Source organism: Maritalea mediterranea (assembly GCF_021568695.1).
GTDB lineage: Bacteria > Pseudomonadota > Alphaproteobacteria > Rhizobiales > Devosiaceae > Maritalea > Maritalea mediterranea.
Map to the genome: position 1 here is coordinate 684748 of NZ_JAKGTI010000001.1, position 57671 is coordinate 742418.

General features: G+C 52.1%; 57 protein-coding genes (2 of these 57 only partly in view). 27 read left to right on the forward strand and 30 right to left on the reverse strand.

Features of this window, described 5'->3' with window-relative positions; genetic code table 11:
- Together L1I42_RS03310 and L1I42_RS03315 are read right to left on the reverse strand one after the other, a co-directional pair.
- Positions 1-229 carry the 5' portion of an NAD(P)/FAD-dependent oxidoreductase gene (locus L1I42_RS03310; RefSeq protein ID WP_236113078.1) on the reverse strand. 1085 nt of this gene lie to the left of the window's left edge, so only the first 229 of its 1314 coding nucleotides appear in the window; it begins with the start codon at positions 227-229; the stop codon falls past the left edge of the window.
- Entirely contained in the window at positions 229-1578 is a 1350-nt protein-coding gene (locus L1I42_RS03315; RefSeq protein WP_236113079.1) for a glutamine synthetase family protein, read from the reverse strand. Before L1I42_RS03315 ends, L1I42_RS03310 begins: the two co-directional genes overlap by 1 nt.
- A gap of 112 nt (positions 1579-1690) precedes the next feature.
- Between L1I42_RS03315 and L1I42_RS03320 the strand changes: the two genes are divergently transcribed.
- Together L1I42_RS03320 and L1I42_RS03325 are read left to right on the forward strand one after the other, a co-directional pair.
- Positions 1691-2404: a GntR family transcriptional regulator gene (locus L1I42_RS03320; RefSeq protein WP_236113080.1), complete on the forward strand. Its 714-nt coding sequence runs from the start codon at positions 1691-1693 to the stop codon at positions 2402-2404.
- Complete coding sequence (locus tag L1I42_RS03325) at positions 2401-3897, forward strand: aldehyde dehydrogenase (protein WP_236113081.1); 1497 nt, start codon at positions 2401-2403, stop codon at positions 3895-3897. Before L1I42_RS03320 ends, L1I42_RS03325 begins: the two co-directional genes overlap by 4 nt.
- 187 nt (positions 3898-4084) lie before the next feature.
- On the opposite strand, the gene L1I42_RS03330 is transcribed toward L1I42_RS03325, so the two are convergent.
- Genes L1I42_RS03330 through L1I42_RS03340 form a run of 3 tightly spaced genes read right to left on the reverse strand, consistent with a single transcriptional unit; the run spans position 4085 to position 7475 of the window.
- Positions 4085-5389 carry an NAD(P)/FAD-dependent oxidoreductase gene (locus L1I42_RS03330; protein ID WP_236113082.1) on the reverse strand — a complete coding sequence of 435 codons (1305 nt, stop codon included), beginning with the start codon at positions 5387-5389 and terminating at the stop codon, positions 4085-4087.
- Positions 5389-6777, reverse strand: a complete 1389-nt coding sequence (locus L1I42_RS03335; RefSeq protein ID WP_236113083.1) for a glutamine synthetase family protein — start codon at positions 6775-6777, stop codon at positions 5389-5391. Before L1I42_RS03335 ends, L1I42_RS03330 begins: the two co-directional genes overlap by 1 nt.
- Positions 6774-7475: a GntR family transcriptional regulator gene (locus L1I42_RS03340; protein WP_236113084.1), complete on the reverse strand. Its 702-nt coding sequence runs from the start codon at positions 7473-7475 to the stop codon at positions 6774-6776. The genes L1I42_RS03335 and L1I42_RS03340 overlap by 4 nt, the downstream gene beginning before the upstream one ends.
- A gap of 89 nt (positions 7476-7564) precedes the next feature.
- Between L1I42_RS03340 and L1I42_RS03345 the strand changes: the two genes are divergently transcribed.
- The 8 genes from L1I42_RS03345 (at position 7565) to L1I42_RS03380 (ending at position 16834) form a co-directional block, all read left to right on the forward strand.
- Entirely contained in the window at positions 7565-8650 is a 1086-nt protein-coding gene (locus tag L1I42_RS03345) for a polyamine ABC transporter substrate-binding protein (protein WP_255768283.1), read from the forward strand.
- Positions 8651-8719: 69 nt separating this feature from the next.
- Positions 8720-9865: an ABC transporter ATP-binding protein gene (locus L1I42_RS03350; RefSeq protein WP_236113085.1), complete on the forward strand. Its 1146-nt coding sequence runs from the start codon at positions 8720-8722 to the stop codon at positions 9863-9865.
- Positions 9862-10758, forward strand: coding sequence for an ABC transporter permease subunit (locus L1I42_RS03355; protein WP_236113086.1), 897 nt, complete (start codon positions 9862-9864; stop codon positions 10756-10758). Before L1I42_RS03350 ends, L1I42_RS03355 begins: the two co-directional genes overlap by 4 nt.
- Entirely contained in the window at positions 10755-11567 is an 813-nt protein-coding gene (locus L1I42_RS03360) for an ABC transporter permease (protein WP_236113087.1), read from the forward strand. The genes L1I42_RS03355 and L1I42_RS03360 overlap by 4 nt, the downstream gene beginning before the upstream one ends.
- 72 nt (positions 11568-11639) lie before the next feature.
- Positions 11640-13070 (forward strand): NAD-dependent succinate-semialdehyde dehydrogenase, encoded by a 1431-nt coding sequence (locus L1I42_RS03365; protein WP_236113088.1) that lies wholly within the window; start codon positions 11640-11642, stop codon positions 13068-13070.
- Positions 13071-13381: 311 nt separating this feature from the next.
- Complete coding sequence (locus L1I42_RS03370) at positions 13382-14338, forward strand: SDR family oxidoreductase (RefSeq protein ID WP_236113089.1); 957 nt, start codon at positions 13382-13384, stop codon at positions 14336-14338.
- 29 nt (positions 14339-14367) lie between these two features.
- Positions 14368-14856, forward strand: coding sequence for a DUF305 domain-containing protein (locus L1I42_RS03375; RefSeq protein WP_236113090.1), 489 nt, complete (start codon positions 14368-14370; stop codon positions 14854-14856).
- A gap of 331 nt (positions 14857-15187) precedes the next feature.
- Positions 15188-16834, forward strand: a complete 1647-nt coding sequence (locus L1I42_RS03380) for a BCCT family transporter (RefSeq protein WP_236113091.1) — start codon at positions 15188-15190, stop codon at positions 16832-16834.
- A gap of 77 nt (positions 16835-16911) precedes the next feature.
- Here the strand turns inward: L1I42_RS03380 and L1I42_RS03385 are convergent, their stop codons facing one another.
- From L1I42_RS03385 to L1I42_RS03495, 23 genes are all read right to left on the reverse strand, one after another.
- A complete protein-coding gene (locus tag L1I42_RS03385) occupies positions 16912-17598 on the reverse strand; it encodes an aspartate/glutamate racemase family protein (RefSeq protein WP_236113092.1) in 687 nt (228 codons plus the stop codon).
- A complete protein-coding gene (locus L1I42_RS03390) occupies positions 17595-18119 on the reverse strand; it encodes an RNA pyrophosphohydrolase (protein ID WP_236113093.1) in 525 nt (174 codons plus the stop codon). Before L1I42_RS03390 ends, L1I42_RS03385 begins: the two co-directional genes overlap by 4 nt.
- Before the next feature lie 11 nt (positions 18120-18130).
- Positions 18131-19210 carry a divergent polysaccharide deacetylase family protein gene (locus tag L1I42_RS03395; RefSeq protein WP_236113094.1) on the reverse strand — a complete coding sequence of 360 codons (1080 nt, stop codon included), beginning with the start codon at positions 19208-19210 and terminating at the stop codon, positions 18131-18133.
- Positions 19211-19331: 121 nt separating this feature from the next.
- A complete protein-coding gene (locus tag L1I42_RS03400; protein ID WP_236113095.1) occupies positions 19332-20663 on the reverse strand; it encodes a S41 family peptidase in 1332 nt (443 codons plus the stop codon).
- Between the two features lie 6 nt (positions 20664-20669).
- Positions 20670-21989, reverse strand: a complete 1320-nt coding sequence (locus L1I42_RS03405) for a murein hydrolase activator EnvC family protein (protein WP_236113096.1) — start codon at positions 21987-21989, stop codon at positions 20670-20672.
- A gap of 131 nt (positions 21990-22120) precedes the next feature.
- Entirely contained in the window at positions 22121-22603 is a 483-nt protein-coding gene (gene rlmH / locus L1I42_RS03410) for a 23S rRNA (pseudouridine(1915)-N(3))-methyltransferase RlmH (protein WP_236113097.1), read from the reverse strand.
- Positions 22604-22615: 12 nt separating this feature from the next.
- Positions 22616-23005, reverse strand: a complete 390-nt coding sequence (gene rsfS, locus L1I42_RS03415) for a ribosome silencing factor (RefSeq protein WP_236113098.1) — start codon at positions 23003-23005, stop codon at positions 22616-22618.
- 120 nt (positions 23006-23125) lie between these two features.
- A complete protein-coding gene (locus L1I42_RS03420; protein ID WP_369413061.1) occupies positions 23126-23758 on the reverse strand; it encodes a nicotinate-nucleotide adenylyltransferase in 633 nt (210 codons plus the stop codon).
- Entirely contained in the window at positions 23755-25026 is a 1272-nt protein-coding gene (locus L1I42_RS03425; RefSeq protein ID WP_236113099.1) for a glutamate-5-semialdehyde dehydrogenase, read from the reverse strand. Before L1I42_RS03425 ends, L1I42_RS03420 begins: the two co-directional genes overlap by 4 nt.
- A complete protein-coding gene (proB, locus tag L1I42_RS03430; RefSeq protein WP_236113100.1) occupies positions 25027-26157 on the reverse strand; it encodes a glutamate 5-kinase in 1131 nt (376 codons plus the stop codon).
- Between the two features lie 30 nt (positions 26158-26187).
- Positions 26188-27228, reverse strand: coding sequence for a GTPase ObgE (gene obgE, locus L1I42_RS03435; RefSeq protein ID WP_236113101.1), 1041 nt, complete (start codon positions 27226-27228; stop codon positions 26188-26190).
- Positions 27225-27785, reverse strand: coding sequence for a GNAT family N-acetyltransferase (locus tag L1I42_RS03440; protein WP_236113102.1), 561 nt, complete (start codon positions 27783-27785; stop codon positions 27225-27227). The genes obgE and L1I42_RS03440 overlap by 4 nt, the downstream gene beginning before the upstream one ends.
- Positions 27778-28326 carry a GNAT family N-acetyltransferase gene (locus L1I42_RS03445; RefSeq protein WP_236113103.1) on the reverse strand — a complete coding sequence of 183 codons (549 nt, stop codon included), beginning with the start codon at positions 28324-28326 and terminating at the stop codon, positions 27778-27780. The genes L1I42_RS03440 and L1I42_RS03445 overlap by 8 nt, the downstream gene beginning before the upstream one ends.
- The gene (locus L1I42_RS03450) at positions 28307-28864 is read right to left on the reverse strand and encodes a GNAT family N-acetyltransferase (protein ID WP_236113104.1); all 558 of its coding nucleotides are present in this window, start codon (positions 28862-28864) and stop codon (positions 28307-28309) included. Before L1I42_RS03450 ends, L1I42_RS03445 begins: the two co-directional genes overlap by 20 nt.
- Positions 28851-29414, reverse strand: coding sequence for a GNAT family N-acetyltransferase (locus L1I42_RS03455; protein ID WP_236113105.1), 564 nt, complete (start codon positions 29412-29414; stop codon positions 28851-28853). The genes L1I42_RS03450 and L1I42_RS03455 overlap by 14 nt, the downstream gene beginning before the upstream one ends.
- A gap of 123 nt (positions 29415-29537) precedes the next feature.
- On the reverse strand, positions 29538-29804 hold the full coding sequence (gene rpmA, locus L1I42_RS03460; RefSeq protein WP_133572849.1) for a 50S ribosomal protein L27: 267 nt from the start codon (positions 29802-29804) through the stop codon (positions 29538-29540).
- Between the two features lie 19 nt (positions 29805-29823).
- The gene (gene rplU / locus L1I42_RS03465) at positions 29824-30420 is read right to left on the reverse strand and encodes a 50S ribosomal protein L21 (RefSeq protein ID WP_236113106.1); all 597 of its coding nucleotides are present in this window, start codon (positions 30418-30420) and stop codon (positions 29824-29826) included.
- Positions 30421-30692: 272 nt separating this feature from the next.
- A complete protein-coding gene (locus L1I42_RS03470; RefSeq protein ID WP_236113107.1) occupies positions 30693-31607 on the reverse strand; it encodes an ABC transporter permease in 915 nt (304 codons plus the stop codon).
- Positions 31600-32610, reverse strand: coding sequence for an ABC transporter permease (locus L1I42_RS03475; protein WP_236113108.1), 1011 nt, complete (start codon positions 32608-32610; stop codon positions 31600-31602). Before L1I42_RS03475 ends, L1I42_RS03470 begins: the two co-directional genes overlap by 8 nt.
- A gap of 76 nt (positions 32611-32686) precedes the next feature.
- The gene (locus tag L1I42_RS03480) at positions 32687-34390 is read right to left on the reverse strand and encodes a peptide ABC transporter substrate-binding protein (RefSeq protein ID WP_236113109.1); all 1704 of its coding nucleotides are present in this window, start codon (positions 34388-34390) and stop codon (positions 32687-32689) included.
- 123 nt (positions 34391-34513) lie between these two features.
- Entirely contained in the window at positions 34514-35497 is a 984-nt protein-coding gene (locus L1I42_RS03485) for an ABC transporter ATP-binding protein (protein ID WP_236113110.1), read from the reverse strand.
- Positions 35494-36480 carry an ABC transporter ATP-binding protein gene (locus tag L1I42_RS03490; protein ID WP_439651485.1) on the reverse strand — a complete coding sequence of 329 codons (987 nt, stop codon included), beginning with the start codon at positions 36478-36480 and terminating at the stop codon, positions 35494-35496. Before L1I42_RS03490 ends, L1I42_RS03485 begins: the two co-directional genes overlap by 4 nt.
- A gap of 335 nt (positions 36481-36815) precedes the next feature.
- Positions 36816-37418: a pyridoxamine 5'-phosphate oxidase family protein gene (locus tag L1I42_RS03495; protein ID WP_236114158.1), complete on the reverse strand. Its 603-nt coding sequence runs from the start codon at positions 37416-37418 to the stop codon at positions 36816-36818.
- Positions 37419-37494: 76 nt separating this feature from the next.
- On the opposite strand from L1I42_RS03495, the gene L1I42_RS03500 reads away from it, so the two are divergent.
- From L1I42_RS03500 to L1I42_RS03520, 5 genes are all read left to right on the forward strand, one after another.
- On the forward strand, positions 37495-38532 hold the full coding sequence (locus L1I42_RS03500) for an enoyl-CoA hydratase/isomerase family protein (RefSeq protein WP_236113112.1): 1038 nt from the start codon (positions 37495-37497) through the stop codon (positions 38530-38532).
- A gap of 131 nt (positions 38533-38663) precedes the next feature.
- A complete protein-coding gene (locus L1I42_RS03505; protein WP_236113113.1) occupies positions 38664-38954 on the forward strand; it encodes an STAS domain-containing protein in 291 nt (96 codons plus the stop codon).
- Between the two features lie 7 nt (positions 38955-38961).
- Positions 38962-39321: a response regulator gene (locus tag L1I42_RS03510; protein WP_236113114.1), complete on the forward strand. Its 360-nt coding sequence runs from the start codon at positions 38962-38964 to the stop codon at positions 39319-39321.
- A 32-nt stretch (positions 39322-39353) separates the two neighbouring features.
- Entirely contained in the window at positions 39354-41996 is a 2643-nt protein-coding gene (locus tag L1I42_RS03515) for a chemotaxis protein CheA (RefSeq protein ID WP_236113115.1), read from the forward strand.
- A 21-nt stretch (positions 41997-42017) separates the two neighbouring features.
- Positions 42018-42497, forward strand: a complete 480-nt coding sequence (locus tag L1I42_RS03520; RefSeq protein ID WP_236113116.1) for a chemotaxis protein CheW — start codon at positions 42018-42020, stop codon at positions 42495-42497.
- Between the two features lie 88 nt (positions 42498-42585).
- Here L1I42_RS03520 and L1I42_RS03525 read toward each other — a convergent pair whose 3' ends face one another.
- Positions 42586-42936 carry a hypothetical protein gene (locus tag L1I42_RS03525; protein WP_236113117.1) on the reverse strand — a complete coding sequence of 117 codons (351 nt, stop codon included), beginning with the start codon at positions 42934-42936 and terminating at the stop codon, positions 42586-42588.
- 158 nt (positions 42937-43094) lie between these two features.
- Between L1I42_RS03525 and L1I42_RS03530 the strand changes: the two genes are divergently transcribed.
- From L1I42_RS03530 to L1I42_RS03570, 9 genes are all read left to right on the forward strand, one after another.
- Complete coding sequence (locus tag L1I42_RS03530) at positions 43095-43676, forward strand: hypothetical protein (RefSeq protein WP_236113118.1); 582 nt, start codon at positions 43095-43097, stop codon at positions 43674-43676.
- Positions 43677-44007: 331 nt separating this feature from the next.
- Complete coding sequence (locus tag L1I42_RS03535; RefSeq protein ID WP_236113119.1) at positions 44008-44859, forward strand: CheR family methyltransferase; 852 nt, start codon at positions 44008-44010, stop codon at positions 44857-44859.
- A complete protein-coding gene (locus tag L1I42_RS03540; protein ID WP_236113120.1) occupies positions 44856-45920 on the forward strand; it encodes a protein-glutamate methylesterase/protein-glutamine glutaminase in 1065 nt (354 codons plus the stop codon). Before L1I42_RS03535 ends, L1I42_RS03540 begins: the two co-directional genes overlap by 4 nt.
- A 105-nt stretch (positions 45921-46025) precedes the next feature.
- Positions 46026-46397 (forward strand): response regulator, encoded by a 372-nt coding sequence (locus tag L1I42_RS03545; protein WP_236113121.1) that lies wholly within the window; start codon positions 46026-46028, stop codon positions 46395-46397.
- 173 nt (positions 46398-46570) lie between these two features.
- Entirely contained in the window at positions 46571-49108 is a 2538-nt protein-coding gene (locus tag L1I42_RS03550) for a methyl-accepting chemotaxis protein (protein ID WP_236113122.1), read from the forward strand.
- Between the two features lie 184 nt (positions 49109-49292).
- Positions 49293-49673, forward strand: a complete 381-nt coding sequence (locus tag L1I42_RS03555; protein ID WP_236113123.1) for a YbaN family protein — start codon at positions 49293-49295, stop codon at positions 49671-49673.
- Positions 49674-49778: 105 nt separating this feature from the next.
- Positions 49779-51950: a malate synthase G gene (locus L1I42_RS03560; RefSeq protein WP_236113124.1), complete on the forward strand. Its 2172-nt coding sequence runs from the start codon at positions 49779-49781 to the stop codon at positions 51948-51950.
- On the forward strand, positions 51951-52736 hold the full coding sequence (locus tag L1I42_RS03565; protein ID WP_236113125.1) for an IclR family transcriptional regulator: 786 nt from the start codon (positions 51951-51953) through the stop codon (positions 52734-52736).
- A gap of 147 nt (positions 52737-52883) precedes the next feature.
- Positions 52884-53582: a L,D-transpeptidase gene (locus tag L1I42_RS03570; protein WP_439651486.1), complete on the forward strand. Its 699-nt coding sequence runs from the start codon at positions 52884-52886 to the stop codon at positions 53580-53582.
- 40 nt (positions 53583-53622) lie between these two features.
- Here L1I42_RS03570 and ppk2 read toward each other — a convergent pair whose 3' ends face one another.
- Positions 53623-54498, reverse strand: a complete 876-nt coding sequence (gene ppk2, locus L1I42_RS03575) for a polyphosphate kinase 2 (protein WP_236114159.1) — start codon at positions 54496-54498, stop codon at positions 53623-53625.
- A 186-nt stretch (positions 54499-54684) separates the two neighbouring features.
- On the opposite strand from ppk2, the gene L1I42_RS03580 reads away from it, so the two are divergent.
- The 3 genes from L1I42_RS03580 to pstC all read left to right on the forward strand — a co-directional run.
- Positions 54685-55980, forward strand: a complete 1296-nt coding sequence (locus L1I42_RS03580; RefSeq protein ID WP_236113126.1) for a sensor histidine kinase — start codon at positions 54685-54687, stop codon at positions 55978-55980.
- Between the two features lie 216 nt (positions 55981-56196).
- Positions 56197-57198 carry a PstS family phosphate ABC transporter substrate-binding protein gene (locus L1I42_RS03585; protein WP_236113127.1) on the forward strand — a complete coding sequence of 334 codons (1002 nt, stop codon included), beginning with the start codon at positions 56197-56199 and terminating at the stop codon, positions 57196-57198.
- A 118-nt stretch (positions 57199-57316) separates the two neighbouring features.
- A protein-coding gene (gene pstC, locus L1I42_RS03590; RefSeq protein ID WP_236113128.1) for a phosphate ABC transporter permease subunit PstC crosses the window boundary here: on the forward strand, positions 57317-57671 show its start. Its footprint extends 1010 nt past the window's final position; 355 of the gene's 1365 nt are visible here — the first part of the coding sequence; its start codon is at positions 57317-57319; its stop codon lies off the right edge, out of view.

Sequence of the window (57671 nt, forward strand, 5' to 3'; positions counted from 1 at the left end):
ATGCTCCCCAGCCGATACGGGCACCTTCCAAAATTACAACATTATAGCCTTTTTCCGCCAAGTGCAGTGCTGTCGACAAGCCTGAATATCCGGCCCCAACAATGCAAATATCGTAACGTTGCGAACCCGTCAGTGAAGGACGAAGCTTTGTCGTGTTGGCAGACGCCGCATAATAGCTTGTGGTATGTTCACCGGAGCCCGCATAGGGGTGACTAAAAGAGGCATTCATCAAACTGTCTCCAGATAAGCGGCATATTCGCCTTCAGTTACCCAATCCAAGAAACGGTTTCGTTCCTGCTGTTTGGTTTGGGCAAACAGGCGAACCAATTGAGGGTCAAATATTTTTACGATTTCCTGTCCGTTGGCAAATGCATCAATTGCACTGCCAAATTCGGTAGGCAAAACTTGGGTATCGGCCGCATAAGCATTGCCGGTGAGCGGCGGATCAGGAAGTGTTTTTGCTTCAATGCCGTTTAAAGCGGCACCAAGGATGGCTGCAATCACCAAATAGGGATTGGCGTCTGCGCCGGCGACACGCTGCTCAATCCGCCGCGCTTCGCCGGGACCGCCGGGAATGCGGATCGCGCATGTCCGGTTTTCATAGCCCCATGCGACGCCAATCGGCGCGTGTTGACCGGGGCGAATACGTCGATAGCTGTTAAGATGCGGCGCATAAATCAGCGTGCTTTCTTGCATGGCGCCCAGAAGGCCCGAGACAGCAAACCGCAAAATGTCGCCGCCCTCATTTGTGCCATCATCAAACACATTGTTACCGTTTTCATCCAGCAAGGAAAAATGCACATGCATTCCATTTCCCGCTTGGTCACCAAATGGCTTGGCCATAAATGTAGCGCTAAATCCGTGTTGACGTGCAACACCTTTAACCAGCTCTTTGAACAACAGTGCATCATCTGCAGCTCTAAGCGGTTCAGCACTATGTAATAGGTTTATTTCAAACTGTCCTGATCCACTCTCAGAAATGGCGGCATCGGCCGGTATGTCCAATTTCGCACAGGCTCCATAAACATCATCCAGAAAAGCGCCGAGCGCGTCCAGCTCTGACACCGCCAGCACATTATGTTTGTCTATGGGGCGATGGCTTTGTGGCAATGTAAGGGTTTGCGGTGTGCCATCGACTATTTGTGTAAGGTAAAACTCCATTTCGGTGGCGACAACTGGCGTTAGCCCTTTCGCCTTAAAGCGCTTCACGATATTGGCCAATGCCATGCGGCAATCGGTGCCAAATGGCGAGCCATCGTCCGCCAACACGCTAATTTGCAACATTGGCGTTGCGTTGTTCAGCCACGGGCGGGGGATTAAACCGCGTTCGGTGGCCAAACAGACCCCATCTGCGTCGCCGCTTGTGAACACAAGTTCGCTTTCCTCAACATCCCGTCCCCAAATATCAACAGCGCAAGCGGAGAGTGGCATTCGCATGCCACCGTCAAGAATTTTGCTAATTTGTGCGCGCGGCACGCGTTTGCCGCGCAATACGCCATTTAAGTCACATAAAGCGACCATGACGGCGTCAATATCCGGGTTTTCAGCCAACCAATCTTGCGCGTGCAATTGAGACAATTTGATTATTCCTTGAATAATGTGATATCATTTTTAAAAATGTGACATCATTATTGACTGCTGTCAATCCAAAGCATAGTCTTAGAAAAAATCGCAACCGAATGGGAAGCCAATGGACTTTTGTATCCCAGAGCTAGAGGGTGATGATCAGCCAACCAGCCAAGATCAGGTTTATGCGCGTTTAAGAAACGCCATTATGGTGGGGGCAATTCCCACAGGCACCTCGCTCACCATGCGGGGGCTTGCCGAGCATCTCAATCTCAGTCCAACGCCCATTAGAGAAGCATTGCGCCGATTAACATCAGAATCCGCAATCGTTTCGAAAGACAATCGCCGGATGCTGGTGCCCGAAATGACGTCGGGTCGGTTTGAAGATCTTGTTTCAACCCGCAAAGTGCTGGAATGCCATGCGGCGGTGCGGGCATTGCCTTATATTTCAGACATTCTGATAGATGAGCTTGAAGCGATTGATGTGGAAATGGACGGCGCGATACCCAAATCAGATTATGATCTTTTGACGCGGCTCAATCAGGCTTTTCACCGGAAGCTATACAGCGCCAATATTCATCAATGTGCGTTGCCATTAATCGAGAGCATCTGGCTGCAATTGGGGCCCTTTCAACGCGAGGTGATCAGTGATTTGCGTGAATTTTACATTGTCGATCACCATAAATCACTGCTTCAGGCCCTAAGGAACCGCGACGCCGACGCATTGGTCGATTCCATCAAAAAAGACATTGAAGATGGCGTCGTTGCCGCTGGACGAGAAGCGATAGCGGCCAGATCAGCAGATCAAAATAAACAAAGAGCGGCGGGTGAAGAATGAAAAACATCGATGACATTGATTGGCATGAAGCAGCGGCGGCGCTGAAATTTTCTAACAAGGCGATTATAGATGGCCGGGCTGTTGCGGCCCAATCGGGTGAAACATTTGAAACGTTCAGTCCGATTAACGGCAAATTGTTGGCACAACTGCCCAAAATGGGGGAGGCCGATATTGATGCTGCGGTTGCCGCCGCTCGAAGCTCATTTGAGGATGGTCGTTGGGCGGACCAGTCGCCGGCAGCGCGAAAAAAAATACTTATTCGGCTCGCTGAATTGATCAATGCACATCGTGATGAATTGGCCCTTTTGGAGACCCTAGATATGGGCAAACCGATCGCCAAAAGTATCGGCATTGATGTGCGGGCAGTGGCCAATTGCTTTGCCTATTATGGCGAGGCGATCGACAAAGTCTATGATGAGGTGGCACCAACCTCCAACAATTATCTAAGTCTGGTGACGAAAGAGCCATTGGGCGTGGTGGCAGCAGTTGTTCCGTGGAACTTCCCGATGCTGATGGCCGCATGGAAGGTCGCGCCAGCATTGGCCACGGGCAATTCGGTTATCCTTAAACCCGCTGAACAATCCTCATTGTCGGCGATCCGGTTAGCTGAACTGGCACTTGAGGCAGGCGTTCCCGAGGGTGTCTTTAATGTGGTCACCGGCTTGGGCCCAGATGTTGGGCGGGCGCTTGGCCTGCACATGGATGTAGATGGCTTGTTCTTCACCGGCTCCACGATGGTGGGCAAGTTCTTTATGGAATATGCAGCAAAATCAAACCTCAAAAAAATCGGCCTTGAACTGGGTGGCAAAAGCCCAAACATTATCCTCTCAAGTTATAAAGACACGGCGCACGCGGCGCGGGTTTCGGCGGATGCTGCCTGGTTCAACCAGGGTGAAATGTGCACATGCCCAAGCCGTTTGATTGTTGAGCGGTCCATCCATGATGAGGTGGTTGAGGTCCTGAAAAATCAGGCGAAAAACTTTGTTCCCGGCGATCCGCTGAACACAAAAACTGAGATGGGAGCGGTGGTCGATGCCCGTCATGCTGACCGAGTGATGGAATTTGTGGATGTCGCCCGTTCTGAAGGTGCCGACGTGACGATTGGCGGCAACCGTGCCCGGATTGAAACGGGTGGCTCCTACATTGAACCCACAATTTTTGACAATGTGCAAAATGATATGCGCGTGGCGCAGGAAGAAATTTTCGGCCCAATGATTTCCGTTATCGCCGTGGATACGCCCGAGGAAGCCATTAAAATAGCGAACGACAGCCCTTACGGTTTGGCCTCAGCCTTGTGGACCGATGACCTGTCACAAGCCCATCAATTATCTCGAAAAATCCGGGCCGGCATGGTCTATGTAAATGATTATGATTGCGACGATCTCACCACGCCGTTTGGCGGCTACAAACAGTCCGGCATTGGTCGTGACAAATCGCTGCATGCGTTAGATAAATATGTGGAACTAAAATCAACTTGGATAAAAATCGCCTAGGATCAATCTAGACTGTAGAGCCCTTGATCCCAGGGGCAAAGCGACTGCAGGAAGTGACCCACCTATATTGGGTGGGTCATTTTATTCAATTGATGCGTAGTTTTTTGTCACATGATCATTGGATTTTCAGGTGCGCACCAAACCGGCCGGGGTGACAAAGAAGTCGCCTTTGTTGGATGCCGTATCCTTACAATTTATCGCGCAGCGAATACCAAAGCATCGCAAGCACCAGCAACGGATGACGCATCATTTTGCCGCCAGGGAATTTTGGTGTTGGAATTTGCGCCATAATGTCAAACCGTTCGGCTTGGCCACTGATCAATTCTGCCGCGATTTGCCCCGACAATGTGCCCATGGCAACGCCGGACCCAGAAAAGCCGGACATGCTGACGATATTGCCTTGGCCATATCGTTCGAAATGTGGCATCCGGTTCATGGTGATGCCCAGCGTACCGCCCCATGAATAGTCAATTTTCACCTGTGCGAGTTGAGGGAAAATTTCAGTCATGGGCTTGCGAACCTTGGACGCAATATCTTTGGGAAACTTGTAGCGATAGCTTTCCGTGCCGCCAAACAGCATACGATTATCATCGCTAAAGCGGAAATAATTGACAACAAACTTGCTGTCCGCAACGGCAAAATTTTTGGCGAGAATGTTGGCCCGGGCTTCAACGGATAAAGGCTCCGTCGCCACGATGTAATTGTTGATCGGCATCACATGTCTTGTCACATCGCGATGCAGATCACCTATATAGCCATTGCAGGCCAACACAAGATAATCGGCAGAAATGCGCGCCTTATCAGTTTTAACAACAACCTGTTTGCCCTCTTCAATGTCAGTCACCAAACTGTTTTCATGAATAATGGCCCCATTCGCCTGGGCCATGCGCGCCAAGCCCAATGAAAACTGCAATGGATCAATATGGCCGGCGCCCATATCCAAAGTGCCACCAAAATATGCGTTGGAATTGACCAACTCCCCCAAGCTTTTCTTGTCGAGGAACGAGATTTGATCATAACCATATTTTGCGCGCATCTTGTCCACATAAGCGCGCGAATGGGACACATAGCGCTGTCGGTGATCCGCATGAATCACCCCTGGATGGAAATCAGCGTGCACCAAATTCGAGGCGGCCAGCTCCCGGACAAGTGCCGGCGCGGCGCGGCCGATTTGCCAAAGCTCCATGGCGCGGCTATCGCCGAACATTTGTTCCAGCTCATCTTGGTCCAATCGCTGGCCTTGTCCGACTTGTCCGCCATTGCGCCCTGATGCACCGAAACCGACGCGCTGGGCTTCAAGCAGCCGCACGGTGTAGCCCCGTTGGGCCAAATGCAACGCTGTCGAAAGCCCGGTAAATCCGCCGCCGATCACGCAGATATCGCAGTGCAAGTCTCCTGCGGCAGGCGGGCAATCTTCAAGCGGTTGAATATTGCTGGCATAATATGACGGGGGGTAGCGTTGCGGTTGGTCGTTGATTGAAAGCAGGTTCACTAGACGTTCAACAGCAAATGCTGCCGCTCCCACGGAGAGATTTCGCGCTGATATTCCTCATTTTCGGCGCGTTTGAGATCAAGGAACACCTGGCAGAACTCTTCACCTAGTACAGCCCATAGTTCATCCGCTTCACTGAATAAATCGAGCGCCTCGCTTAAGCTGGTGGGTAACCCGTCGTCGGTTTCAAAAACTTCATTCATGGCTGGTGGACGCGGTTCGATCTTGTTTTTTATGCCCAGATAGCCGCATGCAAGCGAGGCCGCAATTGCCAGGTAAGGATTGCAATCCATGCCGATTACACGATTTTCCAACCGTCGTGCGTCTGGACCGGATTGGGGCACCCGCAATCCGGTGGTCCGGTTATCTTGCGCCCATTCCAAGTTTGAAGGCGCGGATTGGCCTTCAGGTGTAAGGCGTCGATATGAATTGACGTAAGGGGCCAGCAAGGGCACGGCCTGCATCAGATATTTTTGCGAGCCACCGATAAAATGGTAGAAGCGTTCGGTTTCGTTGCCTTGCTCATCAGAAAAGATGTTTTTGCCTGTTTTTGTATCGAGGATCGATTGGTGAATATGCATGGCGCTACCCGGTTCATCGCGCATAGGCTTGGCCATAAAAGTTGCGAATATGCCATTTTTCAATGCTGCTTCCCGAATGGTGCGCTTGAAGAAAAACACCTGATCGGCCAATTCCAGCGGGTCGCCATGTAGCAGGTTAATTTCAATTTGGCCTGCACCACCTTCTTGAATAACCGTGTCGATTTTTAAACCTTGCGCCTCGGCAAAATCGTAAATGGTATCGATGACCGGGCCATATTCGTCAACGGCTGCCATCGAATAGACTTGGCTGCTCGCGCTTTTTCGTCCTGTTCGGCCAATGGGGGCTTCAATCGCCTCATTGGGATCAATATTGGGCTTAGTGAGATAGAACTCCAACTCAGGAGACAAAACCGGCGAAAGCCCTTCTGCCTTGTAAATGTCGAGGATTCGTCTCAACACATTGCGTGGAGCGATTGGCAATGGTTCGTCGGGGCGCGTGAACATATCGCAAATGATTTGCACTGTCGGATCTTCAGCCCATGGCACGGCGGTTGCTGTGGACATATCCGGCATCAGCGATACGTCCCGTTCCAGCCACTGATTTTTGATCTCCATATCCACATATTCACCAGAGATGGTTTGGTAGAATAAGGAAATGGGTAGAAAGATTGAATCGTTGGGTTGGAATTTATAGGCGGGCATTGCCTTGCCGCGCGCCGTCCCGGCGATATCAGGTATGATGCATTCAACTTCCTCAAGCCGTCTACCGGCCAGATATTGAAGACAAGCGTCAGGCAGCACATCCGCCCATGGTTTGTTTTTTTCGTCTTTTTCGTTTCGGCTCATCCGCCCACACCTAACTTTTGATCAAATTTTTGGAAAAAAGATTGATTGATTAACTCAATGCCCTGCGTGAGGTCGTCACGCATGGCGCTTGCCGCGTTTTCAGGTTCGCCTTCAAGCAAAGCGCTTAGTATATCTGGATGCTTATCGGGCAGATTTGTCGTGCCAAATCGACCACAAATGACGCGCAGGCTTGGTCCAACCTGCAACCATAACATGTGTGCCACCCTCAATAAGACAGGAGAGTCAGCCAATTCGTAAATGCCGAAATGAAAGGCATAATTGCGCTCGAGATAGGCGCCAACATCTCCAATCTCAATGGCCATATTTACAGCTTCATCGATGACCGAAAGTCGATCAACTATTTGTTGGGAAACGTTTTTTACCGCTCTAGATGTCAGCTCTGGCTCGATCTCGAGCCGAAGCATATAAATGTCTTCAAGTGCGGATTGATCAAGTACCGGCAAAGCAACTCGGCGATTGCCCAATGTTTCTAGCGCATTTTCTGAAACAAGACGGCGGATCGCTTCCCGCGCCGGGGTCATGCCAACATTTAAGGCATCAGCCAAACCCTGGATGGTCAGCGGCTCACCGGGGGCAAAGCGACCGAGAAGAATCATATTTCTCAGGGTCTCATATGCGGCCTGATGCTCTGGTGTTTTTTTGTTATTTGGCATTTTTTTACTGTCTATCCGATGCATTTCGATTTCACATTAACATCCAAATCACAAAAAAAACTTGCGTTTGTCAAACTTTTGATCAAAAGTTTTTGAAAAACAGGAGGAACATAATGAAATTAGCAACCACGCTCTCGACTGTAGCACTTCTTTTTGCGACGCAAGTTGCTGTCGCTGAGGAAGTTCGAGTTTATAATTGGTCGGATTACATTGATGAATCGTTGCTCGAGAAATTTGAGCAAGAAACTGGCATTGATCTCATCTACGATGTTTTTGACAGTAATGAACTTTTAGAAACCAAAATGCTGGCGGGTAATTCCGGGTATGACGTCGTTGTACCTTCCGGCAGTTTCTTGAGCCGTCAAATTCAGGCTGGTGCCTTCCAAAAACTGGATTTCTCCAAATTGCCCAATAAGGACAATGCATGGGATGTAATCCAGCAACGTACAGCACAATATGATCCCGATAACGCATATTCGGTCAATTACATGTGGGGAACCACAGGTATTGGCGTGAATGTGGGTAAAGTCACAGAAGTATTGGGCGAAGATGCACCAATCGATTCACTCGAGCTGATCTTTAATCCAGAAAATATGGAAAAACTGGCATCATGTGGCGTTCATATGCTCGATTCGCCGATCGAGGTCGTGCCAGCGGCGCTTACGTATCTTGGAAAAAATCCCGCCTCCCAGGATGAAGAAACCCTCGAACTGGCGGAGCAATTGCTTCTGCGGGTCTCTCCCTATGTGGAAAAATTCCATAGTTCCGAATATATCAATGCGCTTGCCAATGGTGAGATTTGTGTAGCCTTGGGATGGTCTGGTGATGTCTTGCAGGCGCGGGATCGCGCAGCAGAGGCCGATAACGGGGTTGAGATTGCCTATAATGCGCCCAAAGAGGGGGCATTAATGTGGTTTGACCAAATGGCCATTCCGGTTGATGCACCGAACCCAGATGCTGCGCATAAATTCATAAATTTCATGCTAGATGCTGAAAATATGGCGACCGCGTCAAACTATGTTTATTACGCCAACGGGAATTTGGCTTCCCAACAATATTTGGTTGAAGATGTGATCGGCGACACAGCGATTTACCCCGACAAGGAAACGCTGAATCGTCTTTATACAACGCCGCCATACCCGCCAAAAGTGCAACGCACGGTTACGCGGATGTGGACCAAAATTAAATCTGGCACCTAAGGCGCTGCATAATAATAAAACACGCACGGGGGTAATTCTCGTGCGTGTTTCCGAGTGGGAAAGCCAAATATGAGTAATAATACACCGTTTGCGCCGTGGAATGATGAGGCGGCAGTGCCGCTAATCCAGTTTGACGGTGTCTCCAAAAAGTATGGAGACTTTCTGGCAATCGATAATATCGATCTCAAGATTTACCCAAGAGAGTTTTTCGCATTGTTGGGGCCATCAGGCTGCGGCAAAACAACTTTGATGCGCATGCTCGCCGGTTTTGAGGAGGCAAGCGCAGGCAAAATCACGATCGACAATAAGGATATGGCAGGCATACCGCCGAATAAACGAGCGGTGAACATGATGTTTCAGTCTTACGCGCTGTTTCCGCACTTGAATGTGGTGGACAATCTTGCGTTTGGCTTGAAGAGATCCCGTATGGCAAAATCAGAAATTGATGGCCGGGTTGAAGAGATGCTGCGTTTGGTGCAGTTGCAAAAATTTGCAAAACGTAAGCCCCATCAATTGTCCGGGGGGCAACGTCAAAGGGTCGCGCTGGCTCGGGCTTTGGCAAAGGCGCCAAAGTTGCTGTTGCTTGACGAACCCTTGGGTGCGCTCGACAAAAAACTGCGTGAAGAGACGCAGTTTGAGTTGATGGATATTCAGGAAAAGACAGGCACAACCTTCGTGATCGTGACGCACGACCAGGAGGAGGCAATGACCGTGGCCAGCCGGATCGCGGTTATGGATCATGGCAAACTTGTGCAAATTGATACGCCTGATCGTGTGTATGAAAATCCAAACTCTATTTATGTGGCTGGTTTCATTGGCGATGTGAACATAATTGAAGGCCGGGTCTCTCACCTGGCAGGGGAAGAAGCTCAGCTTTGTTGGGCTGAGGGCACGTCTGATATTCGAGGCATGGCGGGCCCTAAAATCCAAAAGGGAGAGGAGGCGGCTTTCGCAGTTCGGCCAGAAAAGGTCGCGCTTTCCGTGCAAGAGCCGATCGAGCGCAATAATCGCGTCGCGGGCAGGGTTGAAGACATTGCATATCTGGGCAATATGTCGACCTACTATGTGCGACTTGAAAACGGCAACCTGATTAAATCACAAGTTGCCAATGACCGTAGAATTTCTCGTCGGTCGGTAACCTGGAACGATCAAGTCTGGCTATCGTGGAGCGATACCGCGGGTATCGTCTTGCCATCAGGTGGTAACCCATCATGACGCTGTCTAAACGTTTACTGATCTTTGTGCCTTATGCGTGGCTGCTGGCGCTATTCCTTGTCCCGTTTTTCATTGTCGTCAAAATCGCGTTGTCTGATTATGCGATTTCCATCCCGCCTTATACCCCCACCTTTGACTTGAGTGCAGGCTGGGCAGGCTTTGTCGATTTCTTGTCGAAACTGGACCTTGAAAATTTCGTCTTCTTGGCTGAGGATGATCTATATTGGAAGACTTTCTTGTCCAGCCTGCAAATTGCGGTGATTGCTACGCTTTTAACATTGCTGGTGGGATTCCCCTTTGCCTACGCGATCGCACAAGCGCCATCAGAATGGCGGCCAAGCTTAGTACTTCTGGTCATTTTGCCATTTTGGACCAGCTTCTTGATCCGCGTTTATGCGTTGATCGGAATTTTGTCCAATGAAGGTTTTCTTAACCAGTTCTTGATGTGGACCGGCTTAATCTCAGAGCCTTTGGCTATTCTGAACACCGACATTGCCGTTTATATCGGTATTGTATACGCCTATTTGCCCTTTATGGTGCTGCCCATTTACGCCACCCTCGATAAACTGGACGGATCATTGCTCGAGGCAGCGCAGGATTTGGGCTGCACGCGTTTCCAGGCCTTTTGGTCGGTGACCATTCATTTGGCCAAACCGGGCGTAATCGCTGGTTGCTTTTTGGTTTTTATTCCAACATTGGGCGAATTTGTTATCCCGTCACTGCTTGGTGGCGCGCGCACATTGATGATTGGCAAAGTGCTGTGGGAAGAGTTTTTCTCCAACCGGGATTGGCCGGTCGCCTCTGCGGTTGCGGTTATTCTGCTGCTCATTCTAATTGTCCCGATTGTCTTGTTTCAGCGCAGTGAACAAAGGTTGAGGGAGCAAAATCAATGAGAAAGACCAGCTGGTTTAATGTTGTATCCCTCACAACAGGTTTTGCCTTTTTATATATCCCGATCATAATCCTGGTGATCTTCAGCTTTAACAAATCCAAGCTGGTCACCGTGTGGGCAGGCTTCTCGACCAAATGGTACGGGGAGTTGCTTTCAAATGAGGCTTTTTTGGACGCCGCCTGGGTAACCCTGAGAGTTGGGTTATGGTCTTCAACCATCGCGACAGTTTTGGGCACAATGGCCGCTTTGGTTATGGTGCGGGGCGGGCGTTTTTTCGGTCGCACCTTGTTTACGGGCATGATCTACGCGCCCCTCGTGATGCCAGAAGTGATCACCGGCCTTTCTTTGTTGCTGCTCTTTATTGCCATTGGGCTTGATCGGGGGGCCACGACCATTGTGTTGGCGCATGCCACATTTTCAATGTGTTATGTGTCCGTTGTGGTGTCGTCGCGGCTGTCAACCTTTGATCAAAGCTTGGAAGAAGCCGCGCTTGATCTGGGGTGCACCGCTTTTGATGCATTTAAGTCTGTGACGTTGCCGATCATCGCTCCTGCCGTTGCTTCGGGCTGGTTGCTCGCCTTCACCCTTTCATTGGACGACCTTGTGATCGCGTCATTTACCGCGGGGCCATCGTCCACCACGCTGCCGATCAAAATATACTCTTCGGTCCGGTTGGGGGTCAGTCCGGAAATCAACGCGTTATCGTCGATTATCATCGGTTTGGTCACCATCGGGGTTCTAACGGCTTCAATAGCCTCCAAACGCGCCATCAGGCGTCAACAAATTGAAGAGCGACGAGCGATTGGTTAGGAAAATTAGCTTTTCGAATATCTATAAGGATCGCCTGTGTCATTTGTGAAACTTGGCCTTAAAGACCCGTAATTGCTGGAACACCGAGGATATGTGAATGGCGAATGGGTCGACAGTGAACACAAGTTTGATGTGTTGAACCCTGCGACCGGCGAACGTGTTGCGAGAGTTAGCAACCTTAGCGTCCAAGATTGTTCGGCTGCGATCGACGCAGCCTATCTTGCACAAAAGCAATATGCCAAATGGACAGGCAAAGAGCGCAGCCAATTATTGCGCAAATTCTACGACCTGATCGTTGAACATGCCGATGATCTGGCGACTATTCTGACTGCTGAAATGGGCAAGCCATGGGCAGAAGCGCGCGGCGAAATTTTGTATGGGGCATCCTTTATCGAATGGTTTGGCGAAGAAGCCAAGCGTGTTTATGGAGAAATTATCCCAGGGCATCAACGTGACAAACGGATTGTTGTGTTAAAGCAACCTGTTGGGGTTGTGGGGGCCATAACACCATGGAACTTCCCCAACGCGATGATTGCGCGAAAACTTGCACCAGCGCTTGCCGTGGGATGCTCGTTTGTCGGGCGTCCCGCAGAGTTAACCCCTTTGTCCGCACTCGCCTTGGCAGTGTTGGCTGATCGAGCGGGCACCCCCAAAGGTCTCGTCAACATTGTTCCGTCGCTCGACAGCGCTGGCATAGGTAAAGAATTATGCTCAAATGAAAAAGTGGCTAAAATCACTTTCACCGGTTCTACCCGGGTGGGTAAAATTTTGATGGCACAGTGCGCCGGGACAATCAAAAAGATGTCACTGGAGCTGGGCGGCAATGCGCCGTTTATGGTGTTTGATGATGCCGACATAGACAAAGCGGTGGATGGCGCCATGATTGCGAAGTTCCGCAATAATGGTCAAACATGCGTGTGTGCAAATCGCATTTATGTCCAAGCCGGCATCTACGATGAGTTTGCTGGAAAGCTGGTTGCACGGATGAAAGATCTCAAACTCGGCGATGGGTTAGCGGACGATGTTGACATGGGGCCACTTATCAATGAGGCGGCGGTTGAAAAGGTTGAAAACCATATTGAGGATGCCACGGGGAAGGGCGCTAAAGTTTTGCTCGGAGGAGGACGATCTGATCGTGGCGGAACATTTTTTGAGCCGACAATATTGGCAAATGTGACCTCGGATATGATTGTGAACCGCGAAGAAACGTTTGGTCCGCTTGCTCCATTGGTGCGGTTTAAAACCGAGGACGAAGTGTTGGACCTCGCCAATAGTTCAGAATTTGGATTAGCGGCATATTTCTATACCAAGGACATTGCGCGGGTTTGGCGCGTCGCTGAAGCGCTTGAAGTCGGCATGGTTGGGATCAATACAGGTCATATTTCAACTGAAGTTGCGCCTTTTGGTGGCGTAAAACTGTCCGGGCTTGGCCGGGAAGGTTCCCACTATGGCATCGATGATTTCATTGAAATCAAATATTTATGCATGGGCGATATCGAATAATTCTCACGCAAGGGTAGTTCCAAATTTCAAACCTGACAAAACATGGACACTGACCGACTGCGACTGAAATGCGGTATGCTCAAGTTGGAAGAAGACCTAGGGATCAACTCAAGCACGGAAAAGTCTGCTCCATTGTGATGTACATTGATGGTTTTGCAAGTTGGGTCAGAACAGGTGATTTTCGGGTTGGTGTTGACCAACGGAAACTGCGTTTTTTGAGCCGTAAGCTCCACTTCATCCACGGGCCGTCTTGGAACTTGCCTTGATAAGCGGCGTTCATCTTTTTGAATTCAATTCAAAGAGGTGAGTTTATGGCTGACGAAAAAGAAAAGAACCCGCCAAAGGTAGATGAAGCTTTGGACGAAACCTTTCCGGCCAGCGATGCGCCAGCATGGACGCCGGGCAAGGTCGGTGTACAAGGTGAGACACGTCCGCCCCAACACCAAGAACATCAACCTGGCGTCGAAAGTGAGATGCAGCCGCGGCCACAATCCTTGATGGAAAACTATCAGGGTTCCGGTAAGCTTGAAGGTAAGGTCGCACTGATCAGCGGCGGCGATAGTGGTATCGGCCGCGCAGTGGCGATCGGCTATGCCAAAGAAGGGGCCCATGTGGCCTTTATCTACCTTGATGAAGATGATGACGCCGCCGAAACGGTGCGTCATATTGAAAAAACCGGCCAGAAAGCGCTGGCGATCAAAGGGGATATTGGCGAAAAGGCTTTTTGTGAAGCGGCCGTGGATAAAGTGCTGAAGGAGTTCGGCTATCTCAATATTTTGGTCAATAACGCGGCAGAACAGCATGTGCAGGAAGATCTAGCGGATATATCTGAAGCGCAGGTCCGGCGTACATTCGATACCAATTTCTTCGGGACTTTCTTTCTCTCCCAAGCCGCCCTTGACTATCTGGGCAAGGATGATTGCATCATCAACACCACCTCGGTGGTTGCCTATCGCGGGAACGAAGTGTTGATGGACTATGCCGCGACCAAAGGCGCCCTTCTAGGGCTCACACGGTCCTTGGCGGCCAATTTGGCGGAAAAGCATATCCGCGTAAATGCCGTCGCGCCCGGGCCGATCTGGACCCCATTGATTCCTGCTTCCTTTGATGCGGAACATGTAGAACATTTCGGTGACAATGCGCCTATGGGACGGGTCGGGCAACCCGATGAAGTGGCACCCAGCTATATCTTTTTGGCCTCTCGAGACGCCAGCTACATGACCGGTCAGGTGCTGCACCCGAATGGCGGCAATATCGTTGGGGCATAGCGTAGGCGCAAAAGACAGAGGAGGGTTCTGTGAGTTATTTCCGATTTTTTGCCATGATCATCACCGCATCAATTGTTATGTATGCGGTGATGTATCTCAACAGCTACGCGCTGGACCATGTGTTTTTCAGCCAGACGCGTATGTGGATGACCTTGCTTATGGCCAGCACCATGGCCGTCATCATGCTGGGCTTCATGCTCAAAATGTACACCAACAGTAAGGCCAATATTGCCATCTTTTTGGGGGCGGTGATCGTTTTTGCCGGGTCACTGGCACTGGTGCGCAGCCAAAGCACGGTCGATGATGTGGCCTATATGCGTGCCATGATCCCGCATCATTCCATCGCCATCCTCACCAGTGAGCGGGCCCAGATTTCAGACCCCAGCGTGCGTGATCTGGCAGATGAGATTATCAGGGCACAGAAAAGAGAAATTGCTGAAATGAAAGCATTGATTGCCGATCTGGAGGCAGATGCGGCCAAAGATGATGGGAGGTCCAGTTCCGATTCAGGCTCATAAGTCACAGAAAACAGGGCAAAAATCCCGTTGAGTAAAAAAATTTTTATCCACAAGCAAAGCTATAAAAGCATCCCTCGATATGCTAGCGTTGATGCTGTTGACGGTGTGTGCGGAGGTTTTGAGTAATAAAGTCTCGAATAGGGCTAGTTATATCGAGAGGCTTTAAGTGTTTTCCGGCTGGACGTGTAAAGTTGCTGTAAAACACGACATAAAGATTATGCCTTCAGCTGTTTCGGCGCAATTATTGCGCCACAAATTGTAGGGATCATCTTTGCCTTTGTTTGCCTCTTAGCCTTTGCGCGACGCTCGTCGAAGTCAATAGGAGGCTAAATTGACGGATAATAAAGAACCTGAATTGGACGCGATTCCCGCGCCAGAAGGTCCGACCGAGATCATTGAGAGTGATTATGAAATCGGTCAGGACAATATTGAAACGAACATTGGCCCCTTCGGACTTGATATTCACAACCCGGTATTTGTGATTTCAGGGCTAACCGTTGTGGCCTTTGTGTTGCTTACCTTGGCTTTCCAAACCGAAGTTGAACCCTTGTTCAACAATTTGCGCAACTGGCTGACCCAGACATTTGACTGGTTCTTCCTGTTGTCGGGCAACATTTTTGTCATTTTATGCCTGGTGTTGATCGTTACACCCATGGGTAAGGTGCGGCTTGGCGGCAAGGATGCCACACCAGACTTTTCTTATGTCGGCTGGTTTTCGATGCTGTTCGCCGCCGGCATGGGCATTGGCCTGATGTTTTATGGGGTGAGTGAACCCATCTCTCACTTTACCAGCTCACTGGGCGGTACCACAGTAGAAAATGGCGTACGGACCGACTGGGCGCCACTCGGCGGTGCTGAAGGCAATGCTGCCGAAGCCGCGCGTCTGGGCATGGCGGCCACCATCTTCCACTGGGGTTTGCACCCTTGGGCCATCTACGCCGTTGTGGCGCTATCTCTGGCGATCTTCTCCTTCAACAAGGGCTTGCCTTTGACCATTCGTTCGGTGTTCTACCCGATCTTTGGTGAACGGGTTTGGGGCTGGACCGGCCATATCATTGATATTCTGGCGGTGTTTGCCACGCTGTTTGGTCTGGCCACATCATTGGGCATTGGGGCGCAGCAGGCCAATGCGGGCCTTGGCTTGCTCTTTGGTTTCCCAGAAAGCAACACCACCATGGTCTTCCTGATCATCGCCATCACCGGTTTGGCGCTGATTTCGGTTGTGGCCGGTTTGGATGCAGGCGTGAAGCGCTTGTCAGAAATCAATATGGTGCTGGCGATCCTGTTGTTGCTCTTTGTGATCCTTGTTGGGCCAACAATTGCCATTTTGACCGGGTTCTTCCAAAACCTTTGGGCGTATGTTGAATATCTGCCGGCATTGTCCATGCCGTTCGGCCGAGAAGATGCAAACTTCTCCCAAGGCTGGACATCCTTCTATTGGGCTTGGTGGATTTCCTGGTCACCATTTGTGGGCATGTTTATCGCCCGCGTCAGCCGCGGCCGTACAGTGCGGGAATTCATCACCTGCGTGTTGATCATCCCCTCGCTCGTATCAGTTCTTTGGATGACTTCGTTTGGGGGCACCGCCATTGATCAGATTGTCAATCAGGGTTACACCGCTGTCTCTGACGCAGCACTTGAACTGAAACTGTTCGAAATGCTGGCGCCGTTGCCCTTGGCATCGCTCACCTCCTTTGTGGGCATCTGCCTGGTGATCGTGTTCTTCGTGACATCATCTGACTCTGGCTCCTTGGTGATCGATACCATGACCGCCGGCGGCAAGGTAAATGCGCCGACACCGCAGCGTGTGTTCTGGGCCAGCTTTGAAGGTATCGTGGCAATCGCGTTGTTGCTTGGGGGTGGCCTCGGGGCACTTCAAGCGATGGCCGTGTCCACGGGCTTCCCCTTCACCATCATCATCCTGTTGGCCTGTGTGGCGCTGGTAAAAGGCTTGATGAGTGAAGTGAAGCACGCTTAGTTAAAGCATGATCTAAACCTGAAAGCCCGCCTGATTGGCGGGCTTTTTTTGTGGGATTATATAAAGAGCAACGGCCTTTAGCTCAGCGCCTTTTCCACAGCTGCTTTGACATGTAAAGCAGTGCTGTCATAGGTGGGGATCGGGCTGTCATCATCGCTGATCAACAGTGTGATTTCGGTACATCCCAGAATGACCGCCTCGGCGCCACGGGCCATCATCCCATCGATCGCGCGCTGATAGGTCTGCCGAGATTGGTCCGAAACCACCCCCCGACACAGCTCATCAAAAATAATAGCATTTAAATTGGTGCGGTCCACGTCCGGCACCACAATGTCCAGCCCATGGCTTTGCAGCCGGTCGATCAAAAACGGTTTTTCCATGGTGAAGGCGGTGCCCAGCAGCCCAACACGCTCAAACCCGTCGGTCTTCAATGCTGTGGCCGTGGCGTCGCCAATATGCAGCAGCGGCACATTTGTGGCGGCTTCAATCTGGGCAGCGACCAGATGCATCGTGTTGGTGGCCAACACCAGAAAATCCGCACCCGCCTTTTCCAGACCATTGGCATGGCTCGCCAATAGTTGACCAGCTTCGTCCCAAGCACCATCCTTTTGCATTTGGGCGATTGGCGCAAAATCAACCGAATGCATCAATAAGTCTGCACTGTGCAGTCCGCCTTTTTTGGCGCGCACCATCTCATTGATCTGCTTGTAATAAAGGGCAGTGGATTCCCAGCTCATGCCGCCCAGTAGACCAATTGTCTTCATACCTGATGCTCCGCTTCAATCTGCGGTCGCACCAGTGTCACCAGCTGCTCATACAATTCTTTCTTGAAGGGCACGATCAGGTCCGGCATATCCCCAATATCTCGCCACGCCCACTCCGAAAATTCTGCTCGGTGCGTGCCATTGGCAGGGGCGGTCACATTGATCTCGCTGTCATCACCGGTAAAGCGAAACACAAACCATCTTTGTTGTTGTCCGCGATATTTGCCTTTAAGCGCCTTGCCCAACAAGGGTTCAGGCAGGTCATAGCTCAACCATTTCGGCACTTCGTATAACAGTTCGATGGAAGTGACATTGGTTTCCTCATAAAGCTCGCGCTTTGCAGCTTCTAATGGGGCCTCCCCATCATCTATGCCGCCTTGAGGAAACTGCCATTCAAATTCTTGAGACACGCCAGGTTTGGATTTCCGGCGCCCGGCAAAGACCTGTCCCTTGTCATTTACCAGGCACACGCCCGCGCAAAAGCGATAGGGCATTTGCTCGCGATCAATCGGCTGTTTCATAAAACCAAGTCCTAATTCTTCTGCATCAACGCGCTTGCGGGCACCAGCACCAAGTTCTTGTCATCCAGTTCATCTGCCCATTCCGCAATGGTACGCACGGTAACCGGCAAAGACGTGGCGGTGGCAATGGCAGATCCATTCTCCAGAGCCAAGGCTTCAAGTTTGGCCAATTGCCGTAAAATGTGGCTGCGAGAAGGGTTTTCATCCAGGTTTAGGTCGGCCCGCGCAAAGTCAACGCCCGCTTGCTTGGCCAATTGTGGCGCAAGCGACCGGTTAGACGCGCCATCATCCAGATAGGTCAGTCCACGCAATGCCACTTCTTCCAAGATAGGTTGCATATCATTGGCGGAGGAGGTGAACCGCGCACCCAAATAATTGATGATACCGGTATAGCCGCCCATGCGAGACATGAGCCAATAAAGCCGGTCCAGATTGGCGCGCGGAGCTTGGCCCACCAAAAGGGTCTGCGGACCGGGATCATTTTGCGGATAGTCAAAGGGCTCCAACGGCACTTGTAACATAATTTCATGTCCGCCCATGCGGGCCTCAAGCGCCAGATTGCCCACCTCCTTGCCATAGGGGGCGAAGGCCAAAGTCACCTCGTCGGGCAGACGATCAATCGCCGAACGCGTGTTTTCCGTTGAAAGGCCAAGCCCCTCGACGACAATGGCAACCAGTCCGCGATTATTGGCGCTCGCGGGGGTGATGGAGGCGCGCGCATACACATCCGCCGGGCGGGAGCCATCTGCAGCAACCTGCGGAATATAGCCATGCTGAGTCTGTTCCAACAACTCAGGCCGCGGCGCCGCAGCGCGGGCTGCCTCGGCGCCATCCGGGAATTCATCAATATTTACAAATGACGGGCTATTAATCGGCTCTTCAGGTTCGTCCGGGGCCTCGTCTTCATTGGTGACCTCCCTGGAAAGATTGCTGGCAAATTCGTTATTGCCTATAGACGAAACGCCGACCTCGACTTGCGGACGCCCTTCCAGCGGGCTATCCACATAGGCCACCCACGCGACAGGCACAGCAATAACAATAATGAGCACGGCCACCGAGATGGGCAAAAGCGGAAAGCCACCCACCTTCATTCGTGGCGAGTCATCTTGTTTCCCTTTGCCTTTGCGTCCCAAAGGCTTATTCAAATTGTTTGCCATATGCCGCCGCAACTAATGGTTTTTGGCCCCAACAATCTTGTCGGGGCCAATTTGCTTATCCGTTTGGATCTGGTGGAAACGCCTCATGGGTTTTCTCACCAGTGATCAAATCAATCGCATATTGCAGTTGATTGTCTTTTTCGCGATCAGAGGGCACATAGACCGAAGATCCAGTGGTGGCCTCATCTTCGGTGCCGCCGCCAATCTGGCCATCCAGTGCCGCCTCACCAATAATCTCGTCGCGCCCTTGCAATTCCTCGGGAACGTCTTGGAAAATTTCAATGTCGGGCATAATGCCTGCCGCCTGAATAGACCGGCCACTCGGCGTATAATAGCGTGAAGTGGTCAGCCGCATGGCACCATTTTGCCCCAGCGAGATGATGGATTGCACAGAGCCTTTGCCGAAGGTACGGGTGCCCACCAACGTCGCGCGTTTCTGGTCTTGCAAGGCGCCAGCCACAATTTCAGAAGCAGAGGCAGAGCCACCATTGACGAGAACGATCAAATTCAGCCCTGCGACCTTTCTGTCCAAATCATCCGGGTTGGCGTCATAGCGCGCATTCTCTTCTTCCGACCGCCCTCGGGTTGAAAGCACGTTGCCGCGAGACAGGAATGCATCAGCAATAAAGACAGATTGGTCCACAAGTCCGCCGGGATTGTTGCGCAGGTCCAAAATCAAGCCCTTGAGATCGCTGCCCAATTCGGCCTGAATGTCGTCAATGGCATCTTCCACACCCGCATAGGCTTGGCCGGTAAACCGCGCCAAGCGGATAACGCCCACATTGTCCTGCGTGAAGGAACGCACAACCTGGAAAGTGATAACATCCCGCGTGATGGTCATTTTAATAGGCTCATCGGCGCCCTCGCGGATAATGGTCAAGTCGATGTCGGTGCCCACTTCGCCGCGCATCATTTCAACCGCTTCATCAAGCGATTTGCCGCGTACCGGTTCCCCATCCAGCTCAACGATATAGTCATTGGCCAAAATGCCCGCCTTTGCCGCTGGCGTGTCATCGATGGGCGAGACCACCTTGATCACTTCATCTTCCATGATCACTTCGATGCCCAATCCACCAAAGGTGCCCTGCGTGTCTTCGCGCACGTCCTGATAGTCGTCAGGATCGAGATAGCCCGAATGCGGGTCAAGGCTGGTCAACATGCCTTGAATCGCCGCGCGAATAAGCTCTTTTTCGTTCGGCGCGTCCACATATTCCGAGCGGATACGATCAAAGATCTCGCCAAAAAGGTTCAATTCTTCATAGACCTGTTGTGGATCAAGTGGCCCGCTTTCCTTCTGCTCAACCTCTTGCGCAAATGCGGGCAGGCTGCTGCCGGCAAAAAGGCCGATAGAGAGGGCAAGAAGAGCCGATTTAATGGTCGAATTCATAAGTGCCTATCCATTCTGTGCTGTTCTGGACCCCTTGTCCCACCAACCGGTCGGATCAATTGGCATGTCATCATTTCGGATTTCAATATATAGCGTTGGCCGCGAGTTTCCAGCACTGGTCGCGATTGTTTGAGAATTTGTGCGCGCGCCCATTTTGCCAAGCGGTTCGCCCATCAACACAAATTGACCCAACGCCACGTCAGCGCTGTCCATGCCTGCCAACAGCAAGTGATATCCTTGGCCCATATTCAAGATGATAATTTGGCCATAATTAAGATAGGGGCCTTTATAGACAACCCATCCATCGGCCGGGGCCACAATCTGCGCTTCGGGCCGGGTTACAATATAGGAGCCTTGAGAGGTGCCGCCAAACTTATCGTCGGCGCCGTAAGCAACAACTTCAACGCCGACCGCGGGAGGCGTTAAATGGCCTTTGCCCAGCGCAAACGGGAAGGCCGGTTCCGTGCGTGAAGTGTCGGCAAGGGCCAGATCAATCACGCTTTGCTCCAGCGCTTCGCCCACCTCGCCTTGCGCGGCGTCTGCGGCCTCTGCGTCGGCATTCGCATCGCTTACCGATTGTACTTTTTCCTCAAGGGTTTCAATCAATTGTGTCAATGAAGTCGCGCGGCTTGCCAGCAACTCGGCCTCGCGTTGCTCAGCCTCCAGCTCTTCATTCACGCGTTCCAGCCCACGCTTGCGCGCTTCGATTAAGGTGGCGATGCGCAATCGCTCCTCACGTAAAACGGTGAGATTGGCCACCAATAGTTTCTGCTCGGCTTCCACTTCCTCGGAAATGGCCAGCAAGCTGTCTAATTCCATACGCACCGCGTCTGCCCGGCTCGCCAGTTGCGGCAGGACTGACGCCAAAAGGCTGCCCGCACGCGCAGAGTCGACCGCATTGCCCGGCTCAATAATCAGGGCAGGGGGCGGGTTGCGGCCCAATTGTTGCAGGGCGGTCAACAGGGTGCCGATTTCTTGATTCTCGTCTTCCAGTGTCGCGCGGATGGTTCGTTCTTCCGCCTTCAGACTGGCCAGGCGTTCAGCGATGGCGTTGGCCTCAATCTCGGCCAGCTTCACCCGCTGCGCGGCCTCGATCAGCGCAGCTGTCTGTTCGGTTCGATCGCCAGAAAGTTCTTCCACCTGCGCTTTGAGTTCTTCAACGCGTTCTTCGGTCAGCTCAATGGTCAGCTTGACCTGATCAAGTTCAATCTGCGCGTCTTTGGTGGTGGCGGGGTCGTTAAACTGGGCGAAGCCCGGCCCCATCCATATGGTGCTGGCCAACACAATACCGGCGCTCAACCGGCTGGCTTTTCCAATTTGGCGCAAAAAAGAACTCACGTTTAGGTTTTGGCTCCACGCAAAGAGGCGAATCACCATTCTAATGTATCAAAGGCAGGGTTTTTGTCGCGTTTAACTTTGGCCTTTTTGGGGCCAATTTCCGCGCCGATCCACATCTATCAGCTGCGGTGATAGGGATGACCGCTTAAAATGGTGGTGGCACGATAGATCTGCTCGGCCAGCATAACACGCACAATCTGGTGCGGCCAGGTCAGTGTTGAAAAGTTCAAGGTAAGGTCGGCTTGCTGCAGCAGAACCTTGTCCAGACCGTCGGCACCGCCAATCACGAAATAACAATCTCGTGTGCCCTGATCGCGCCAACTGCCTATTCTTTGAGCGAATTTTTCACTATCAAGGCTTTTGCCACGTTCGTCCAATAGCACCAATATGGCCCCGTCCGCCATTGCTTGACGAATGGCGTCGGCTTCTCCTTTTTTGCGTTGGTCAGATTGTTTGGCGCGGCTTTCAGGCAACTCGCGTACCGTGACGTCCCCAAATCCCAACTGGCGGCCACTGGCTTTTGCGCGATCGACATAGCGGTCAACAAGGTGGCGCTCGGGGCCGTCTTTCAACCGCCCCACCGCCAGAATATGCAATTTCATATGCGCTTGGGTCTAATGCGTCGCGTCGCTCGGGGCGTTCGCCGACCACATTTTCTCAATATTATAGAACTCGCGCACTTCAGGGCGGAAGATATGCACGATCACGTCACCGGCATCCACCAGCACCCAATCGCATTGCGGCACACCTTCCACCTTTGGTTTGCCAAAGCCCTTTTCGCGCAATTCGCGCGACAATTGGTCGGCAATGGCGCCCACATGGCGGTTTGAGCGACCCGATGTCACGATCATATTGTCCGCCAAGCTGGATTTGCCACGGATATCAATGGATACGGTTTCCTCGGCCTTTGCGTCTTCCAAAAGCCCAAGCACAATATCCAGAATATTTTCCGATGATGCAGCAGAGTCAGGCGCTGCGCCCTTATTGTTGGTGTGGGGCGTCATGCACCAGCACCCAATTCAAGTGAGATAGAAACCATTGTGGTTCAATCATCTTTCACGCTTGTTTTCACTAAGATTAATATGCGCGTTTTGCGCGTGTTTTTCAAGCCTCGGCAGGCGCGGCTAATCGCGGCCCTTTGCCGCCTGACGTAGTTTTGTTGAGGAAAGGTCTGACATAATCCCATGCAGATAGATCCATGCCGGTGCTTCCCGGTCCGCGAAATCCATCGCATCGCTTTCATCCACCCGCCACCGAGCCATCGCCTGCGCCGCTGGGGCGAAGGGTGCGTTGTATGTTGCCCCTGGGCGCACATAAACCGCAATTGGCATCAATCGGGCGAAATCCTGCCAGCGGTCCCATTTGTGAAAACTCAGCAGATTGTCTGCCCCCATGATCCACACAAATTTGCGCCCGGGCAGGGTCTGTTTCAAATAGGCGAGTGTGTCATAACTATATTTGAAGCCATGCTTGGCTTCAAAGCCGGTAATCCGCACCCGCGGATGATCCATCAATGCGCGTGCATCAGCAATGCGCTCGGACAATGGTTTTAGTTCGCTATGATCCTTAAGCGGATTACCCGGAGTCACCAGCCACCAAATGGCGTCCAACCCCAATCGCTTCAAGGCTTGGCGTGACACCAATTTGTGCCCCTCATGCGCCGGATTGAAGCTGCCACCAAACAGGCCGATACGCATGCCAGGCGCAGATGAAGGCAGACTTAAATCTGCATGACTGTTCTTGATAATTTGGGTCACGGACGGGTGTGTCCTTTGCCATGCACGCGATAATTGAAGCTGGTCAATTGTTCCACGCCAACTGGTCCTCGCGCATGCATTTTACCCGTGGCAATGCCGATCTCGGCGCCCATGCCAAACTCGCCGCCATCGGCAAACTGTGTAGAGGCATTATGCATCAAAATGGCTGAATCCACCTCAGTGAAGAACCGTTGAACAACGGCATCATCTTCGGCGATCACAGCCTCTGTGTGGTGTGATGAATATTGTCCGATATGGTCAAGTGCCTGGTCAAAATCGTCCACCACCCGCACAGACACAATCGCGTCCAGATATTCAGTGGACCAATCGTCTTCGGTGGCGGGTTTTACCCGATCGTCCAGACTTGTGGTGCGGTCGCACCCGCGTACTTCGCAGCCCATCTCCACCAATGCGTCCACCAATTCTGGCACCAAAAGCGAGGAGACATGCTGATCAATCAGCACAGTTTCCACCGCCCCGCAAATGCCGGTGCGGCGCATTTTGGCGTTCAAAATAACGTCCTTGGCCATCGTCAAGTCGGCGCTTTTGTCCACCACGATGTGGCAAATACCTTCGAGATGAGCAAAAACCGGCACCCGCGCTTCCTGCTGCACACGACCCACCAGCCCCTTGCCGCCGCGCGGCACGATCACGTCCACATTGCCATGCAAGCCTTGCAGCATTTTGCCTACGGCTTCGCGATCGGTGGTCGGCACAAGCTGGATTGCATCTTTGGAAAGGCCCGCCGCCTCCAGCCCGTCCGCCAAGCACTGATGAATAGCGCGTGAGCTGTGCACGCTGTCCGAGCCGCCGCGCAAAATTGCAGCGTTGCCGGATTTCAGGCACAGCGCACCCGCATCTGCGGTCACATTGGGGCGGCTTTCAAAGATCACGCCGATCACGCCGAGGGGCGTGCGCACCCGATCAATCACCAGCCCGTTGGGACGGCGGATTTCGGCCAGCTTGGTGCCTACGGGATCGTCAAGCAGCGCAATCTGCTCCAATCCGTCGGCAATGGCATCAATGCGGCCCTCATCAAGCGTGAGCCGATCGATAAAGGCCGCGCTAATGTTGTTTTCTTTGGCAGTTGCCACATCCTTTTGGTTGGCCGCCATAATATCCTGTTTGCGCACGCGCATCAGCGCAGCGCTTTCGCGCAAAGCTTGGTCTTTTTGATCTGTCGGGGCGATGGCCAATCCACGCGCTGCCAGACGAGCTCGCTCGCCCAATCCCATCATCAGCGTATGAATATCGGCTTGATTTGTCATTTAGCTTGCCTCCAACAACACCATATTGTCCCGATGCACCAATTCGGTGCGCGAGACAGGGCCTAAAATATCTGCAATCTGGTCCGAACGCTTGCCCAACACCATGCGCGCGTCACCCGCGTCAAAATTCGATAGACCGCGGGCAATTTCTACCCCAGACGGACCAAAAATGGAAATGGCATCGCCGCGGCCAAATGCGCCCTCAATTGTGGTTACGCCAATGGGCAGCAAGCTGGTCCCTTTGGCCAGCGCGGTACACGCCCCTTCATCAATCGTCACCCGCCCGGCGGGCAGGGCCGACATGATCCAGTTTTTCCGCGCCGCGCGCTTGGTGGCCATGGGCACGAAGAAACTGTGCTGTCCGCCTTCGGCGAGGGCGCGCAACGGATGGTCAATCGCGCCCTTGGCGATAATCATCGCGGTGCCCGCATTCACCGCCATCTTGGCGGCTTCAATTTTGGTGCGCATGCCCCCGCGCGACAAATGGCTGGCCGCGCCCCCGGCCATGGCCTCAATCTCGGGGGTGATGCGCTCAATGCGCGGCAAAAACTCGGCGTCAGGGTCAAGATGCGGCGGTGCAGTATAAAGCCCGTCCACATCCGAAAAGATAATCAGCCCGTCACTTTCCACCATGGTGGCCACCCGCGCGCTCAGCCGGTCATTGTCGCCATAGCGAATTTCCGAGGTCGCCACACTGTCATTCTCATTGATGATCGGCACCGCGCCCAGATCCAACAATGTGTTCATGGTGGTCTTGGCGTTCAAAAAATGTCGCCGCTGTTCGGTGATGTTGGGGGTGACCAGAATCTGCCCGGCGACAATATTGTGGGTGTGCAAAATATCGCTAAAGGCTTGGGAGAGGGCGATCTGCCCGACGGACGCAGCTGCCTGGCTTTGGTCGAGGGGCAGGGTTGTCGCATCCAACCCCAAAAGCCGTCGGCCCAGGGAGATCGCGCCGGAAGAGACAATCACAATGTCGACGCCATGAGATTTTAGTTCGGCAATATCTGCGGCCAAACTCTTCAGCCACGTTTTGCGCAGCGCACCAGTCTCCGCATCCACCAGCAAGGCAGAGCCGATTTTGATTGTCAGGCGTTTAAACCCGAAAAAATCGCTGAACGCATCTGCCATAGAGTCACATTCCCAACCTTGCCGCAGCCCTTAAGGCGTCCAGGGCGCCTCATCTTCTTCTTCCGCCGCGGCTTCAGCCTCACGGGCATCATCCAACTGCCCCAACACGTCAAACAGCACTTTATCCACATCCTGACCCGCGACGGCAGAAATCACATGCACTTTGCGGCTGCTGGCTTCTTCAAGCGCTTGCTTTTTCTCGGCCAGTTCGTCTTCAGGGATGGCATCGGCCTTGTTCAGCGCCAATATCTCATGTTTTTCGGCCAGCCCATGGCCATAAGCCTCCAGCTCGCCACGAATGGTTTTATAGGCCCCCACAACATCTTCTTGTGTGCCATCAATCAAGTGCACAATGGTGCGGGTGCGTTCCACATGGCCTAAAAATCTGTCACCAATGCCCGCGCCCTCATGCGCGCCTTCAATCAAGCCGGGAATGTCGGCCATCACAAATTCACGATTGCCGATTTTCACCACGCCCAAATTAGGGTGCAATGTGGTGAAGGGATAGTCGGCAATTTTCGGTTTGGCCGCCGTCACCGAGGCCAAAAAAGTCGATTTGCCCGCATTGGGCAGGCCCACAAGCCCGGCATCCGCAATCAACTTCAACCGCAGCCAAATCCACATTTCCTCACCCGCCAAGCCGGGATTGGCATGGCGCGGCGCCTGGTTGGTGGAGTTTTTAAAATGCATATTGCCGAAACCGCCATTGCCGCCCTTGAGCAGCACCATCTCCTGGCCCACTTCAGTAAAGTCGGCCAAAATGGTCTCATTGTCTTCGGCAAATATCTGCGTGCCCACCGGCACTTTCAGCACAACATCATTGCCATCGGCTCCGGTGCGTTGCCGCCCCATGCCGTGGGTGCCGGTGCCCGCTTTGAAATGCTGCTTGTAACGATAATCGATCAGCGTATTCAACCCGTCAACGCACTGCACGATAACATCGCCACCGCGCCCGCCGCTGCCGCCATCCGGGCCGCCAAATTCAACATATTTTTCCCGCCGAAAGGACACGGCACCAGCCCCGCCATTGCCGGATTTCACAAAGATTTTGGCCTGGTCTAGAAATTTCATGTGTCTTTTCGCAGTTCGGACAGTGTGGGCGCGGCGTTTTCAAACGCGCTCTGTGTAAGTTCGGTATCGATATGCGCGAAATCTTTGCTTTGCGCAAGGGAATGCATAACGGACTGGCTCACCGTTTGAAAGCCTAGTTTCTTTTGAACCCGCATCGAAGCTTGATTATAATCAAAAACACCGGAGATAATCTTGGGTGCACCGGGCCCGTCAAACAGCCATTTGATCAACGCCCAATTCGCCTCAGTCATATAGCCTTTTCCCCAGGCATCCGGATGCAAATAATAGCCCAGCGACGGCAGGTCGTTTTTATTGGTAAAGCCGGTCATGCCGCAAAACTGATCTTCGTGGGTAAAAATTGCAAATTTCTGATCAAAGGGATGCGCCAGCGCAGGCTGCCGCTCCAACCACGCCACCGCATCTGAGATGTCATAAGGGTGGGGCACGAAAGCCAAATTTTTCGACACCTCAAAATTGGACAAAGCCGCAGCAATCGCCGCGGCATCATCCATTAAAGGCGGGCGCATATAGAGGCGATCAGTGGCAAGCTTAAGCATAAGGGCCACCGACATTCTTATTGAAATTGTCGCGCGTCAGTTTCGTGCCGATATAGGGAAACTCACATTCCTGTGCCGCGCAATATGCCGTACTGTGGTCAACTTCAACAAAGCCCACTCGCTTTTGAACCGACAGGGACGCCTGATTGAATGCCAACACGCCAGAATGGACCTCTGCAATATCCGAATGGGCGAAGAGCCATGCCAGACCGCGAGCAACGGCGTCTGACATCAAGCCTTTGCCCCAATAAGGCGTGTCGAGATAATAGCCTAAGATAGACTTCCCCTGATCGCTCCAATCAAACCCGACATTGCCACACATATCACCTTGAGGATTGACGATGCCAAAGGCCGTGTTTTCGGCCCGATGGTCGTCAAGTTTCTCGGCCAGCCAGTTGTGCGCCGCACCCTTAGGAAAAGGGTGCGGTATGGGTGTGAGCGACTTTGCCACATCATATTGCTCAAGGATCGACTGGAGAGCATCTGCATCCTTCAGCTCAAGGGGACGCAGCGACCAGCCCTCAGCTTGCAAGTTCAGCATGATGCTCTCTCCGTAGGTCCCAATAGGCTTTGCGGGTCAACACCGTGTCCACGGCGGTGACCGTTTCGCCTCGGGTCTGGCAGTCAAACTGGCAGGTGCCGACTTCTTCAAAGCCAAGCTTGGCTTGCAGTTTACGGGAGGCAAAATTGTCCTCAAAAATGTCAGAGACGATAAAGTCCCGATCATCTTCCAGAAAATACCAGTCGAGCGCAGCACGCAGCGCTTCGCTCATATAGCCATAGCCCCAATATTGTTTTTTCAGCCAATAGCCTATATTCACGCCGCGCTCGCTGGGGCCAAAATCAATCAGCCCGCCCAGCTTCATGGGCTCCACTTCGATAACGAAAGCAATATTGTCCCGTGTGCGATCATGCACAGTGCGTCCCAACCACGCCAGCACATCCTTGGGCCGGCAGGGGGTGGGCACATTTTTCAAGTTCCGGGCGATTTCGAAATCGTTCAGTGCTTCGGCCAGGTTTGCAGCATCCCCAATCTCAACCGGACGCAGCAATAGGTTCTTCGTTTCAATGTAAGTCATGATCTATCCGCTTGTCTTTGTGGTTGAACAGGAAATGGTGCATTTCCTTGTCGGCATGTCGGCCGCAATCTTCGGTGAGAGTCTTTTGATGCACAAAACCACACTTGGTGAGCAGTGCCTCAGAAGCCTTGTTTGAAACGAGGCAACGGGCGAAAAGTTCCGCGCCATTCTCCGTTTCCTTCACCGCATTCAACAAAGCAGAAATCGCTTCAGAACCAAAGCCTTGGCCCCAATATGGCTCGCCCAGCCAGTAGCCAAGCTCCGGTGCGGGTGTTTCATCGCTAAAGGTGAGACCGCACACCCCGACAAGTGCGCCATCATGGGTGATGGCCCACACTTTTTCTTCTCCGCCCGAATTGGCCAAATTGATAAAATATTTGGCATCATCGTCGGTATAGGGGTGCGGCAGTCGCGCCAGCACATCGGCAATCTTTTTATTGTTTGCGAGCACCACCAGTTGCGCCACATCCTGTTCGCCAAGCGGGCGCATCACCAAACGTTTCGAACGGATGGTTGAAGGAAGAGTGGTTTTCAAAACTGATTTAGTCATTTTATTGCTCCAAACAAAAAGGGGACCGGTTTTCACCAATCCCCTTTAAAACTTTGAAGCTTTTAGCGTGTCATCTGATCCGCCGGGGTTTGGTTAAACCGGCGGATGATATGTGAACCGCCGTTATTCTGCTGCCTCTTGTGGCATCACAGATACAAATGTCTTGTTGTTGCGACGTGTGGAGAAGGTCACTTTACCTTCCACAAGCGCATAAATTGTGTGGTCTTTGCCAAGACCCACATTTTCACCTGGATTCCACTTTGTGCCGCGCTGACGCACAAGAATGTTGCCAGGCACCACGTGCTCGCCACCAAATTTCTTCACGCCGAGACGACGACCAGCTGAATCACGACCGTTACGGGATGAACCGCCTGCTTTTTTATGTGCCATTGTGTCAGTCTCCTATAACTTACTTGCCAGCCAGCATGTCTTTAGCTTGGCCAATCCAATCTTCGCGTTCAATGCGGCCTTTAAAGTTTAGCTCGGCATCAATGCGTTCAATGTCTTCTTTGGTGAATTCAGCCACTTGCTTCAAAGAAGTCACGCCAGCTGCGTGCAACTTCTTTTCCAATGCTGGGCCAACACCAGAGATCAATTTCAAATCGTCCTGTGCATCTGCTTTAGCGGCAGGTGCTTCGGCTTTCGCTGCTTCCTTTTTAGGTGCAGCTTTCTTTGTTGCTTTTGGCTTTGCGCCACCGGTCAGAATGTCGGTGATGCGCACAACGCTCAAATGCTGACGGTGACCATTTTTGCGACGATAGTTTTGACGGCGCTTCTTTTTGAAGACCACAATTTTCTTGTCGCGCTTTTGTTCAACCAACTCTGCCACAACAGAAGCACCATCAACCAATGGTGACCCGATTGTCACATCGCCTTCCGCGCCAACCATCAATACTTCATCAAAAGTAATGGTGTCGCCGGCTTCGGCATTGAGTTTTTCAACAGACAAGACGTCATCAGCAGCAACCTTATACTGCTTGCCGCCTGTTTTGATCACAGCAAACATATTCTTTCCTTTCAAAAGGCGTTCAACGGCCTTTTTGTTGTCACGCGCTGTGCGGCGCCGGATTTCCGGACTTTCTTCAGGCAAGCCTGAAAGCCTTAAGCTGCAGTTTTTCCAATGAAAATTGGCGCAACTGTCCCCAGCTACGCTTCAATTCGATGGCGGTTATGATGCAGAATCCCCCCAAAGTCAAGGGGAAAGGGCGCTTTTTGGGCGCATTATCAAAGAAAACGGCGCCGCGATGGGCGCCGTTTTGAAGCTTGAACCGGCGGTGCTTACCGCCCCCGAATACGCGGGTCGAGGGCGTCGCGAATGCCATCGCCAATATAATTGACACTCAACACGGTTAGCGAGATCGCCAATCCTGGCCAGATCACCCGTGCGGGGTTGAGGGTCATGAAGTTGGCGCCGTCATATAGAAGCCGCCCCCAGGTGGGGAAGTCAGACGGGAAGCCCAGCCCCAAAAAGCTCAATGCGCTTTCGGTGATGATCGCGGTGGCAATGCCCAAAGTGGCCGACACCATCACCGGGCTCAGCACATTGGGGAAAATGTGGCGAATAATCGTGGTGAACGACCCCGTGCCAATAGACTTGGCCGCCAGCACAAATTCGCGTTCCTTCACCGCCAGCACTTCGCCACGCACAATCCGCGCCGTGTTCATCCAACTGGTGATGCCGATCACAAAAACGATCAGCAAAAAGATGCCCATTTCCGGCCCAAACGCGGCGCGCAAACTGTCGCGGAACAACAAAATGATCACCAACAGGAGCGGCAAAATAGGCAGCGCCAGAAACAAATCTGTCGTGCGCATCAACGGCCCATCCAGCTTGCGGAAGAACCCGGCCAGAATGCCGATCATGGTGCCCAACAGCAGCGACAGGGCCATGGCGGCAATGCCCACGGCCAACGAGACACGCCCGCCGCTCAGTACCTGCGCCAGCCCGTCACGGCCCAGATTGTCGGTGCCCATCGGATGTTCCCAGGTGGGGCCGAGATTTTTGTTTCGAATGTCCAAATATTGCGGATCAATGGTGTGGATATAGGGGCCAAACAACACCGCAAAAACGATGAACAGGAAGATCACAAGACCGGCTACACCACCCTTGTGCTTCATGAATTGGCGCAGCACGTCACCCCATAAAGAGCGCTGTGGCTTGCCGAGAGCTGTGGTTGCAACTTGATCAGTCATAGCGGATCCTTGGGTCGAGAATGCCATAGATCACATCGGCGATCAGATTGAACAGCACGATGAGAATAGCAAAGATAAAGGTCAATGTTTGCACGAGCGGGAAGTCGCTGCCCTGAATGCCGATAATCAGCAATTGGCCCAGCCCGTTCACCCGGAAAATCTGTTCGGTAATAATCGCTCCGGAAAAGATGGTGGGCACGCCCAAAGCAATCACCGTCACCACCGGAATAAGCGAGTTGCGCAAAACGTGCGTCAGCACCACAACTTTTTCGCTCATGCCTTTCGCCCGCGCCGTGCGCACGTAATCCTGGGTGAGATTGTCCAGCATGGAGGCGCGCATAAAGCGTGAAATCTGCGACGCATTATAAAGCGCCAACACCGCCACCGGCATCACCATTTGCTTTACTTGTTTGATAAAGCTCTCCCAGCTGTTCACTTCCAATGTCGTGTCATACACAGACGGGAACCAACCCAGTTGCACCGAAAAGATCACGATCATCAAAAGGCCAGTGAAAAAGGTCGGCACAGAAAAGCCCACCATGGAGATAAATGTCCCCAACTGGTCGAACCATGAATATTGCTTATAGGCTGAAATCACCCCGATTGGCAGCGCGATCAGAATGCCAAAGACATAGGACAGGCCCACCACCCACAAGGTTTGCGGAATACGTTCCAGGATCAGGTCAAAAACCGGGCCGCGCGTAGCGTAGGAAATAATCCGTGCCCTGTCGGCCGGGTCGCCAATGGTCAGCCCCATTTGGTCGAGCCAGTAGAGCGGTTCATAAACAAAAAAGCCGCGCAGCCATTTGAAATAGGCGATGTGGATAGGTTCACCAACGCCAAGGCTTTCGCGGATTTGCGCGCGCACTTCGGCGGGAATGGTGAGCGGCAACTGGCCCGTCGGATCCCCTGGCGCAAGATCCAAAATCACAAAGATGATGAAGCTGATCACCAACAGGGTAGGGATCGCGAACAGCAAACGCCTAAGGGTGTAATTCAGCATGAAGAGTTCCCCAACACTATTTTATTGCCCAAAAAAGGGAAAGACGGAGCGCGCCAGGCGCGCCCCATCAGTTTGCTTATTCAACGCGTGTCCACTCTTCAGCGAATGCAAGCTCTGAATCCCATGGGTTCAGGGTTACATTGCCAAGTGCGTTAGACTTGGCTGATACACGACCACGGTGGATCAACGGAATCATTACATATTCCTGCATCAGCATGTCGTTCATTTTCTTCGCCAGCTCGGCACGCTTCTCGATAGAAGCGGTCTTGCCCATTTCTTTGCTCAAAGCGTCATATTCTTCTGAGCAGAAGCGCGGCATGTTGTTGCCGATCCACTGGTTGGCAGGTGACGGAATTTCTGAGCATACCCAGTTGCCCATATAGGCTTCAGGGTCAGTACCATCGAAGTTGTTGGTGTACATTTCGATGTCAGCAAAGAACTTCTGGAATGTGTCTGGTGAAGACTGGTCACCACCAAAGAACACGCCAGCATCAATGTTGCGCAGCTCAGTTTCTACACCAATTTCCTGCCACATCTGCTTAACCAGAGCCTGTGTGCCCTGACGTACAGAGTTTGTGGATGTCTGGTAAAGGATGGAGAGACGCACGCCATCTTTTTCGCGAATGCCGTCTGGACCTGGCATCCAGCCAGCTTCATCAAGCAGTTTATTCGCGCCCTCAATGTCTTGTGTCTTACAAGCATCATTGGCGGTAGAGGCATAAATCTCTGGCGCTGGCAACACGTTACATGTCACCTGACCGTTCGGGCCATAGCCCACTTCAACAAGAATGTCGCGGTCGATGGCCATAGACAATGCTTGACGCACAGCCTTATCGCTCAAGAAGGGGTGTGGACCACCTTCTACAGTTGAGCGTTTGTCGCCCAAGGCTGGATCAGGGTTGGTCAGGTTCACCATCAAACGCTCTACAGATGTACCAAACGCTGCGATGATTTCACCATTGCCGGCGGCTTGCATTTGCGCCAGAACTTCAGGCTCAACCTGCACGTTCCAAGCATAGTCAAACTCGCCTGTTTCCAAAACGGAACGGGTTGTCGAAGCACTGTCGCCGCCACCTTTCAGCACAACAGTTGCAAAAGCAGGCTGTGCAGGGTCGCGATAGTTTTCGTTGGCTTTATAAGTCACCACGTCATTTGCGCGGAACTCATCCACAACAAATGGGCCGGTGCCGATCGGGCCAAAGTTTGCGTCAGTACATTCAGGTGCTTTTGCACCCATGCAATCCTTGAATTGAGCTTCTTGGATAACAGGTGCTGTCGCGCCCACAAATGGGCCATATGGGAATGGCTTGGCCACAGAGAAGTTGATCTTTACAGTATGATCGTCAACGGCTTCCACGCTTTCAACATCCGCAAAGTTGGATGCCGCGTTACAGCCCCCTTCAGGGTGCAAGCAATAGTTGGCCGAAAATACAACGTCAGCTGCTGTAAATGGAGTGCCGTCGGACCAGACAACGTCGTCCCGCAGCTTCCAAGTGATCGACTTCAGATCTTCAGAAACGCCGCCATTTTCAATGGTTGGGATTTCTGTTGCCAGTGCAGGCTCCATAGAACCATCTGGACGATAATTGGCCAAAGGATCGAGGATCAAAGACGATGCTTCGATATCCTTGGTGCCGCCAGACAGATAGGGGTTCAAAATAGAAACCGCTTGCCAATAAGCGATATTGAGGTTTCCATCGGAACCGCGCTCTGCCAAAGCAGCTGTTGCGAACGTAGACGCCGCAGCAGTAGCCATAATCAGAGTTTTAAGTTTACGCATTATTTCCTCCTGGTTAAGAAGCCCGTGCCCTCTTTTTTGTTCTTTTGAAGGCCACGAGCGCCCAGCCCGAAAGCTGGGGATTTCCCCGACCGGCCAAGCCGGCCAGAAATGAACGCTGGCAGATTACTCCGCCAGATGACAGGCCACAAACTGGCCCTTTTTTAGCTCGCGCAGTTCCGGTTCCTCAGTGCGACATCTTTCAATCGCGATTGGACAGCGCGTGCAAAAATTACAGCCTTTTGGCGGGTTGGCCGGGCTGGGCACATCGCCCTTCAGCACAATATGTTCCCGCTTGGCTTCGATTTCGGGGTCAGGCACCGGCACAGCCGACAAAAGCGCCTGCGTATAGGGGTGCTTGGGCGTTTTATAAAGATCGCGCTTTTCTGCCAGCTCGACAATCTTGCCCAGATACATCACCGCCACCCGGTCAGCGATATGGCGCACCATGCTCAAATCATGGGAAATGAACAAATAGGTCAGCCCCATCCGCTCCTGAATGTCCTGCAGCAAGTTTACCACCTGCGCCTGAATGGAAACGTCAAGGGCGGCAATGGGTTCGTCACAGACAATAAAGTCAGGATCAAGCGCCAAGGCGCGGGCAATCCCGATGCGCTGGCGCTGGCCGCCGGAAAATTCGTGCGGATAGCGGTTCACATAGTCCCGGTTCATCCCCACCGCATCCAGCAACCCCTTCACTTTCTCGCGCTTTTCCGCAGTGGAAAGATTGGTGTGTTCATCCAGCGGTTCGGCGATGATTGAGCCTACGGTCATACGCGGGTTCAAACAGGCCTGCGGGTCTTGGAAAATCATCTGCATCCGGGGCCGCACGCTGCGCAGCTCCTTGGGGTTCAGCTTGGCAATGTCAACGCCTTCAAAATCAAGCTGCCCTTCAGTCAGCTCGTAAAGCCGTAACATGGCGCGACCGGCGGTGGACTTGCCACAGCCACTTTCGCCCACAAGCCCAAGGGTTTCCCCTTTCCGAATTTCAAAGCTCAACCCGTCGACAGCCTTAACAGACCCCACCTGACGCCTGAATATGCCTTTATGGATGGGGAAGTGCACTTTAACATTTTGGGCCTTCACCAAAACCTGATCATGCTTGGTCATCGGGGGGCTCCTTTTTCAACATCCCACCAACAGGCCACTTGGTGTCCATCGCCCATTTCCATCAGGGGTGGATTCTCCTTCTGGCACCGGTCAAAAGCAAATTCACAGCGGGGCGCAAAGGGGCAGGAATTGGGATATTCATGCAAAGCAGGGGGCAGGCCGGAAATCGATTTCAAACGGTCTTCACCTTCTTCAGCATCGGTCGGCAACGTCGCCAAAAGGGCTCGTGTGTATGGGTGCAGCGGGCGCTTATAAAGGTCTTTCACCTTGGCATGTTCCACCACAAAACCAGCATACATCACCATAATGCGGTCAGAAATGCCGGCAGCAACGCCCAGATCGTGGGTGATCCACACAATGGCCATGCCCAGCTTCTGCCGCAGCTTTTTCACCAACTCGATAATTTGCGCCTGAATGGTTACATCCAGGGCCGTGGTCGGCTCATCAGCGATCAAAATTTTGGGGTCGCACGCCAGCGCAATGGCGATCATCACCCGCTGCCGCATACCGCCGGAAAACTGGTGCGGATAGTCGTTTAGCCGATCCGCGGCGCCAGGAATACCCACAAGCTCAAGCAATTCCACTGCACGTTTACGTGCTTGTTTTTCGGAAAGGCCCAAATGCTCCTTGAGCGGCTCCATAATCTGGAAGCCGACCTTGAACACCGGGTTCAAGGAGGTCATCGGATCTTGAAAGATAAAACCAATATCACCGCCACGTACTTGCCGCAGCTCTTCAGGCTCCAATTCCAGAAGGTCGCGCCCGTCAAAATCCACCATCCCCGACACAATCTCGGCGGGCGGCATGGGCAACAATTTCAGCAGCGACATCATGGTCACACTCTTACCAGAGCCGCTCTCCCCAACTACGCTTAATAACTCACCTTCCTCAAGATAAAAGCTAATGCCATTTACGGCATGTACAGTACCATCTTGAGTATGGAACACGGTTCTTAAGTCAGTAACATCCAATACCGGCTTAATCGCTCTTCCCCCCAGCTCTTTTTTTATTTTGGATTGAGCCTAGCGAACTTTCGGGGTTTTTCAAGAATAAATTTATGATGATGAATAAGTTTGAACGGCTCTACAGCCTTGTTTTCAAGAAGAGAAAAATTGGTCCAGCCAATTAACTGCCGGATTCCAAGACGTTTGAGATGAAAACTTGTAAAAAACGCAACTATGTCTAAATCGAAAAAAATATTCTTGTAACGAAATGATTCAGTGCAAAACTGATCCAACCAATTCTTTCAGGCCAGGCAAATGGCCGTCGGATAATCCATGTTGAGCACAAATTATGGTCGTGCGGCGCGTAGTAATTTCTACCACAGACTTTTCTGGGCGCGGCCCGGCCATTCTTTGTCATAGGTGTCGCCATCAAATCCACCGGCCGTGATCTCCTTCATCATCTGGCCCGGCGTGGGCAGTTCTGGCACCCGATGAGTCCCCCATAAATCCGCTCGCATGATGGCGCGGGCACATTGAAAATAGGCTTTTTGGACATGCAGCCGGATCACACTGCGTGGTGCTTTGCCTTCAACCTCAAAGCTCTTACACAGCGCATCATCTACATCAATTTCGGCGTGTCCGTTCACCCGCAGCACATTGGCGTTGCCCGGCACCATAAACATCATGCTACAGCGCGGGTCACGCACGATATTGCGCAAACTGTCGATGCGATTATTGCCCCGCCGATCTGGCAACAAAAGGGTGCGTGGTGTTTCGATGCGCACAAAGCCCGCTTTGTCGCCGCGCGGGCTTGCATCGGTGCCTTCGGGGCCCACGGTCGATAAGATGACAAAAGGAGAATGTGTCACAAACGCCTGATAGCCAGGCGACAGAAAGTCGATCTCCTTGATCAGCGATGCTTCCGAGCAATTGCCATAAATTGCTTGCAGATCGGCTTGGGTGCGCACAATCGTCATATCTTTACTTTCTGTCATGAATCCAGTTGTTTGATAGATAAACTCGAGCTGGAAAGAATAACAAGGGCGGAACTCTATGACAGATCAAAAGGTACAGTTTGGTTCAGGCGGAAAACTCTATGAGATCACCCTTAATCGGCCAAAGGCATTGAACTCGCTCGATCTGGACATGATTGACGCCATTTCCGCCGCGCTTGATCGGTGGGAAAGTAAACCGACAGGTGATCTGATCCTATTGTCTGGAAATGGTGAAAAAGGGTTCTGTGCCGGGGGCGATGTGAAAGCTGTACGTGCGGCGCTTATGGAAAAAGGCGTCGAGGGCGCAACCGCATTCTTTGATCGTGAATATGCTTTATATCAGCGCATTGCCAACTCAAAAATTCCGGTCGTCTCGCTGCAACATGGTATTGTGATGGGCGGGGGCATTGGCTTGTCCGGTCACGCTCAATTGAGGTTGGTCCGTGAAGGTGCACGGTTTGCCATGCCGGAAAAATCAATTGGCTTTTTCACGGATGTGGCGGTCAATCATTTGGTCAAGTCCGCCCCGCTCCATCAACGGGTCGCCTTTTTATTGACTGGCGACATGATCACACCGGCTGATGCAATCGCCTTAAATCTATCCGATAGTTTGATTTCTGATGACCAGTGGGAAGATTTGCGGACACACATTGTGCAATACGCCAATGAGCCCAATGCCCTCGACGCGATTAAGCAAAAGGCTGCTGAAATTGCCCAGCCGGTGCCGTCGGCGCCCTTCATTGAATGGGCCGACAAGCATCAGCGCCTATTTGAAGAAAAAGATCTTAGTGCATTGTTGGCCCGCCTGGGTGAGGCGACGGACGAGCGAGCACAAAAACTACATGCTGCATTGATGGCGGGCAGTCCGACCTCGATTGTCGCTTCTTTCCTGCTGGTCCATCGCGCCCAAAAGATCGACAACCTCGCCGAGCAATTTGCACTCGAAAGTGAACTGGCGCGTATCATTGTAGAGGCGCCGGACTTTGCCGAAGGCGTGCGAGCGGTGCTGGTTGATAAAGACAACGCCCCGAAATGGCAACCAGACAGCATTGAAGCAGTTGATCAAGATCAGTTTCGGATTTTACTGCCGAATTAGCCAGCATCAGCCACGCTTACTCACTCGATTCGCAAAATTATTTCGCCTAATCGCCATATGGTTAGGAAATCTTAAATAGTTAGCAGCGAAACTGAGCTGAATTGAATCGTGTGTGTGGGGGACAGGCTAGAATGGCCGATGCTCAACTGAAAACCATAGAAATGCCCGCCGTTGCTGACACCGGTGTTGTCGATAATATGCGCGATGAGATGCTGGATGCGCTTAACGCCGGTAGTCTTGAGATTGAACTTTCAAATGTAGAGCGTGTGTCAACAAGCGCACTTTTTATGTTGTTAAGCGCTGGCGAGGCCGCCAGGCAGCATAATTATGAATTGCGGCTTTCCGCGCCTAGTGAACATTTCTCAAGTGCAGTCTCAACGTTGGGACTAGAAGATGCATTTGATCCATTTATGAAAGGATAGTCGGTTTATGCGTGTACTCACGGTAGATGATTCCCGCACGATCCTCGCCATGCTGCAGCATACACTTGCTGGAGCCGGGTACGAGGTTTTGCAAGCCGAAAATGGCCAGGAAGGCCTGGATGTTTTGCAAAATGAGCCCGTGGATGTGGTGATCACTGATATCAACATGCCTGTTATGGACGGCATCGAATTTATCAAAAATGTCCGGGCATCTGGCAAGCATCAGAGCCTGCCGATCCTCATTTTGACGACGGAAACCAGTCAGGACAAACGAGATCAAGGCCGCGCCGCCGGAGGCACCGGTTGGATTGTTAAGCCTTTCGATCCGGACAAGCTGCTGAGCGTAATCAAAAAGGTCAGCCACTAATTTAACGCGTTTAACGGGGCTGGAAGCAAGTTATGAGTGAACTAGACGAGTTTAAAGCGACATATTTTGATGAGTGTTCTGAGCTTTTGATTGAGCTGGAAGAACAGTTTATCGCAATTGAGGAGGGCGATCAGGACACTGAACGCCTCAACGCTGTTTTTCGTGCGATTCACTCCATCAAGGGCGGCGCAGGTGCCTTTGGTTTTCAAGGTCTAGTTGGATTTGCTCATAGTTTTGAAACATTGCTCGACTATGTGCGTGATGGCCGGGTTGAACTCACCGAAGATGTAATCACGTTGTGCATTCGCTCCGTAGATTTGGTCGCCGACTTTGTTACGGCGGCCCAGGAAAATCGCGAGTTGGGTGCCGACTATGGCGCTGATGAAAAGCGTCAATTCGATTTGTTGTGTAACCCGGATGCTGCCGAAGGCGAAGAAGAAGCCGACGGGGAAGACTTTGACATCGATTTTACGCCGGTCGCGGTGAATGTTGGAAATGATGAGGGCGCAGACGCGGCCGAAGCTTCAGAAAGCGACCAATTTGAAGAATCTCCGCTGGAAGATGACCTCAACGCTGCGTTGATGGACAACATTGAAGACAGCGATGAAGAAGCATTGGCGGAAGAAATTGCCAATGCGGATGTGGTTTTCGATGTGGACGGTGCGATCGAGCAGGACATGTACGCACAAGAGGTCGACACTGAAGATAGTGACGTGATCGAAATGCCATTGTCCGATTGTTGGGTGGTGGTGTTCCGTCCGCTGCCAGCGTTATATGAACGCGCGAATGATCCGTTGCTGCTTTTCCGCGAAATGTCCATCATCGGGGAAACAGTTGTGCGCGCGGATATTCGTGATATTCCGCCGTTGCAAGATTTTGAACCCTTCCAGCCTTATTGCTCATGGACCCTTTTTGTCCAGGGCGACGACGTCACCGAGGAACGCATCCGCGAGGTCTTTGAATTTGTCGAAGGCGATTGCGAAATTGAAATCACTCCGCCAGGTGGTATCTCCGAGCAGCAAGCCGCTCAACTGGTCGGTGATATCAGTGCCAGCGCAAAAGTGGTTGTTACGCCGGACGAAATGACGCCTGTAACCGAAGAGCCAGATGTGCAGGCCGACGGAGAAGAGGTGAGCTTTGCTGCTTTGGCGGGCGAGCTGGGCGTCACCGGATTGGGCGAAGATAACGCGGCGGATAGCGCCGAGCCTGTCGTCGAGACCGTTGCCGACGAGCCAATAGCCAAAGAGCCAAGCGCCGATCAATCTGTGTCAGACAGCGCGCAGGCCCCATCAGAACCAGAAGAAGACAAGATGCCAGAACTGGAAGTGCAGTCTTTGTCTGATATGGTCGAAGTTGAGAAGGCGTCTGCCCCCGCAGCATCCGCGCCGACGGCGCCAATGCCGGTAGAGTCTGATACACCATCCGAGCCGGTGGCCGGATCAATTCCTGCAGCGGTGACACCCAAAGCGGCACCATCTAAATCACCTGAGCGCGCGCCTGTTCAGTCGATCCGCGTGGATCTGGATAAGGTTGATCGCGTGGTAAATATGGTGGGCGAACTGGTGATCACACAGTCCATGCTGACCCAGCAAATGGACGAAACCTTGCGCGAGAAATATCAGGAGTTGGTGCGCGGCATTGAAGTGCTGGCCCAAACCACCCGTGGCCTGCAGGATAGTGTGATGGCCATCCGGGCCCAGCCGGTAAAATCTGTCTTTTCTCGGATGCCGCGCCTCGTGCGTGAGTTGGCGTCGAAAACCGGCAAAAAAATTAAGCTGGAAATGGTGGGGGAGCAGACAGAAATCGATAAAACAGTGATCGAGCAATTGTCTGACCCGCTGACTCATATGATCCGCAACTCTGCTGATCATGGAGTGGAATCGATTGAAAAACGCCAGGCCGCCGGCAAGCCGGAACAGGGCACAATTCGCCTTTCAGCCGAACAGGCGGGGGGCAATATTTTGATCATCGTCGAGGATGATGGGGCCGGGATCAACCGCGAGCGCGTGCTGGCAATTGCTAAAGAACGCGGCGTTGTGGCGCCAGATCAAACTCCAAGTGATGAGCAAATCGATAATCTGATCTTTGCGCCCGGTTTCTCCACAGCAACCGAAGTGTCCGACATTTCCGGCCGTGGTGTGGGGATGGATGTGGTTCTGTCCAACATCAAGAAGATCGGTGGGTCGGTTCATGTCCGGTCTCAGCCCGGTCGTGGGACGCGCATGACGTTGCGCTTGCCACTGACCTTGGCGGTGCTTGATGTCATGCTGGTGAGTGTGGCGGGCTGCCCCTATGTGGTGCCGCTCTCTTCAATCGTTGAAACCATTCAGGCAGGCAAAGCCGAGTTCGGCAGAACCCCAAGTGGTGCGCGCTTGCTTTCTGTCCGCGGTGAATATGTGCAAGTGGCTGATTTGGCAACACGATTTGCGATGCACACAACGGCAGAAGAAGATGACCGCTTTGTGGTGCTTTGCGAGGCCGATGGCTCAAGTAAGATTGCGTTAGTTGTAGATGAAATTATTGGCCAGCAGCAAGTAGTTATTAAGAGTTTAGAGGAAAACTATGAACGTATCGATGGCATTGCTGGTGGCACCATCCTTGGTGATGGCCAGGTTGCGTTGATTGTGGATGTACAAGGGCTCAAATCCGGCCCAAACCATCGTAACGCTGCCTAACGGCATAAATGGAGACTGAAAATGGAAGCAATTGAAGTCAGCGAAAATGGCCATGAGCCTGGCGGTGCAAATTCAATTCAATTGATCGCCTTCTCAATTGGCGAACAGGTTTATGGTGTTGAAATCACCACAGTGCGCGAAATCCGCGCCTGGAATGGGGCGACACCCTTGCCCAACACGCGCGAATATGTTCGCGGTGTAATCAATCTGCGCGGCACCATTGTCCCAATCTTTGATTTGCGGGCACGGTTTGGCGACGGCAAAACAGAGGCAACTAAAAACCACGTCGTGGTGGTGTTGTCGGTTGGCGATAAATGGATCGGCATTTTGGTGGACGCCGTGTCGGACATTTTGACCATCCAGCGTGACGATATTCACAATGTGCCTGAGGGCGACAATATGGATGCGGAGTTGCTTAACGGCATCATTACCCACGACAACCGTATGGTTGGGCTCATCGATCTGGATACCGTTGTCGGCAAAGAGAACGTTGAATCCTAAGCGTCAATCGAACGCGCCAGTTTGAATAAAAAAACCCGGCCAATTTTGCCGGGTTTTTTGCTGCCTGAATTTTGCTTATCGAACAAATCTAGAAAAGCTCAACATCATCATTATTGCGTTGGGCAACGCCGGACAAGTTTGGTTTCCGCAGTTCATCCAAGGTCAAACCAGCCCAAACGTCCTCGGCTTCAACACGGTCTGCAATTTCAACCATTTCGGCCATGCGACGGGCCGCGCCCGCCATATTGTCGCAACGCTGTTGAACCCGGTCCTGCATTTGCAGGCCCACAATGATTTTTCGGATCGCCGCATTTCGCGCATCCTTGCACCCAATGCTATCGTCCATTAAAACGGCGAGACCGTCATTAACACGTTCGACCATTTCCGCGGTCTGGCGGGCTGTTTCTTCTAACTCGATGGCCAGTTTTGCCAAGGACATACGTCATCCCCCGATTAAATTCCCCACCAGCCTAGCCGTCATTTCCTAACACCTGCTTGCCCAATTCCACAAAAAATATACGAGTTTTGGTTTTGGTTAGCAGTTCACTAACAATTTGGCGTGTACATTTAGGAAAACGAATATTTCAGGTGAGTGTAGTGAACACGAGCGCAAGATCGCCAAGGGATATACCAGCAGGATCAACACAACAGGTGCATCAGGGCGATTGCCATGTCACCGGAGACCCGAATGTGGCGTTCTCAACCGTGTTGGGATCATGCGTATCGGCATGTGTGCGTGATAAAGTCACCGGTGTCGGCGGCATGAACCACTTTTTGCTTGGTATTCAATCAGACAGTTCTCGAGACCGATATGGGGAAAGTGCGCGGTATGGTGCTTATGCCATGGAGGAATTGATCAACAAAGTACTCACCCAAGGGTCCGGCCAACGCGACCAACTGGAAATAAAGGTGTTTGGCGGCGGTAACATCAACCAGAAGATGGATGATGTAGGCGCGAAAAACGCGGCCTTTGTCCGGGGATTTTTGTCGGCCGAAGGCTATAAGGCTGCGGCGGAAGATTTGGGCGGAACTTTCGCGCGCCGTGTTGTTTTCCAACCTGTGGCGGGCAAGGTTTTTGTCAAACATTTGGACAGCTCGATCAACGATACATTGATCAAAGAGGAAATTTCCAAGGCAAACAAGCCGGCCGTCGAGCACGACGATATCGAATTGTTCTGATCACACTGATCAAAAATCAGCGTATATACACCCAGGGGCACGTTCAGGCGTGCCCTTTATTTTTGCCGAAATGCCCAAATCAAAACCAACTATTAACCAATATTTTTTACCTTTAAGCAAGAAATTGAACAGGCGAAAAAAGGTATACAGTCGCTATTTATTGCCCCGATATTTTCGTGTTGATCATGTGTGGAAACATTTACCAAATTTAAGGGTGTGATCCGCCATAATCCTTGCGAAGGCGCACGTCAAAATTGGCGCGCCCCACCAATAAACGGGCTGTTTTGCGTCAGGTAGACGTAAAGTCAGGGGAAATGAGGCTGGGACCGGTATGGATAATGGTGAGATCTCCTTGTCAGATCGCGAATTTGAAGCGGTAAGAAATAAAGTGTACAAGCTCGCGGGCATCTCCATGAGCGATGCAAAGCGCACGCTTGTGGTGTCTCGTCTGTCAAAAATTGTGCGGCGGCTTAATTTACAGACCTTTTCGGACTACATTGATTTTCTTGATCGCAACGCCAGCGCCGACGATATTCAAGAATTCATCAATGCCCTGACCACCAACCTGACACGCTTCTATCGCGAAGATCACCATTTTGACCATTTGGTCGATCATGTGGGTAATTTGATGAAAGATCCAAAGATCGCAGCATCCAAACGCTTGCGGATTTGGTCTGCAGGCTGCTCGACAGGGCAGGAGCCTTACACAATTGCAATGGCGTTGTTGAGCGCTTTTCCGCAATTGAAAAGCTGGGATATGCGCATTCTCGCCACGGACATCGATACCGATGTGGTAAGGCGGGCGCAAACAGGTGTGTATAAAGAGAATGATTTGGCCGGCCTGAGTGCAGAGCGGTCTAAATTCTTTGAGCCACTGGGCAATGGCGATGTCCAAATTCCTGAGTTTATCCGCAAAACAATTGCGTTTAAGCCGCTTAATTTGATGCATGAATGGCCCATGAAAGGCCCATTCGATGCAATTTTTTGTCGCAATGTAGCCATCTATTTCAACAAGCCGACGCAGGAGCGCATGTTTACCCGCATGGGCGAATTGTTGGCGCCACATGGCTTTTTATATATCGGCCACTCGGAAAACCTGAATTCCGTTTCTGAGAAATTCAAGCTTGTCGGCAAGACGATCTATAAACCTAAATCTGAACCGGCATCTCGGAGCGCAGCATGATCAAAGTTCTAATCGTTGACGATTCCGCTCTTATCCGCAGTGTTTTGGAAACATTGCTGAGTGCAGACCCTAATATTCATGTTGTGGGTACGGCGTGCGATCCGATGGATGCACGGGGTAAAATCAAAACGCTCAATCCAGACGTTGTGACGCTGGATATCGAAATGCCCAATATGAACGGGCTGGCCTTTTTGGAAAAAATCATGCGGTTGCGTCCGACGCCTGTGGTGATGATTTCCACCCTGACGCAGAAGGGCGCGCGCGAAACCTTATTGGCGCTCGAACTGGGTGCGGTAGATTTTGTCGCCAAACCGGGCCACGATCTTGAAGGTGGTTTGGAAGGGTTTGGCCGTGAGGTGCGCGAGAAAGTCATTGCAGCCTCTCAGTCTGACGTGAAGGGCCGCGCGATGGCGCGTCAGCCAGCAAGTGGCGCAGGTGCGAAACGTGCTGCAGTACCGTCCAAGGTGAATTCTTCCCGCAAGGCCTTGATTGCGCTCGGCGCATCAACCGGTGGGGTCGAAGCCATCAAGACAGTACTGTCTGGTTTGCCCAAAGATTGTCCGCCGGTGGTTATTGCCCAACATATGCCCGCCGGTTTTACCGAGCGATTTGCTTCTCGACTGAATGAGGTGAGTGGCTTGACCGTTGTTGAGGCGAAAGACCGTGAGCCGGTCAAGCCAGGTCATGCCTATATCGCACCCGGTGGTGCCCATTTGCGTGTCGAATATAGCTCGGGCCAATTGAAGTGCCGTATCGGCGAGGATGAAGTTGTTTCTGGTCATCGGCCCTCCGTCGATGTGCTGTTTAGCTCAGTGGCCAAACAAGTGGGCGATTTTGCTGTCGGAGCCATTCTCACCGGGATGGGTAAGGATGGGGCGCAGGGTTTGTTGGAAATGCGGCAAGCCGGCGCCTACACAATTGGCCAGTCCCAGTCGTCAGCCCTGATTTACGGCATGCCCGGTGCGGCGAAAGCATTAGGCGCTGTGCAGGAAGAAACAAAAATTGAATCCATCGCCTCCAAGCTGATCAGCGCTTTGGAAGCAAAACGTGATGCTGCTTAAGCATAAGTTGATATATTAGTAACGGTTTGACGTTTATGATGCGATTTGAATTAACATTAACCATGAACACATCAGAGGCCCAAGCGTATGCCTAAAGCCAGTTCTATGACCGTTTTGATTGTTGATGATCAGCAATCCATGCGCGGGATCTGTAAGTTTATCCTGAACCAACTTGGCTTCAAGACAGTTATTGAAGCCAAATCCGGTCGCGATGCGCTCACCAAATTGGAATCGTCCAATGTCGATCTGATCATCTCGGATTGGAACATGGATGACGTTGACGGGCTCACCTTGCTTAAAGTGATCCGCAAGCACCCAAAGACCAACAAGTTGCCGTTTATTATGGCAACGGGTCGAGGCGACAAAGAGCAAGTAAAAGAAGCGATTGCCTGCGGTGTGAACAACTACGTTATCAAGCCATTTGATGCCGGCACAATGAAGAAAAAGATTGAAGCAGTAATCGGTGCCCTGACCTAGCGCGCATCAAGTTTTTGCGCGCTATTTCTTAAGTTAAAATCTATTCGAATTGTTGCGTTTTTTAAGACATGTTTAGCTTTTCCACTTTAATTTAGTATCCGAATGATTGCGAATTTTGCTCAAATTATCGCAAATTTGGGGGAGATTCTACAAAAGTGTAGAAAAGGTCGAGCATGTTCAAGAAACTCAAAATGCCATCCATCACAATCGCGAAGAAACTGCCGGTTGTAGTCGTATCGGCGGCGCTTCTGGTGGGCGCCGGTGTTGGTTTTGTGAGCTATCAGGTCTCGCAAAACACGGTCAATAATCTCACGCAACAGCGATTATCCACCATTGCGTCAATTCGGGCTGAGACACTTTCGGATCTATTGGCTAAAATGTCCAATGATCTGGTTAAGGCTTCAAGCGATCCTAACGTTGTGAGTAACGCGACGGAATTGCGTAAGACTTGGGGACAAGCGGATGCGGACGATCCCACCAGCTATCTGCAGGAAGGGTTTATTGACAACAACCCGCACGCTGAAAATGAACGGCATTTGGCCAACACCGCAAAACAGTTCACCAACTATGATTTCGCGCACTCGCGCATTCACCCTGAATTAGCGACCCAAGCAATTAATGCCGGCTACAAAGACATCTTGTTGCTTTCGCCCGACGGGGTTGTGGTCTACTCAGTATTCAAGCAGCGCGACTTTGCGACCAGAATTGAAGCCGGTTCCCCATTGGCGAATATTTTGCAGCAAGCCGAAGCTGCTGAGGCTGGCGAAGCGGTGTTCACCGATTTCGCGCCATACCCGCATTATGAAGATGTGCCTGCCAGCTTTATGGGCAGTAAGATTGTCAATGATAAGGGTAATTTTGTCGGTGTACTCGTGTTTGGTGTGCCCTATGACACGGTGGCGAACTTTATCGGGTTGAAGAAGGGGTTGGGTGAAACCGGCGAAACCTTGCTTGTTGGGTCAGATAATGTCCTGCGTGTCGATTCGGCCCATACAGAAGAAAATGACGCTTTTGTCGCAACTTTGGAAACCGAAGCGGTAACCAAGGCTATTTCTGGCGAGGCCGCGCGTTCAATTGCAACCGACAGCCATGGGGACAAGATCCATGTGGAGGCGGTACCTGTTGAGTTTGCAGGCGTAAAATGGGCCATGGTCGCCACACAGGAAATCTCTGAATTGTTCCAACCTGTCGCGGAAATGCGCAACATGATGTTGATCGTTGGCGGTATTATGCTGGCGATCGCCGTTGGCGCTGGTCTGTTCTTTACCCGCACCATCACCGTGCCAATCTCCCGGCTGACCAAAACCATGGGTGCTTTGGCGAAGGGCGACCTAAATGTAGAGGTGCATGGCACTCAGGGCAAAGACGAGTTGGGCGAAATGGCTCGGGCTGTTGAAGTCTTCCGTGAAAACGGCATCAAAGTTGAGCAAATGACCGAAGCTGAGAAGGAGGCATCCGCCACCCGCGCTGCCGAGCGTCAGCAAATGATGCGTGAGCTGCAATCTGCCTTTGGTGATGTGGTTGACGCTGCTGTGGACGGTGATTTCTCACGTCGCGTGGAAGCCGAATTCCCAGATCAGGAATTGAACACTTTGGCTGAAGGTGTAAACCGGTTGGTGGAAACCGTAGATCGCGGCATCAGCGAAACGGGCAAGGTGCTTTCTGCGTTGGCCGATGCGAACCTGACAGTGCGCATGGAAGGTGAATACAAGGGCGCTTTCGATCAGTTGAAAACTGACACCAACCGCGTGAACTCTAAATTGAGTGAAGTGATTGGCCAGTTGCGTTCAACATCACGCGCCCTGAAAGTCGCAACCAGCGAAATTCTGGCCGGGGCAAATGATTTGTCCAGCCGGACAAACGAGCAGGCGGCGACTATCAACCAGACGTCCATGACAATGAATGAATTGTCCAAGACAGTGCTTGAAAATGCCAAGGAAGCATCAGACGCCAGCGCCAACGCTGAGCAGGTGCGCCAAACTGCAGAGCAGGGCGGTGAAGTGATGCGCCAGGCCAATGAAGCCATGGAACGGATCACATCATCATCCAACCAAATCTCGAACATTATTGGCATGATTGATGATATTGCCTTCCAGACCAATTTGTTGGCCTTGAACGCTTCAGTTGAGGCCGCACGTGCTGGCGAAGCCGGCAAGGGTTTTGCGGTTGTGGCCGTGGAAGTGCGCCGTCTGGCCCAGTCAGCGGCCAACGCGTCTTCAGATGTGAAAAAGCTGATTGAGCAATCAGTTTCTGAGGTCAGTGATGGTTCGAAGCTGGTGGCCGAGGCCGCAACCAACCTTGAAACCATGTTGGAAGCAGCGCGCGCGAACAATGCGATCATGGTGTCCATTGCGGATAAGAGTAAAGCGCAGGCGACTTCTATCGAACAAATCACCACGTCTGTGGCGCAGATGGATGATATGACACAGCGTAACGCGGCGCTTGTGGAAGAAACCAATGCGGCCATTGAGCAAACCGAAGCGCAGGCCTCCGAGCTTGATGCCATCGTAGATGTGTTTGTTACCGATGAGCGCGGTGGTGAGAAGCCTGCACCTGCGCCAGCCCCGTCTAGCGCAACACAAGCGACGGGCATTAAGGGTTTGCAGCAAAAGGTTGTGACCGCTGCAAAATCTTATCTAAGTCGGGGTAACGCCGCCGTGAAGCAAGAAGAGACGGTGGTGGAAGAGGAAGATGATTGGAAAGAGTTCTAGGCACTTCTTCCATACCTGTTAAAAAATCGGCCCGGTTCAATCGAACCGGGCCTTTTTTTGTCCACGGGCATTAGGGGGATGTGGACAAATGATGTCTCAGGCAGGTGACATCTAAACATGAGTATAAAAATCATATTTATTATTCTTTGTCAACTCGACATGATGCGCCAAAAAAGGTGATTCTGTGTCAGATAGTCGTTTTTGGCGGATGGTTTGGTCAATCGTGGCGTGGACCAGTTTGGGGCTCGGCTTGATCGGGGTTTTCCTGCCTGTCATGCCCACCACCCCGTTTTTGATCGTGGCAGCCTTTGGCTTTGCCCGATCCAATGAGCGCATTCATAAATGGTTGATTGAACACCCCCAACTGGGGCCCCCCATCGCCGATTGGGAAAAATATGGTGCTATATCAACACGGGCCAAGATAACAGCCGTGCTTACGATGGCGGGCGCTTTCTCGTTGAGCGTGTTGATCGGCCTGCGCTGGGAGCTTTTGGCCATCCAAGGGGCGTGTTTAGCCGGCGCGGCCCTGTTTGTGGTCACGCGCAGAGCACCCCCGAAACACTAGTGATGATTTGCTGAATTCCACAATGCGGAATTGATTTCCATTTCTGTTGACAGTTGGAGGGGGAAGTCGCTATCCTCAGCAAAATTCAATTGGTGAGGATTAATCATGCGCGCATCAGACTATGTGGAAATCGGCAATCTGAAGGTGGCTAAACCCTTGGCAGCCCTCGTGGAGGATGAAATTTTGCCGGGTCTGAATTTCGACCCCGATCAGGTGTGGGGTGCGTTTGAAAAGATCTTGGCCGATCTGGCACCGCGCAATAAGGATCTGCTGGCGAAGCGGGAAAAAATTCAACAGCAGATTGACGATTATCACCGGGCCCATCAAGGTGCACCCTGGGACGCGAAAAACTATAAAAAGTTCCTCAAAATGATTGGCTATCTTGTTGCTGAAGGGGCTGATTTCGAAATCGGTACCCAGAACGTAGACGATGAGATCGCTAAGGTCGCTGGGCCGCAATTGGTGGTGCCAGTGATGAACGCCCGTTTCGCCCTCAATGCCGCCAACGCTCGTTGGGGGTCGCTCTATGATGGATTATACGGCACGGATGCAATTTCCACCGAGGGTGAACTCGCACCTGGGAAAAATTATAATGAAAAGCGCGGCGCCGAAGTGATTGCCAGAGCAGCCGCCTTTTTGGACCAGGCCATCCCGCTCGCCAAAGGCACGCATGGCGCTGCCACCAGCTATCAGCACAAAGACGAACAGTTCTGCGCCATCATTGATGGTGAAGAGGTCGCGCTGAAAAATCCTGACCAATTTGTCGGCACGCGGGAAACTCGAGACGGGCAAGGCTATCTATTCGTCAATAATGGCCTGCATGTGGAGGTCGTGATCAATAAGGATGATCCGATTGGCCAGCAGAGCGGGGCAGGGGTGAAAGATGTGATCGTTGAAGCCGCCCTGACCACCATTCAAGATTGCGAAGATTCTGTCGCGGCTGTTGATGCGGAAGACAAAACCATCGTTTATCGCAACTGGCTCGGGCTGATGAAGGGCGACCTGCAATCGAGCTTCACCAAAAACGGCAAGGAGATGGTCCGTTCCCTTAATGGTGACCTCACCTTTACCGGCACCGACGGAAAAGACTTTTCTCTGCCAGGTCGCTCCCTGATGCTGGTGCGCAATGTGGGGCATTTGATGACCAACAATGCCGTACTTTACGCCAATGATGAGGAAGTGCCTGAAGGCATGCTTGACGCGATGATCACCGTTCTGTGCGCGCTGCATGATCTGAACAAGTCAGACGGCCCGCGCAATTCGCGTGCCGGTTCAATCTATATTGTTAAACCTAAAATGCACGGGCCCGAAGAAGCTGCGCTGACTGACGAACTGTTTGATCGCGTGGAAGACGCTTATAATCTGCCCCGGCACACCATCAAGGTCGGCGTGATGGATGAAGAGCGCCGCACCACGGTCAATCTCAAAGAGTGTATCCGCGCGGTGAAGGACCGCGTGGTCTTCATCAATACTGGCTTTTTGGACCGTACTGGCGACGAAATCCACACCTCCATGTTGGCCGGACCGGTGCTGCCCAAAGGCGACATTAAAGGCGCCAAATGGCTGACCGCCTATGAAAACTGGAATGTGGATACCGGACTTGAAACCGGATTTTCTAAAAAAGCCCAGATCGGCAAGGGCATGTGGGCCATGCCCGACGAAATGGCCAAAATGCTGGACACCAAAACCGATCATTTGAAAGCCGGAGCCAATTGCGCCTGGGTGCCATCACCAACAGCCGCCGTGCTGCATGCCACGCATTATCACCAGATCGATGTGTTCGACGTGCAAGCGCAGCTTAAACAGCGGGAAAAAGCGGCGCTGGACGATATTTTAACCCCACCTTTGCTCGAGGGGCGCAACCTGTCAGAAGACGAAGTGCAAAACGAGCTGGAAAACAATGCCCAAGGTATTTTGGGCTATGTGGTGCGCTGGATCGATCAGGGCGTGGGCTGCTCTAAGGTGCCGGACATTCATGATGTGGGCCTGATGGAAGATCGCGCGACCCTGCGCATTTCCGCCCAACACATTGCCAACTGGTTGTTGCACGGTCTGGTTACCGAAGACCAGGTGCGCGAGGCCATGAAAAAAATGGCGAAGAAAGTGGACGCGCAAAACGCTGACGATCCGGCTTATAAGCCCATGGCGGACAATTTTGATCGATCTGTCGCCTTCGCTGCCGCGTGCGAACTGGTGTTTGAAGGCAAAAATCAACCGTCTGGTTATACGGAGCCAATTTTACACCGCAGACGCTTGGAAGCAAAGGCAAAGGCCTAAATGGTGGCGGAGAAGCAGTCCAAAAGCGCGGTGCAATCGCTGGACCGTGCTTTTGCCTTGCTCAATATCATTGCGGCAGCGCCGGATGGTATAGCATTGGGCGTATTGGCCCAAAAAGCTGGCCTGGCGCCCTCCACCACGCACCGTTTGCTCGGGGCGCTTGAAGGCCAGGGGGTTGTTGAATTCGATGGGCAGGGCGGCGTGTGGCAGATCGGGCTGGCTGCCTTCCAAATCGGGGCTGGTTTTATCCAGCGGCGCGACTTTATTGCCGCCGCCCGAGCGCCAATGCGTCAGTTGATGCAGGACGCGGGGGAAACCGTTAACCTTGCCATTCTTCATCAACACAGGGTGGTCTTTGTCGCCCAAATTGAGTGCGAGGAAGTGATGCGCATGGCCGTGAAGATCGGCAGCATCGGCCCCTTGCATGCCAGTGCTGTGGGCAAGGCCATGCTGGCCTTTTTGTCGCCAGAGCTGGCAGCTCAGTTGATCAAAAGGTTGAACTTTCCCAAATTGACCGCAAAAACCTTGCCAGACAACGTAAGCTTTGAAAATGAATTGCAGAAGGTCCGCGATCAGGGGTTCGCCCTTGATGATGAGGAGCAATCACGCGGCCTGCGTTGCATTGCTGCCCCTGTCTTTAACGAATATGCTGAGCCCGTCTGCGCCATTTCCATATCCGGTCCAACGGTTAGAGTGACGGCTGATCGTACTGGGCAATTGTCCGCTCTTGTGCAAGCCGCGGCAGATCGGGTCACGCAACAATTGGGGGGAAAAAAGCCGAATTGAGGGGAACTTCACAAAAAAGTGCGCGTTTATTCATATGAAATTATCCAGAGTGTGGCAAAGATGCTCTATAATTAAATGCAAATCTATTATAGTTTGCAGGAAATTCTTCACCGCCACCCCGTGGCGGCTTTTTTGTGGTTAAGAGAGATCAAAGTGAAACTATCACGTCGTCAATTTTCTATGCTTTTGTCCGGGGCAGCCATGTCTGCTGTCTTGACAGGGTGCGGTGCGAGAAGTGCCAAAGTGGCTGAAGGCCCTAAAGTCAACACGCCAGATCCGGCTGAGTTGCGCTATGCATCCTTCACAGACAGCGGCTATACTGTGCCGTCTATTCCTGCCAACCGGCTTGATCGGAAATATTGGCGTCAAGTGGTTGATGATCCATTTGGCGAGGTGCCCGGTACAATTGTCGTCGATACACCAAACCGCTTCCTTTATCTCACCTTGGATAATGGGCAGGCCATGCGGTATGGCATTGGTGTCGGCAAAGCTGGGTTCACCTGGTCAGGTCGGGCAAAGATTCAGTTCAAGCGCCCTTGGCCGACTTGGACCCCGCCAAAAGAAATGATTGAACGTGAACCGGAATTGGCGAAATGGGCTGATGGCCAGCCGCCGGGACTGGACAATCCATTGGGTGCCCGGGCGCTCTATATTTTCCAAAACGGACGCGACACGCTTTATCGCATTCACGGCTCACCTGAATGGTGGACCATCGGTACGGCCGCATCTTCTGGCTGCATTCGACTGACCAACCACGATATTGTTGATCTTTATGATCGCGTGCCGAAAGGCGCACCTATTGTGGTCATTCCGGATAATCGCATCCAGATTGATACAGTGGCCTAAGCGAAAAATAAGCAGTTAAAAAGGCGCGGGAGACCGCGCCTTATTCATCTTTAGGGCAGTGATCTAGAAACGTCTTGGCAGATTGCACAATATGCTTGTCGATCTCACCAATCGCTTTCAGGTTGCGACCCGCATAATCGATTTTCGATACCACGCTTTGAATTGCCCCAATCCGCGCTCGTCGCTTGTCGTTGGCGCGCACCACGGTCCAGGGGGCAAAGTCAAAATCGCTGCGCGTGAGCATCTCATCACGCGCCGCAGAATATTCCTTCCATTTACCTAGGGCTCGCAGGTCAACAGGGCTGAGTTTCCAATGCTTGAGCGGGCTGTGGCGCCGATCATGGAAACGCTTCATTTGCATTTCTTGCCCAATATTCAACCAGAATTTAAAGAAGTGAATATTCTCCTTCACAATCATATGTTCCACATCCGGCAGCCTTTCATAAAAGCCTTCGGTTTGTTTAGGCGTGCAAAACCCCATCACTGGTTCCACCACAGCCCGGTTATACCAGGACCGGTCAAATAAAACCTGTTCCCCCGCCGTGGGAAAATGGGCGACATAGCGCTGAAAATACCATTGACCTTGTTCGGTTTCGGTCGGCTTTGAAAGCGCAACAACCCGATTGTGCCTTGGATTGAGGTAATGGGTATAGCGCCGAATTGTGCCGCCTTTACCCGCTGCATCTCTGCCTTCAAACAAAAGGATCACGCGTTCGCCTGTTTCCCGCAAATGGCTTTGCAGCTTGGTCAGCTCGATTTGCAAGGCCTCTAATTGGGCCTCATATGTTTTGCGTTTCAGCTTGTCTTTGTAAGGATAGTTGCCAGATTGGAAGGCGCGATCCGCAATCTGCGGTGGCAAACTTGGGTCATCTAGATCGAAATCGGTCAATTTGCGCTTTTTCCCTTTTCCGTTTATGGGAAGGCTGAAGAGTGAAGTGCCAAAACTTTAAGATGCATGCACGCTGTCGTAAAGCATTGATGCGACAGAAAAAGTCAGCGAGCGACATTTGCTGCGGATAAAAGCCGCGCGATCTTGTCGTTGAACAGTCATATTACCAAATTAATCAGGTCGGATTATCACACCATATTTCAAGGAAACCGCATGAGCGTGCCAGACCCGCAGAACCCGAACCGCACTCTAACCATTCGCTGGCGCGATCGGTTTTATGCCGCGCGCTGGGTGTTGTTGGCGTGCTCATTGGTGTTTCTGGTGTTATATGCAGGCGGCTTGCTCAGCTTTGTGCAAGCGCTCTTCTCCTTTGGCATCATCTTTTTGTCGGCCATCGCGGTGCCGCGCCGGGCACGTCTGGTGCCGGCAGTGTCGCAAATGGACCAGCAACCTTCTCTCTGGCCTGACACGTCCACCAAGCGGTTCGCCGAGGCATTGCCCGATCCGTGCCTGATCGTCGACCGCCGCGTCATTCTGCGTTATCGCAACCATGCCGCTGCCGACGAATTTCCCTCCACAGCCATTGGCGATCCGCTGTCTTTTTCACTGCGCAATCCATTGTTGCTCAACACCATAGAAAACGCCATTGCCACAAATGATCGGGCCACAGGCGAGTTTCGTGAAACGGTGCCGGCGGCGAGCTGGTATCAGGTCAGTGCGGTGCCGTTGGAAGTTCAAAAACCCGGCGTGGCGCCGACCGAGCGGACAAATCTATTTGTCGTCACCATTGTAAATCAGACCGAACAGCGTTCGCTCGATCAAATGCGGGCAGACTTTGTTGCGAATGCCAGCCACGAATTGCGTACACCGCTCACATCACTGATGGGGTTTTTGGACACGCTGATGGGCCCGGCCGCCAATGACGAAAAAGCGCGCGACCATTTTTTGGGTATCATGCGTGGCCAAGCCGAGCGCATGTCGCGCTTGATTGATGATTTGTTGTCGCTGTCGCGCATCGAGCTGCGGCAACATAAACGCCCCACCACGAAAGTGGACTTGGGCAATGTGGTCAAAGAATCGGTGGAGATGCTGCAGCCGCAATTGACTGAAAGCAAAGCCCGTCTCGATTTTCACAACGAACTGGACGGCATCTCTGTCACGGGTGACCGTAACGAGCTGAGCCAGGTGATCACCAACCTTATTGAGAACGCCATTAAATATGGCGACGAAGGGGGAAAAATCGATGTGCGACTGGAAAAGGCCCTCAACCGGGTGGATTACGACATCAAATTGACCGTCAAAGATAACGGCCCCGGCATCCCGGCAGAGCATGTGCCGCGACTCACAGAGCGATTCTATCGCGTGGATGTGGAATCATCCCGGCGCAAAAAGGGCACCGGGCTGGGCCTTGCCATTGTAAAACACATTGTGGGCCGGCATCGCGGCGATCTCCAGATTGCCTCAGTGGTGGGCGAAGGGACCGAAATAAGCGTCTATTTGCCGTTATAAACGATGTCATTCTGAGTCATATCGAGTCGTGGTGTGTCCAAATAAGATATATATATCAGCGAGTTAAACTGTCATCTAATTGTCATTGAAAAGACATAAAACCATCAGCACAGATCAATAGGGTGCCCGCAGATCGGGAGGAAACGGCCAGCAACAAAATCTGGTTGCCCGACGTGAAAAATGGATTTGAGTGCAAGCTCTAAAGAGGATGACATTATGAAATTCGCCCAATATGCAAGCGTTGCTGCTTTGGTGGTTGCAGGTACAGTTGCCGCAACCGGTGCACAAGCACGTGACCAGATCTCTATCGTTGGTTCATCAACAGTATTTCCATTCGCAACAGCGGTTGCTGAGCGTTTCGGTCAAACAACTGACTTCCCGACACCGATTGTTGAATCAACTGGTTCTGGCGGTGGCTTGAAGCTGTTCTGCGAAGGTGTTGGCGAAGGCACACCAGACATCACCAACGCATCCCGTCGCATTAAAAACTCAGAAATCGACAACTGCTTGGCCAACGGTGCCACACCAGTTGAGGTTAAAGTTGGTTTCGACGGTATCGTGTTGGCTGGCGCAAAGTCTGGTGCTGACCTTTCCGTAACCCGCGATCAAATCTTTGCAGCTTTGGCGAAAAATGTAGTGATCGATGGCCAGATCGTGCCAAATCCTTACAAAAACTGGTCAGACATTGATCCGTCATTGCCAGCTTCAAAAATCGAAGTTCTCGGCCCACCTCCAACCTCAGGCACACGTGATGCCTTTGTTGAATTGGTGATGGAAGAATCATGTCAGGAAGGCATCGAAGAAGATGCATGTGGCGAAATCCGTGAAGACGGCGCATTCATCGACGCTGGCGAAAACGACAATCTGATCGTGCAAAAGCTTGAAGCCAACCCAGCCGCTGTTGGCATTTTCGGCTTCTCGTTCCTCGACCAGAACGCTGACAAAATCAAAGGCGCAACTGTTGATGGCGTTGAGCCAACATTTGATGCCATTGCAGATGGCGACTATCCTGTGTCTCGCTCACTCTTTTTCTATGTGAAAAAAGAACATGTTGGCGTGATCCCAGGTATTCAGGAATATGTAGCTGAATTTACATCAGAAGCAGCTTGGGGTGATGAAGGCTATCTGACCGAAAAAGGTCTGATCCCATTGCCTGCTGAAGCGCGCGAAAAGTTCAAATCAGACGCCGAAAACTTGGTGGCTGTTGAAAAGAAGTAACTCTTTTCACTGAATTGCGCCGTCCCGGGGTTTAACCGGGGCGGCCTTTATGCTCTTAAAGGGCATCAATGTTTAAGAACGGGGTGGCAAGGTGCAAGGCTGGTTCTTCGTAATCATATTGGTTTTAACCGCATGCGCGCTTTTCTATATCGGCCGCTCTCGCGCTGTCGCCACGGTTGGTGGTGACCCAACAGTTCTTCACTCCAAGCCGGGCTTTCATGGCGCCTTTGTCATGATTTGTGGCATGGTGCCCGCCGTTCTGTTGTTTTTCACCTGGCTCTTGTTCTCGCGCTATCTCACCAGTGCTTATGTGACCGCCCAACTCGGGGCGGACTTTGCCAATCTGGCCACCATCGAGCAAAATGCGCTTATCCGCAATATGCGTTCCTTTGCTGACCGCACCGATCTCAGCGCGTTAAGCCAGCTGGAAGCGGAGGCTGTCGAGCATTATCGCGCCTTTGTTGGCCGCGCTG

What these genes read in the sequence shown, in the direction of transcription:
- L1I42_RS03320 (WP_236113080.1), top strand. Translation starts at nt 1,691, where the DNA reads ATGGACTTTTGTATCCCAGAGCTAGAGGGTGATGATCAGCCAACCAGC.
- L1I42_RS03325 (WP_236113081.1), top strand. Translation starts at nt 2,401, where the DNA reads ATGAAAAACATCGATGACATTGATTGGCATGAAGCAGCGGCGGCGCTG.
- L1I42_RS03335 (WP_236113083.1), bottom strand. Translation starts at nt 6,777, where the DNA reads ATGAGCCGAAACGAAAAAGACGAAAAAAACAAACCATGGGCGGATGTG.
- L1I42_RS03340 (WP_236113084.1), bottom strand. Translation starts at nt 7,475, where the DNA reads ATGCATCGGATAGACAGTAAAAAAATGCCAAATAACAAAAAAACACCA.
- L1I42_RS03345 (WP_255768283.1), top strand. Translation starts at nt 7,565, where the DNA reads ATGAAATTAGCAACCACGCTCTCGACTGTAGCACTTCTTTTTGCGACG.
- L1I42_RS03350 (WP_236113085.1), top strand. Translation starts at nt 8,720, where the DNA reads ATGAGTAATAATACACCGTTTGCGCCGTGGAATGATGAGGCGGCAGTG.
- L1I42_RS03355 (WP_236113086.1), top strand. Translation starts at nt 9,862, where the DNA reads ATGACGCTGTCTAAACGTTTACTGATCTTTGTGCCTTATGCGTGGCTG.
- L1I42_RS03360 (WP_236113087.1), top strand. Translation starts at nt 10,755, where the DNA reads ATGAGAAAGACCAGCTGGTTTAATGTTGTATCCCTCACAACAGGTTTT.
- L1I42_RS03370 (WP_236113089.1), top strand. Translation starts at nt 13,382, where the DNA reads ATGGCTGACGAAAAAGAAAAGAACCCGCCAAAGGTAGATGAAGCTTTG.
- L1I42_RS03385 (WP_236113092.1), bottom strand. Translation starts at nt 17,598, where the DNA reads ATGAAGACAATTGGTCTACTGGGCGGCATGAGCTGGGAATCCACTGCC.
- L1I42_RS03390 (WP_236113093.1), bottom strand. Translation starts at nt 18,119, where the DNA reads ATGAAACAGCCGATTGATCGCGAGCAAATGCCCTATCGCTTTTGCGCG.
- L1I42_RS03395 (WP_236113094.1), bottom strand. Translation starts at nt 19,210, where the DNA reads ATGAAGGTGGGTGGCTTTCCGCTTTTGCCCATCTCGGTGGCCGTGCTC.
- L1I42_RS03400 (WP_236113095.1), bottom strand. Translation starts at nt 20,663, where the DNA reads ATGAATTCGACCATTAAATCGGCTCTTCTTGCCCTCTCTATCGGCCTT.
- rlmH (WP_236113097.1), bottom strand. Translation starts at nt 22,603, where the DNA reads ATGAAATTGCATATTCTGGCGGTGGGGCGGTTGAAAGACGGCCCCGAG.
- rsfS (WP_236113098.1), bottom strand. Translation starts at nt 23,005, where the DNA reads ATGACGCCCCACACCAACAATAAGGGCGCAGCGCCTGACTCTGCTGCA.
- L1I42_RS03425 (WP_236113099.1), bottom strand. Translation starts at nt 25,026, where the DNA reads ATGACAAATCAAGCCGATATTCATACGCTGATGATGGGATTGGGCGAG.
- proB (WP_236113100.1), bottom strand. Translation starts at nt 26,157, where the DNA reads ATGGCAGATGCGTTCAGCGATTTTTTCGGGTTTAAACGCCTGACAATC.
- obgE (WP_236113101.1), bottom strand. Translation starts at nt 27,228, where the DNA reads ATGAAATTTCTAGACCAGGCCAAAATCTTTGTGAAATCCGGCAATGGC.
- L1I42_RS03440 (WP_236113102.1), bottom strand. Translation starts at nt 27,785, where the DNA reads ATGCTTAAGCTTGCCACTGATCGCCTCTATATGCGCCCGCCTTTAATG.
- L1I42_RS03445 (WP_236113103.1), bottom strand. Translation starts at nt 28,326, where the DNA reads ATGCTGAACTTGCAAGCTGAGGGCTGGTCGCTGCGTCCCCTTGAGCTG.
- L1I42_RS03450 (WP_236113104.1), bottom strand. Translation starts at nt 28,864, where the DNA reads ATGACTTACATTGAAACGAAGAACCTATTGCTGCGTCCGGTTGAGATT.
- L1I42_RS03455 (WP_236113105.1), bottom strand. Translation starts at nt 29,414, where the DNA reads ATGACTAAATCAGTTTTGAAAACCACTCTTCCTTCAACCATCCGTTCG.
- rpmA (WP_133572849.1), bottom strand. Translation starts at nt 29,804, where the DNA reads ATGGCACATAAAAAAGCAGGCGGTTCATCCCGTAACGGTCGTGATTCA.
- rplU (WP_236113106.1), bottom strand. Translation starts at nt 30,420, where the DNA reads ATGTTTGCTGTGATCAAAACAGGCGGCAAGCAGTATAAGGTTGCTGCT.
- L1I42_RS03470 (WP_236113107.1), bottom strand. Translation starts at nt 31,607, where the DNA reads ATGACTGATCAAGTTGCAACCACAGCTCTCGGCAAGCCACAGCGCTCT.
- L1I42_RS03475 (WP_236113108.1), bottom strand. Translation starts at nt 32,610, where the DNA reads ATGCTGAATTACACCCTTAGGCGTTTGCTGTTCGCGATCCCTACCCTG.
- L1I42_RS03480 (WP_236113109.1), bottom strand. Translation starts at nt 34,390, where the DNA reads ATGCGTAAACTTAAAACTCTGATTATGGCTACTGCTGCGGCGTCTACG.
- L1I42_RS03485 (WP_236113110.1), bottom strand. Translation starts at nt 35,497, where the DNA reads ATGACCAAGCATGATCAGGTTTTGGTGAAGGCCCAAAATGTTAAAGTG.
- L1I42_RS03495 (WP_236114158.1), bottom strand. Translation starts at nt 37,418, where the DNA reads ATGACGATTGTGCGCACCCAAGCCGATCTGCAAGCAATTTATGGCAAT.
- L1I42_RS03500 (WP_236113112.1), top strand. Translation starts at nt 37,495, where the DNA reads ATGACAGATCAAAAGGTACAGTTTGGTTCAGGCGGAAAACTCTATGAG.
- L1I42_RS03505 (WP_236113113.1), top strand. Translation starts at nt 38,664, where the DNA reads ATGGCCGATGCTCAACTGAAAACCATAGAAATGCCCGCCGTTGCTGAC.
- L1I42_RS03510 (WP_236113114.1), top strand. Translation starts at nt 38,962, where the DNA reads ATGCGTGTACTCACGGTAGATGATTCCCGCACGATCCTCGCCATGCTG.
- L1I42_RS03515 (WP_236113115.1), top strand. Translation starts at nt 39,354, where the DNA reads ATGAGTGAACTAGACGAGTTTAAAGCGACATATTTTGATGAGTGTTCT.
- L1I42_RS03520 (WP_236113116.1), top strand. Translation starts at nt 42,018, where the DNA reads ATGGAAGCAATTGAAGTCAGCGAAAATGGCCATGAGCCTGGCGGTGCA.
- L1I42_RS03525 (WP_236113117.1), bottom strand. Translation starts at nt 42,936, where the DNA reads ATGTCCTTGGCAAAACTGGCCATCGAGTTAGAAGAAACAGCCCGCCAG.
- L1I42_RS03535 (WP_236113119.1), top strand. Translation starts at nt 44,008, where the DNA reads ATGGATAATGGTGAGATCTCCTTGTCAGATCGCGAATTTGAAGCGGTA.
- L1I42_RS03540 (WP_236113120.1), top strand. Translation starts at nt 44,856, where the DNA reads ATGATCAAAGTTCTAATCGTTGACGATTCCGCTCTTATCCGCAGTGTT.
- L1I42_RS03545 (WP_236113121.1), top strand. Translation starts at nt 46,026, where the DNA reads ATGACCGTTTTGATTGTTGATGATCAGCAATCCATGCGCGGGATCTGT.
- L1I42_RS03550 (WP_236113122.1), top strand. Translation starts at nt 46,571, where the DNA reads ATGTTCAAGAAACTCAAAATGCCATCCATCACAATCGCGAAGAAACTG.
- L1I42_RS03560 (WP_236113124.1), top strand. Translation starts at nt 49,779, where the DNA reads ATGCGCGCATCAGACTATGTGGAAATCGGCAATCTGAAGGTGGCTAAA.
- L1I42_RS03565 (WP_236113125.1), top strand. Translation starts at nt 51,951, where the DNA reads ATGGTGGCGGAGAAGCAGTCCAAAAGCGCGGTGCAATCGCTGGACCGT.
- L1I42_RS03580 (WP_236113126.1), top strand. Translation starts at nt 54,685, where the DNA reads ATGAGCGTGCCAGACCCGCAGAACCCGAACCGCACTCTAACCATTCGC.
- L1I42_RS03585 (WP_236113127.1), top strand. Translation starts at nt 56,197, where the DNA reads ATGAAATTCGCCCAATATGCAAGCGTTGCTGCTTTGGTGGTTGCAGGT.